This is a genomic window from Embleya sp. NPDC056575 (assembly GCF_042793325.1).
GTDB lineage: Bacteria > Actinomycetota > Actinomycetes > Streptomycetales > Streptomycetaceae > Embleya.
Map to the genome: position 1 here is coordinate 1 of NZ_JBHTVA010000071.1, position 53,751 is coordinate 53,751.

The window sequence follows — 53,751 nt, forward strand, 5'->3', positions numbered from 1 at the left end:
GGTCCCCATGGAACCCGCCCGCCGCCCGGCCGCCGAAGCCGGCCGAAATACCAGTCGCCGATGCCCCGCCCAGGCGCGTCAGCGGCTCTGCTGAGCCGGCACACCCGGCATCTTGTCGTCGTCGTCATCGATGCTGACACCCGCGGCGGCGACGGCCGCGCCGGTGAGCGTGGCCAACATCTCGCGCACGTTGGTCAGCTGCGCGTTGATGCTGTCGCGGCGGTGGGTCAGCGCGGCCAGCTCGCGCTCGGACTCCGAGCGGATCCGGTCGGCCTTGGCCCGCGCGTCGGCCACGATGTCGTCGGCCTGGCGCTGCGCGGTCTCGATCGTCTGACGCGAGCGACGCTCGGCGTCGGTACGCAGCTTCTCGGCCTCCAGACGCAGCTGTTCGGCCCGGTGCTCGACCTCGGACAGCCGCTTCTCGGCCTTGGCCTGACGGGCCGCCAGGTCGCGCTCGGACTGCTCGCGGCGCTTGGCCAGGTTCGTCTCGAAGTCGGCGGCGGCCTGGGCGGCCTTGGCCCGGGTCTCCTCGAAGAGGGCCTCGGCCTCCTCGCGCTTGGCCGACGCGTCCTTGGCCGCCTCGCCACGCAGCTGCGCGGCGTCGCTCTTGGCCTTGTCGAGGATTCGCGAACCCTCGTCCTCGGCCTTGGCCTTGCGCTCCTTGCCGTACTGCTCGGCGTCGGAACGGACCTGCTGCGCGGCGGCCTCGGCCAACTCGCGGTGTTGATCGGCGGCGCGGCGGGCCTCCTCGCGCAGGTCCTTGGCCTCTTCCTCGGCGAGGCGGAGGATCTTCTCCACTCGTGCGCCGAGGCCCGCGTAGGACGGTTCGGCGTCGGCGAGTTGGGCCTGCGCGTTCTGGCTTTCGAGGTGCAGTTCCTCGATCCGCTTCTCCAGCGCCGAGATCCTCGCGAGCGCGCTGTCACGATCCGAGACGAGCTTCGTGATGCGATCGTCAACCTGCGAACGCTCGTACCCTCGGCGGACGATGTCGAAGCCGTGCGGAGAGTTAGTGTCGCTCATGGGGTTCCTGTCGTATGACCGGTGCGGTGAATGAGGTGACGGGTGGAATCCTGGCACGAATCGGGCGGGGCATCGACCTGACCGGGGGATAAGAACCGGCCAGCATCGCTCAATCGGATGACGACGAACCGGAGCCCTTCGCCGCGGAGCCCTTGCCCGACGAGGAGTTGCCCTTGCCGGCCCCGAGGCCCGCGGGCGCGGCGAGCGCGTCCAACACGCCCTGCACGCGCGACATCTCGGCGGTGATGTCCTTGCGTCTGCGGTTCAACTCGTCGAGTTTGCGCTGTCCGTCGGCGCGGTGGCGGTCGGCTTCCTTGCGCGCCTCGGTGCGCAGTCGCTCCGCCTCCTTCCGCGCCTCGTCGAGAACCTTCTCGGCGTCCGCGGCGGTCTTGCGACGGACCGCCTGCGCCTCCCGCTGGGCGGCGGCCACCTGTTCGGCCACCTTCGCCCGCAGGTCGTCCGCGCCCTTCTGGGCGTCGGCGAGCCGCTGTTCCGCTTCCGAGAGCAGCGCCTCGGCCTTCTTCACCGCGGCAATACGTACCCTATCCGCCTCGGAACCGGCCTTGTCGCGAATCCGCTCGGCTTCCTCGGCCGCGGCCACCTTCATCTTCTCGGCGTCCACGCGGGCCTCGCTCACCTGCTCCTCCGCGGCGGCCACCAGGTCGTCGACCCGCTTGCCCGCCTGCTTCAGACCCTCCGCGGCCTGCCGGCGGGCACGTTCGACGACCTGCTCGGCCTCGCGGTCGGAACGCTCGCGCGTGGCGGTGGTGTCGCGCCGGGTCTCGCCGATCATCGCGTCGGAGTCCTGACGCGCCTTCTCTATGACCGCGGTCGCCTCGGCGCGCAGTCGTTCGTCCTCCGCCTCGGCCTCGGCGATCAGCAGGTTCGCCGCCTCGGTCGCCTCGGCGACCCGCTTCTCGGCCTTGCGCTCGGCGGTGCCGACGATCTCGGTGGCCCGGCCCTTGGCCCGAACCAGCAGCTCCTCGGCGTCGTTCGTGGCCCGCTCCAGCTCGGCGCGGGCCTGCTCGCGCAGTTGCGCCGCGGCCTCCTCGGCCTCGCGCAGCTCCTTGTTCGCCGCCTCGCGGCCGGCCGTGCGGGTCTTCTCCGCCTCGCGGTCGGAGTCGGACTTCATCCGGTCGGCGTGCTTGCGCGCGGCGGTGACCGTGGCGTCGGCCTCCGCGCGGGCCCGGACCAGCGTGGTCTCCGCGTCGTCGCGGGCCTTGGCCAGGTCGCGTTCGGCGAGCGCGGTGAGCCGGTCCGACTCCTCGCGGGCGGCGTCCTCGATGCCCACCACCGCGGCGCGTACCGCCTCGGCCTCGGCCTGCGCCTCGGCGACCGCGCGGGCCGCGTCCTCCTTGGCCAACCGGGCCTGGGTGGTGGCGCTCTCCAGCAGGTCGGTGCCCCGCGCCTCGGCCTTCTCCAGCAACTCGCGGGCCCGCGCCTTGGTGCGATCGCGCAGTTCGGCCGCCTCGTCGCGCGCCTCCTCCAGCGCCTGGGCGCCCTGGGTGCGCAGCCGGATCGCCTCCGCCTCGGCCTCCTCGCGCAGCCGTGTGGCTTCGGTGTCGGCCTGCTCCAGCCGGCTCAGCGCGGCCGTCTCGGCCTCGTCGCGCATACGCTCCGCGTCCGCGGTCGCCGCCTCCAGCGCGGCGGCGGCCTCCTCGCGCAGCGTGGTCGCCTCGGCGTTCGCCGAAGCCAGCGTCGCGGTCGCCTCGGTGTGCAGGCGCTGCGCCTCGCCGCGCGCCGCCTCCAGCGCCTCGGCGGCCTCCCGACGCAACGTCCCGGCCGCCTGCTCGGCGTCGACGCGCACCTGTTCGGCATCGCGCTCGGCGCGCTCCAACAGCGCGCGGGCGGCGGCCTGCGCCTCGGACCGGGCCCGGTCCGCGTCGGTCTCGCCCTGGGTGCGCATCGTGTCCGCGTCGGCCTTGGCCGCGGCCAGAGCGGCGGTGGCCTCCTGGCGCAGCGCGCGCGCCTCGCCGTCGGCCTGCTCCAGGATGCCGAGCGCGGTCTCCTCGCCCTCGGCCCGCATCCGCGCGGCGTCCTTCTCGGCCTTGTCCAGCGCGGCGCGCACGGTCGCGGCGGTCTCGGTGCGCAGCGTGTGCGCGGCGGCCTCCGCCTCGGTGCGCATGCGCTCGGCCTCGGCGTCGGCCTGCTCCAGGACCGAACGCGCGGTCTCGGTGGTCTCCTCGCGCAGCGTGCGGGCGGCCGTCTCGGCCTCCGTGCGCATACGCTCGGCCTCGGCGTCGGCCTGCTCCAGGACCGAACGCGCGGTCTCGGTGGTCTTCTCGCGCAGCGCCTGGGCGGCGGCCTCCGCCTCGGTGCGCATCCGGGTCGCGTCGGTGTCGGCCGCGGCCAGCCGGGCACGGGCCTGCTCGGTGCTCTCCTCGCGCAGGGCCGCCGCCGCGTTCTCCGAGCTCTCGCGCAGCGCCCGCGCGGTCTGCTCGGTCTCCTCGCGCAGCGCCCGGGTCTCGGCTTCCGTCTGCTCGCGCAGCGTGCGGGTCTCGGTCTCCGCCTCCTCGCGCATCGAGGACGCGTCGCGACGCGCGGCCGAACGCATCTGGTCGGCCTCCTCGCGCGAGTCGGCGAGGGTCTTCTCCGCCTCGGTACGCGCGTCGGTGAGGGCCTTGTCGGCCTCGCGGCGCGAGTCGGTGCGGACCTTCTCGGCCTCTTCCCGGGCCTTGCCGATCAGTTCGTCGGCCTTGACCGCGGCCGACTGGGTACGGGCGCCCGCCTCGGCGCGAGCGCGCTCCATCGTGGCCTCGGCGTCGGCCCGGGCCCGGTCCAGCGCGGCCTCGGCCTCGGCGGCCGACTGCTCGGCCCGGGCCCGCAGTTCCTCGCTCCGGGCGTGCAACTCGGCGGCCTGCCGCTCCGCGTCGGCGCGCATCGCCTCGGCCCGGACCCGGGCCTGGTCGCGCAGCTCGGCCGCGGCCAGCTCGGCGGAGCGGATCAGCTCCTCGGCGGCGCGGTTCGCGTCGGCGCCCGCCTTCTGCGCCTCCGCCCGGGCCTTGGCCACCAGTTCCTCGGCCTCGGCGTGCGAACGACCGGCGTTCTCGGCGGCCTCGGTACGCACCCGCTCGGCCTCGGCGCGGGCCGCCTCGACCCGCTCCGCAGCCTGCGCCGCGGACTCCTCGCGCAGCTGCTCGGCGGCGGCCGCGGCCTCGCTGCGCAGGGTCTGCGCCTCGATCCGGGCGCGCTCCAACTCCTCGGCGGCCTCCGCCTGTTGGAGCTTGGTCATCTCGCGCAGGCGGTGCGTGTCCGCGATCGCCTTCTCGCGCAGCTTGCCGGAGTCGGCGCGGGCAGCCTCGAGCAGCTCCTCCGCGCTCTCGGCCGCCTGGGCACGCACCTGCTCGGCGTATTCGCGCGCCTCGTTCGCCAACCGGTCGCTCGACGCGCGGGTGCGCGTCTCGACCGCCTCGGCGTCGGTCTGGGCCCGGGCGCGCAACTCGTCGGCCTCGGTGCGGGCCTCGCTCTGTACCCGCTCCGCCTCGGACCGGGACTTGGCCATCAGGTCGTCGGCGGCCCGTGCGGCGGTCTCCAGGCGCTCGGCGGCGCCGGCCTCGGCGTTGGTGAGCAACTGCTGCGCCTCGGCCCGCAGTCGGTCCACCTCCTGCCGACGGCGCTCGATCTCCGCGCGCGCCCCGGCCTCCAACTCGTCGACCCGGGCCAGGGTTTCCTCGCGGGCGGTGTCCAACTCGGCGCGGGTGTCGGTACGCAGCGCCTCGGCCTCGGCACGGGCCTCGTCGCGCAGCCGGTCCGCCTCCGTGATCGCCTCGGCGCGCAGCCGCTCGGCGGCGCCGCGGGCCTCGGCGGTGAGCTTGTCCGCCTCCGCGCGGGCCTTGGCCAGATGCGCCTCGGCGTCGGTCGCGGCCTTGCCGAGCCTCTCGCCCGCCTCGGCCTCGGCGCCCTGGAGCAGCCGTTGGGCCTCCGCCTGGCGGCGGTCCGCCTCACCGGCCGCCTCGGCCCGCAGCCGCTCGATCTCGAACTGGGCGGATTCGAGCAGTTTCGCGGTGTTCTCGGACGCGCCCTGGGCGCGGGCGCCGGCCTCGCCGGTGACCCGCTCGGCCTCGGCCCGGGCCTCGCCGATGATTCGGGCGGCCTCCACCCGGGCGTCGCCGACCAGGCTCTCCGCGCGGGTGCGGGTCTCGGTGCGCAACTGCTCGGACTGGTCCACGGCCGCGCTCGCCCGGGCCTTGGCCTCGGCGATCACCCGGTCCGCGTCGCCCTGCGCACGCGAGAGAAGCGACTCGACCTCGGCGCGCGTGCTCTCGTTGGTGCCGGCCGCCTGCTCGCGGGCGGCGGCGGCCACCCGCTCGGCCTCGGCGCGGGCGTTGTCCAGGAGTTGGCGGGCGCGCTCCTCGGCCTGGGCGCGCAACTGCTCGGCCCACGCGACGTTCTCGTTGACCCGGGCCTCGGTGGCCTGGCGCGCCTGGGTCAGCTCCTCGTCGAGGCGCCGGCGGCGCTCCATGACCTCGGCCTGCCACTCGGCTTCGAGCCGGGCCGAGCGGGCGGCGGCCTCCTGGAGCAGGCGTTGGGTGGTCGCGCGCGACTCCTGCAACTCGCGCTCGGCGTCGGCGCGGACCTGGTCGGCCTGCAGTTGCGCGTTGCGCAACATCTGCTCGGCCTGGCCGCCGATGCTGTCGAATCGGGGTGTGGCGAGCTGGCGGCGAAGGTCATGCAGCTTCGCGCGGAGAACCTCGACCTGATAGCCGAGGTCCTCCGCGTGGGCGACGGTGTCGTCGCGCTCCTTCTTCAGCCGCTTGATCTCGTCGTCGAGCTGTTCGAGGTGCTCGTCGACTTGGTAGCGGTCGTAGCCCCGCACTGTGGGGTCCCACTCCATCCCCTGGCCGCGTACGTTTCAGTACTGCAAATCGGCCGTTTCCGACCGGTTGGTGACGAAACGACCCAGAAAACCATCCGGAACCGCCCGTACCGCATTGACTACCAGGGAGAATGGTCTCAGATCCAGGGACCGCCGTCAGACGTTACGAAAGCGGTTGATGGCGTCGATATGCCGCGCGCGCATCTCGACGTCCCGAACCCCCAGGCCCTCCTCCGGTGCGAGACACAGTACGCCCACCTTGCCCTGGTGCAGGTTCCGGTGGACGTCCCGGGCCGCCTGGCCCGTCTCTTCCAGAGCGTAGGTGCGCGACAACGTCGGGTGAATCCTACCCTTCGCCACGAGCCGGTTGGCCTCCCAGGCCTCCCGATAGTTGGCGAAGTGCGAGCCGACGATCCGCTTCAGGCTCATCCACAGGTAGCGGTTGTCGTACTCGTGCATGTAGCCCGACGTCGAGGCGCAGGTCACGATGGTGCCGCCCTTGCGGGTGACGTAGACCGAGGCGCCGAACGTCTCGCGGCCCGGGTGCTCGAAGACGATGTCCACGTCCTCGCCGCCGGTGAGTTCGCGGATGCGCTTGCCGAACCGGTTCCACTCGCGGGTGTCCTGGGTGTGCTCGTCCTTCCAGAAGCGGAAGTCCTCGGCCCGCCGGTCGATCACCAACTCGGCGCCCATGTCCCGGCACAGCTGCGCCTTGTCCTCGGAGGACACCACGCAGATCGGCGTCGCGCCGCCGGCCAGGGCGAACTGCGTCGCGTACGAGCCCAGGCCGCCGGAGGCGCCCCAGATCAGCACGTTGTCGCCCTGCTTCATGCCCGCGCCGTTGCGCGAGACGAGCTGGCGGTACGCCGTCGAGTTGACCAGGCCCGGCGAGGCGGCCTCTTCCCACGACAGGTGCGCCGGCTTCGGCATCAGCTGGTTGCTCTTGACCAGGGCGATCTGGGCGAGGCCGCCGAAGTTGGTCTCGAAGCCCCAGATCCGCTGCTCGGGGTCGAGCATGGTGTCGGCGTGCCCGTCCGGGCTCTCCAACTCGACGGACAGGCAGTGCGCGACCACCTCGTCGCCGGGCTTCCAGGCGTTGACGCCCGCGCCGGTGCGCAGGACCACGCCCGCGAGGTCGGAGCCGACCACGTGGTACGGCAGATCGTGCCGCTTGGACAGGTCGGACGCGCGGCCGTACTTCTCCAGGAAGCGGAACGTGGAGACCGGCTCGAAGAGCGCGGTCCACACGGTGTTGTAGTTGATCGCACTGGCCATCACGGCGACGAGGGCTTCGCCGGGGCCGAGTTCGGGCAGCGGCACGTCATCGACGTGCAGCGACTGACGCGGATCCTTGTCCCGCGATTCCACACCCTCGAACATCGTCTCCTCGTCCTTGTGGACGGTGACGGCGCGGTACGAGTCGGGAAGCGGGAGCGCTGCGTACGCCTCCTTGGGGGTGTCCCCCGCGAGGATGGCGTCGAGGATCTCCTTCATCGTCGGCCTCCATGGGTCGGCGGTTGAAGCATGAGAAACATGAGGGATTGCCGAGCTTCGCTGAACTTACTCGCTGGTAACGCTAGGCGTTCGGCATAAAAGCGACAAGGGGCGAAGTCACAGGAACCACGCCGCCGCTTTGACGATCTGTCTGTTGACGAGCCGCCGGCTCCGCGGGATGGCGCGGTCGGTCGGGCGCCGTCGCGGGATGCCGCGGGCCGGCGCGCTGTCGTGCGCGGTCACGCGCTGTCACCTGTGGTCGCGCGCGGTCGCGCGCTGTGGGCGATGGCCGCGTGATGTCGCGGGCCGGATGCCGGGCCCGGTGGTCGACGCCGGGCCCGGTGGTTCAGTGCTCCGTGTCGGGCGCGGCCGAGGTCACCAGTTCGGTGAGCACGCCGTGACAGTCCTTGGGGTGCAGGAACGTGATGCGCGAACCCATCGAACCACGCCGCGGTTCGTCGTACAGCACCCGGACGCCCTTGGCCCCGATCGCCGCCGCGTCCCCGTCCACGTCGGCGGTGCCGAACGCGATGTGGTGCACACCCTCGCCGTTCTTGGCCAGCCACTTGCCGACCGCGGAGTCCTCGCGGATCGGCTCCAGGAGCTGGAGGTAGGACGCGCCGCCGTCCGAGGTCTCGTTGATCTTGAGCATCGCCTCGCGGACGCCCTGCTCCTCGTTGATCTCGGTGTGGAACACCTCGAATCCGTAGGTCGTTGTGTAGAAGTCCACCGTCTCGTCGAGGTTGTGACAGGCGATGCCGATGTGATCGATACGCGTGAGCACCATGGCCTCCCGAGGCCGTCGAGAAATGCGGGTTACCTGCGAGTAGATACCCGACCCTTCGTCACGAGACTATGGGCGAGAGAACACCCGATTCGTGCCGGGCGTGAGGGTGGGTTCCGTCACATCGGGGCCCCCTGCACCGGTCGGCGCCCTTCCGGGTAGGTTCCGGAACAACTTCACGTCCGTCGCGGGGATGCCGCACGTCGCCCGGCCCGCCCGGCGATGGCACCCCGACCATAAAGTTGTGGAGGCCACCCTCATGGCCGGTTCTGTCATCGTCGCCGGGGCCCGTACCCCCATGGGTCGACTGCTCGGCTCCCTCAAGGGCTTCTCCGGCACCGACCTCGGCGCCATCGCGATCAAGTCCGCGCTCGAGCGCGCGGGCGTCACCGGGGACCAGGTCCAGTACGTGATCATGGGCCAGGTGCTCCAGGCGGGCGCCGGGCAGATGCCGGCCCGACAGGCGTCGGTCAAGGCCGGCATCCCGATGAACGTGCCCTCGCTCACCGTCAACAAGGTCTGCCTCTCCGGCCTGGACGCGATCGCGCTGGCCGACCAGCTGATCCGCGCGGGCGAGTTCGACATCGTGGTCGCGGGCGGCATGGAGTCGATGACCAACGCCCCGCACCTGCTGCCCAAGTCGCGCGAGGGCTTCAAGTACGGCGCGGTCGAGATGCTCGACGCGATGGCCTACGACGGCCTCACCGACGCGTTCGACAACATCCCGATGGGCGAGTCGACCGAGCACCACAACACGAAGCTGGACATCTCGCGCGAGGAGCAGGACGCGGTGGGCGCGCTGTCCCACCAGCGCGCCGCGGCCGCCGCGAAGAACGGGATCTTCGACGCCGAGATCGTGCCGGTGGAGATTCCGCAGCGCCGCGGCGAGCCGGTCGTGTTCGCCGCCGACGAGGGCATCCGCCCGGACACCACCGCCGAGTCGCTGGGCAAGCTGCGTCCGGCGTTCAGCAAGGACGGCACGATCACCGCGGGCACGTCCTCGCAGATCTCCGACGGCGCCGCCGCGGTCGTGGTGATGAGCAAGGCCAAGGCCGAGGAGCTGGGCCTGGAGTGGCTGGCCGAGATCGGCGCGCACGGCAACGTGGCGGGCCCGGACAACTCGCTCCAGTCGCAGCCCTCGAACGCGATCAAGCACGCGCTGGGCAAGCAGGGCCTGACCGTCGACGACCTGGACCTGATCGAGATCAACGAGGCGTTCGCGGCGGTGGCCGTGCAGTCGATGCGCGACCTCGGGGTGAGCACGGACAAGGTCAACGTCAACGGCGGCGCGATCGCGCTCGGCCACCCGATCGGCATGTCCGGCGCCCGCGTGGTGCTGCACCTGGCGCTGGAGCTCAAGCGGCGCGGCGGCGGCACGGGTGCGGCGGCGCTGTGCGGTGGCGGTGGCCAGGGCGACGCGCTGATCCTCACCGTCCCGGGCGCCTGAGCCGGTTCGGTTCGGACCGGTCCACACGGGTGAACCGGTCCGGATCGTACGGCTGAGCGACCGTACGGTTTCGTGTGATCGATCCACCTGAAACGATCTCGCAGTCGCGGGGCGCGCACTGCGGTGTGACGGCTCGCCGACCGCGGGGTCGTTTCGGCATATCCGAGCAGGGAAGCGGTGGCGCATGAGGTCGGGGATGGATGTCGCGACGTTGGTGGCCCAGGCCCGGGAGGGGAAACCGCGGGCGGTGGCCCGGCTGATCTCGATGGTCGAGGACGCCTCGCCGCGGCTGCGCGAGGTGATGGCCGCGCTCGCGCCGCTGACCGGCAACGCCTACGTGATCGGGCTGACCGGCTCGCCCGGGGTGGGCAAGTCGACCTCCACGACCGCGCTGGTGAGCGCGTACCGCCGGCTGGGTCGGCGGGTCGGCGTGCTCGCGGTGGACCCGTCCTCGCCGTTCTCGGGCGGCGCGCTGCTCGGGGACCGGGTGCGGATGCAGGACCATGCGACCGACCCGGGCGTGTACATCCGCTCGATGGCCTCGCGCGGGCACCTCGGCGGGCTGGCCTGGTCCACGCCGCAGGCGCTGCGCGTGCTGGACGCGGCGGGGTGCGACGTGGTGATCGTCGAGACGGTGGGGGTCGGCCAGTCGGAGGTGGAGATCGCCTCGATGGCGGACAGTACCGTGGTGCTGTTGGCGCCGGGCATGGGCGACGGGATCCAGGCGGCCAAGGCCGGGATCCTGGAGATCGGCGACCTGTACGTGGTGAACAAGGCGGACCGGGACGGTGCGGCGACGACCGCGCGTGAACTCGGCCACATGCTCTCGCTCGGCGAGGCGCGGGGGCCGGGGGACTGGCGTCCGCCGATCGTCAAGACCGTGGCCTCGCGCGGGGAGGGCGTGGACGAGGTGGTCGAGGCGCTGGAGAAGCACCGGGCCTGGATGGAGGCGGGCGGCGAACTGCGGCTGCGGCGTCGGCGGCGGGTGGCGGACGAGGTGGAGGCGATCGCGGTCACCGCGCTGCGGGCTCGGATCGGCGACCTGCGGGGTGGGCGGCGGTTGGAGGAGCTGGCCGACCACGTGCTGTCCGGGTCCATGGACCCGTATTCGGCCGCGGACGAACTGATCACGGGCCTGGGAGCGTAGCGCTCCCGCGGTTTCGCTGTTCGCGCGGTGGGCCCGGCCCGGCTTGCCGTCCTCGAATGCCGGACGGGCCGGGGTGGTCGGGTGGGCTCGTGGGCTGCGGTCCGGTTGACCGCAGCTCGAGCAGGGGAGCCGAGCAAATCAGCCCGTCCGGCGTTTGAGGACGGCCGGTCCGAGGTGGGCCGACACGTCTCAGCCCGTCCGGCGTTTGAGGACGGTCGGCACGAATCGGGTCGACACGGGCGTCAGCCTGTCTCGCATTCTTCTGTGGAGGGGCAGACCGTGGCGCGGGCGGCGGGGCGCAGGTGCGCGGCCACCGCGCCGAACGCTTCGCCGACCACCTGTTTCTGGGCGGGCGTCATCACGTCCATCAGGTGCTCGCGGACGCTTTCGACGTGCGTCGGCGCGGCGGCCCGGAGCGCCTCCCAGCCCTCCTCGGTGAGCACCGCGTAGGCCCCGCGGCGGTCCGTCGGGCAGTTGCGGCGCGCGACCAGGCCCGCGTTCTCCATCCGCGTCATCTGGTGCGAGAGCCGGCTCTTGGACTGCTGGGTCGCCTCGGCCAGATCGCTCAGCCGCACCTCCTGCCGCGGGTGCTCCGAGATCTGCACCAGGATCTGGTAGTCGTGCAGGGACAGGCCGTGCGTGCGCTGGAGTTCGCGCTCCAGCCGCGCCGGCAGCATGTTGATCACGGCGATGATCTGGCGCCAGACGTGCTGGTCTTCATCGCTCAGCCATCTGGGCTCGGCATCGGTCATGAACCAACAATACCGGAGTTAGTTGAAACTTGAATGACCCTTTGGTCGCCGCGCGTCGCGCACACGCTGTGAGACGGCCACGTGACCGATCGGTAACCTCCACTACGCTCGGCGCGTGCCGAAGCCACTGAACCTTCCCTTCGATCCGATCACGCGTGCCGACGAGCACTGGCGAGAGCACTGGGGCGAGTGTCCGCCGATGGTCGCCATCACCTCGATCATGCGTGCCCAGCAGATCCTGCTCGCCGGCGCCGACGCGGTGCTCAAGCCGTACGGCCTGACCTTCGCCCGCTACGAAGCCCTGGTCCTGCTCACCTTCAGCCGGACCGGCTCGCTGCCGCTGTCCCGGATCGGCGAGCGCCTGATGGTGCACCCGACGAGTGTGACCAACACGATCGACCGCCTGGAGCAGGCCGAGTTGGTCGCGCGTCGGCCGAACCCGCGCGACGGTCGGGGCGTACTCGCGGTGATCACGGACAAGGGCCGCGACGTCACCGAGCGGGCCACCCGGGACCTGACCGCGCGCGAGTTCGGGCTCGGCGCGTACACCGCCGAGCAGTGCGCCCAGCTGTTCGACCTGCTGCGCGTGTTGCGGGTGGACGCCGGCGACTTCGTGGCGGAGGCGGAGGCGGAGGCGAAGGACGAGGCGAAGGACGAGGGCGCGGCGGGGGAGGGGGCGGATTCGGGGACCCCGGTGCCGGCGACGTAAGCTGCATGCGCCATTGTGAAAAGCGGTCGACGACCACGTCGAGCCCGCCGTTACCGAAGGTGCTGCCGTGAAGCCTGCCGTATTGACCCGCTACCGAGTGATGGCCTGGATCACCGGGTGCATGCTCCTGGTCCTGTGCCTGTGCATGGTCCTGAAGTACGGGTTCGACACCGGCGAGAAGGCGACGCTCTACGTCAGCCAGGCACACGGTCTGTTCTACATGATCTACCTCGTCGTAACCTTCGACCTCAGCAGCAAGATGAAGTGGAAGTTCGAGCGCATGCTGCTGATGATGCTCGCCGGCACCGTTCCGCTCGCGTCGTTCTTCGCCGAGCGCAAGGCCGTCGAGGCGGTCCACGAGCGCGGCCTCGCCACCGCCGCCGCCGGCGCCTGAGCCGCTCGCAGCCGGCCCGTTCCGTACCCGCTTCCCCCCGAGGATCCCCATGCTTTCCACCGCCTCCGGCCGCTTCAAGGTGATCTCGATCGCCGAGGGTTGTTCGTTCCTGATCCTGCTCGTCTTCGGCTCGCTGCTGAGCCGGATCTCGGACATCAACCTCGTCATGCCGCTGGGCCTGCTGCACGCGGTCCTGTTCATCCTGTACCTGCTGGCCATGATGGACGCGCGCACCAAGCTGTCGTGGGACAACAAGACCACGCTGCTCGCGTTCATCGCCGCGATCCCGCCGTTCGGCCCGTTCGTCTTCGACTACAAGATGAAGCACAAGCTGGTCGAGCCGACCGCGGCGCCGGCCACCGCCTGACCGGCCGCCGCCGCGCTCGCGCGGCCCCGCCCACGAAGCCCCCGACACCTCGTCGGGGGCTTCGGCGTTATCGGGGGCGTGGGCGTGTTTTCGGGGGTGCTTGGACATTTACTAGGACGTCCTAGTAATTTTCTGGTGCCGCGCGGGAATGGGTCCTACGACGACGGCATCGGACGGGAGCCACGTGAACACCGAGGACATCGAAGAGGGTCGGCGGCGTTGGCAGGACCGCTACGACAAGGTCCGCAACGACGGCATGCGCCGCACCACGCTTTCCGAACTCGAGGTCGAGCCGGTCTACGGCCCGCCCGCGGACCAGCCCTATGCCGGCTTCGAGCGGATCGGCTGGCCGGGCGAGTTTCCGTACACCCGCGGCCTGTACGCGACCGGCTACCGAGGCCGGGCGTGGACCATCCGGCAGTTCGCCGGCTTCGGCAACGCGGAACAGACCAACGAGCGCTACCGGATGATCCTGGCGGCCGGCGGCGGCGGGCTCTCCGTCGCCTTCGACATGCCGACCCTGATGGGCCGGGACAGCGACGACGAGCGCTCGCTCGGCGAGGTCGGGCACTGCGGCGTCGCGGTGGACTCGGCGGCCGACATGGACGTGCTCTTCCGCGACATCCCGCTGGGCGACGTGACCACGTCGATGACCATCTCCGGGCCGGCGGTGCCGGCGTTCTGCATGTACCTGGTCGCGGCCGAGCGGCAGGGCGTGGACATCGGCACGCTCAACGGCACGCTGCAGACCGACATCTACAAGGAATACATCGCGCAGAAGGAGTGGCTGTTCGCGCCCGAGCCGCACCTGCGGTTGATCGGCGACCTGATGGAGTACTGCGCCGAGAAGATCCCGGCGTACAAGCCGCTCTCGGTGTCCGGCTACCACATCCGCGAGGCGGGGGCGACGGCCGCGCAGGAGCTGGCGTACACGCTGGCCAACGGGTTCGGCTACGTGGAACTCGGGCTGTCGCGCGGGATGGACGTGGACGTCTTCGGTCCCGGGTTGTCGTTCTTCTTCGACGCGCACGTGGACTTCTTCGAGGAGATCGCCAAGTTCCGTGCGGCGCGCCGGATCTGGGCGCGGTGGATGCGCGACGTGTACGGCGCGAAGACCGCCAAGGCGCAGTGGCTGCGCTTCCACACCCAGACGGCGGGTGTGTCGCTGACCGCGCAGCAGCCGTACAACAACGTGGTGCGCACCGCGGTCGAGGCGCTCGCGGCGGTGCTCGGCGGGACGAACTCGCTGCACACGAACGCGCTGGACGAGACGCTGGCGCTGCCGAGCGCGCAGGCCGCGGAGATCGCGCTGCGCACCCAGCAGGTGCTGATGGAGGAGACCGGCGTCGCGGCGGTGGCCGACCCGCTGGGCGGGTCGTGGTACGTGGAGGCGTTGACGGATCGGCTGGAGGCCGAGGCGGAGGCGACGTTCGCGAAGATCCGCGAGTTGGGCGAGAGTTCGCCGCACCCGATCGGGCCGATGACGTCGGGCATCCTGCGCGGCATCGAGGACGGGTGGTTCACCGGGGAGATCGCCGAGTCGGCGTTCCGCTACCAGCGGGCGGTGGAGAAGGGCGACAAGCGGGTCGTCGGGGTCAACTGCCACGAGGGGTCGGTGACGGGGGATCTGGAGATCATGCGGGTCAGCCACGAGGTCGAGCGGGACCAGGTGGCGATGCTCGGTAAGCGGCGGGGCGCGCGGGATCAGGCCGCGGTGGACTCGGCGCTGGGTGCGATGCGGGATGTTGCGCGGGGGTCGGGGAACCTGGTGCCGCCGATGTTGGCGGCGGCTCGGGTGGAGGCGACGCTCGGGGAGATCTGTGACGTTCTCCGGGAGGAGTGGGGCACGTACACGGAGCCCGCGCGGTTCTGAGCCCGAACTGCGTGGCCTCAAGCGCCGGCCGGGCTGGGTTTGGGTGGGTTGGCCGAGTGGGCTCCTGGGGGAGTTTGACCCGGCCTTCGGCCGAGGTGGCCTCAAGCACCGGCCGGGCTGCTTGGCTTCAGGCGCCGGCCGGGCTGGGTTTGGTTGGGTTGGCCGGGTGGGCTCCTGGGGAGTCGACCCGGCCTTCGGCCGAGGTGGCCTTGGGCCGAGGTGACCTCATGTGTTGGCTGGGAGTAGGCCGGTTACCACGAATGTGGTGAAGCGTTGGACCCAGTTGTCGGAGGCGGGTTCGGCGCTTACCAGGATGTGTTGGACCACCGTGCCGGCGATTACGTCGAAGATCAGGTCTACGTCTATGTCGCCTGGGGCGGTGATTTCGCCTCTGGCTTCGGCGCGGGCCCTGCCTTCCATGACCAGGCGTTTTTGGGGGTCGACGATCTCCTCGCGGATGCGGCGCCGCAGGGCCGGGTCGCTGGTGGAGTCGGCTACCAGGCCCATCAGGGCCGTGCGCATCTCGGGGCGGCCGAGGAGTGCGGCGAAGCGGCGGACCACGTCCTCGATGTCCGCGCGTAGATCCGGGCCCCGATCCGGCAGGTGCAGCGTGTCCAGCATCTCCGCGACGGCGGCGATGGCCAGGTCGTGCTTGGAGTGCCAGCGGCGGTACAGCGTGGTCTTGGCCACGCCCGCGCGCGTGGCGACGTCGCCCATGGCCAGTCCCGCCCAGCCGCCCTCGGCGAGGAGTGCGCGCGCCGCGGCCAGGATCGCGTCGTCCGCGGTGGTGCTGCGGGGGCGCCCGATGCGCTGTGGGGGCGCGCCGGCCGCCCGTCGTTCCGCCGGTTCCGCCGATTCGTCGTGCACGGGCGGTCATGTTACCGGCTGGTACGTTTCCCGGCCGTGATCCGCTCCGGTGGCGCAACTCACATCCGCCATTGGGGATCCTACGGTCGCATTCCGCCCGGCGCTCCCCTTACGCTACGAGCCGTAGCGAATCGCGGTGCCTGGATGGGGATTCGAGCACACGATCGCGACTGACGACCTGTCAAGGGTCGTCGTCCGTCCCGGGGCCCGCATCCTGCGGGGACCGGGACGCGACGGGAACTCGTGCGTGTGCCGGTGGGTCGCCCCGTGCATCGTTCGCCTTGCTCTCGGGGGAAGATGTCTACATGCAGCCACGGAACATGTCCATGCGCGGAGTAGTCGATCTCGGGGCGGTCAAGGCCGCCGCCGACAATGCCGCCAAGCGTGCGGCCGCACCGGCCGGGAAGCCCGCCGCCGCGGCCGGTGGCCAACGGGTCGTCATCGACGTCACCGAGGCCACCTTCGAGACCGATGTGCTCGCGCTCTCCCAGCAGGCACCCGTCGTGATCGACTTCTGGGCCGAGTGGTGCCAGCCGTGCAAGCAGCTGAGCCCGCTCCTGGAGCGGTTGGCCGAGGAGTACGCCGGCCGCTTCGTGCTCGCCAAGATCGACGTCGACGCCAACCCGCGCCTGGCCCAGGAGTTCGGGATCCAGGGCATCCCCGCCGTGATGGCGGTGCTCGGCGGCCAGCTCGCCCCGCTGTTCCAGGGCGTGGTGCCCGAGCAGCAGGCGCGCCAGGTGCTCGACCAGCTCGTCCAACTCGGTGAGGAGCGCTTCGGGCTGACCGGCGTGGTGGTCGACGGCGCACCGGCCGAGGCCCCCGACGACGCCGAGTCCGAGGAGGAGCCCCCCGGCGACCCGCTGCTCGCGCCCGCCGACGAGGCGCTGGAGGCCGGCGATCTGGACGGCGCGGCCCAGGCGTTTCGCAACGTGCTCTCCGACCACCCCGCGCACGCCGAGGCCAAGCTCGGCCTGATCAACACCGAACTCCTGCTGCGCACCCAGGGTGTGGACGCGGACAAGGCCCGGGCGGACGCCGCCGAGCACCCGGACGACGTCGCCGTACAGACCCTCGCCGCCGACATGGACATCCTGGACGGCCGCGCCGACGAGGCGTTCGCCCGACTCGTGGAGACCGTGCGGCGGACCGCGGGCGACGAGCGCAATAAGGCGCGGTTGCACCTGCTCGAACTGTTCGAGATCGTCGGCGCCGACGACCCCCGGGTGCCGAAGGCGCGCATGGCCCTTGCGGGCGTGCTTTTCTGAGTCTGCGTCAGCGCCGCGGCCCGGCTCCGAGCGCCGCGGTCCGGCTCCGTCGGACACCGGTCCGAGCGGCGTTTCGAGCGCCGTTCCGGCTGCCGGCCGCGCTCGCTCGCTTTGTCGATGAAGCCCCGGTCGTTCTCGATTCCGAGAGCGGCCGGGGCGTTGTCTTTACCCATCTTTGACTATGGGTCATTTCCCTCGCCCTGTGTGTCTTTTGGTGACCTTCCGGTGATCCGTTAACGGACTTATCCCGCAAAATCGGATCGGCGGACATGCGTCTCGATACCCCGCTGTGATCCGGTGGCGAGCGGCGTTCGACGGACCGCGTTACCCGCCGGTAACGAACCTCTTGTGTGCCGACCCGGTCGTGAAAGATGATCGGGCCGCTCGATCCGTGTCCCATTCGCCCCGGCAGCCGGTCGGTGGCGCGGACGCGGACCTCCCCATCCAGGCCGCGCCGGTCCTTCCCGGGACAGGCAGGCCCTCCCTCCATGCCCCGCCACGTGCGGCCCTGGTCCGCATGAGGAGGGGACTCTGTCCCGAGGAGGACCATGGACAAGAAGGTTCAGACGGGTAGCGGCAAGACCCGCTGGAAGCGATTCGGCATCGTGCTCCTGCCCGTCGCGGCGATGACCGTGGGCATGTTCGCGGGCGTCGCGAATGGTGTGGTCCCGGTGAACATCACCGTGGGCGGCGGCAACTTCAAGGTCCGCGCCGACAAGATGGAGGCGACGGACTTCTCCCAGTTCGGGGACTTCCTCAAGCGGAACAAGGGCGCCGACGTGCCGGTCGCGACCGCCGCGATCGGACACGCCGACATCACCAACCTCTGTCAGTCGGTCAAGGGGCCGTTCGGCATCGTGCTTCGGATCGAGGCCGGCGGCAAGGGCACCAAGGCCGAGGCCGACAACATGACCCTGTCGATGGACGGCCTCGACGGCGACGCGGTGTTCGAGAACATCGACATCGGCGTCGACGCGTCGACCATGGCCAAGGGCTCGGGGGGCAAGGGTCCGGCCACCATCGGCAACGGCCACCCCACGATGTTCGGCCAGCAGGCCAACAAGGCGACGTTCACCGACGTCAAGCAGTCGGCCTGGCTCGTGCAGGCGGGCCGGTTCTACCTCAAGGACCTCCACCTGGAAGTCGGCGGCGGTAGCAAGGAGTGCTTCTGACGTTCCGTCGGCTGTGGGCGCATCGTCGCCCACAGCCGGTCAGTCGTATCGAGGCGGCATTCCAGGGAGTTGAACAGTGACCGCAGAACAGCGGCATCCCCATGCGGTCGTGCGCTGCCGGCGCGCGTTTCGGGAGTGGCGATCGGCCCGGCCGTTCTGGGCCGGACTCTTCACCATCCTGGCTGCCGGACCCATCCTGTGGGCCCCGTACGCATCCGTCAGCGCGGGTGACGTCACGGTCAGGCTGACGCAGTTCGGCGGCGTCTCGGCGCTGTTCATCGGCGCCATCCTGATCATGTGTGGAATCGCGATCTGGTTGACCCCGGCGGCGCGGGTCTACCTCGGGATCTTCGTGATCCTCGTATCGCTCGTGTCCTTCATCGTCGCGACCTTCGGCGGCTTCGGCGTGGGCATGTTGCTCGGCCTCGTCGGTGGCATGCTCGCGACCTCCTGGACGTACAACGAGCCGTCGGACGACGAGGACGACGAGCACCGCGGTGACGACGGCGCCGGGGACGGACACGACGGCCGCGCCGACGTCGACGACACGCTCGTCGAGGACGGCTTCCCGGCCGACGCGTCGAGCGGGAAGGCCCCCGATGCCTCGGGGGAAGCGTCGACCGGGTCGGGGACCGACCGGCCCGGTGACAAGGCGGCGGGAACGGCCTCCCCCGGGGTCACGCTCGCCGTGATCGTGGCCGCGATGGCCGGCGTGGTCGGACTGGTCGGGATCGCGAGTGCGTCGCCCAGCGACCCACTGCCCGAGAACCCGTACGCGGACGGCCCGTGCGCCTCGGCGAGTCCCACCACGTCGGCGGGTTCGGCGTCGGCCGCGCCGAGCACGTCGAGCGCGGCGCCGAGCGGCACGGCCGCCACGTCGGCGGGTTCGACCCCCGCTGGCAAGGCGGCGCAGACGCGGTCCGCGGCGGGGCAACCCACCGCCGCGCAGAGCCCGGCGGCCGACCCGAGGGCCGGCACGTCCAAGGCACCGGAAGGCAAGGCGCCGGAAAGCAGGGAACCGGCGTTCAAACTGCCCGAGTTGACGCTGCCCGGGTTGCCCGGGCTCGGCCTGCCCGGGATCAAGCCGCCCTCGACGGCGCCGTCCGCGCCGGCGTCGACGGCGTCCGCCGCATCCCCGGCACCGTTGGCGGCCTCGGGCGGCTCGGCCTCGGCCACGCCGCCGGCGGCCGCGTCGACGCCCTCCGCTTCGGCGTCGGGCAAGCCCTCGACCAAGCCCACGACGACGTCGGCCAAGCCGTCGGCCACGTCGTCGTCGGCCGTGCCGAAGGACGGCAAGTCGCCCTTCCCGTGCCCGGTCCAGGGTCCCGTGAACGCCAAGAGCGGCAACGGGATCCCGCCGGTCGCGGTGGACCCCCTGGTCCTCAAGTCCAGCCTGCTGGCCATGGCCGGGCTGAACTACGAGGGCGTGGTCAAGGTCAAGACGCTCACCGGGGTCGAGGAGAACGCGCTCAAGTTCACCGTGTCCAAGGGCATCGACATCTGGAACATGTCCATGACGGTGAAGGAGGAGGGCGGCAAGGACGTCGTCATCTCGTCCGACGAGGGCAGCAAGTCCTGGATGGACGCGGACATCCCGACGACGATGTACGTGAAGTACCTCAAGGGCAACATCTTCGGGATCATCCCGATCACCTTCACGCCCGAGAGCCCGCCGCCGATCAACGTGCCGATCGTGTTCTTCACGAACGTGGAGAGTTCGATGTACGCCCAACTGGGCGGCAAGTTGCACATCCCCGGCTACGGCCTCAACAAGGTCAACGTGAAGTAGTCGGGTCGAGTCGACACGAGCGGTCGACGCACCCAACCACCGATGCGCCCCGGGACCCACGCGGTTCCGGGGCGCATCGGCGTGCGGGCCGGTTGCCGCCGGGCGCTACGCGTCCACGTGGCGCTCGCGGAACAGGGCCAGGGTGTTCTCGGTGGGCAGGCTCGGCCACAGGGTCACCCGGCCGTTGCGGCGGTCGATGATCCACTGGCCGGCGCCCACGTTGGCCATCGGGTCGGGGTCGGCGAAGATCGGCTGGACCAGCCAGCCGTACTCGAACTCGCTCATCACGAAGTCGACCGGCGCGTGCGGGCCGCCGCCGACCACGTGCCGTCGGGCCTTGTCCCGGGCCTCGCGCTCGTCGATCGGTTTCGGGGGCAGCGGCTCCCGGGCGGGCGTCAGGTTCAGGCGGGTGGGCCGCCGGCCCTCGACCAGCGCGATCAGCGCGCCGTCGAACGTGTCGGCCACGTGCCACAGGTCGCCCCACCACAGGTACACCGCGCCGCGCGGATCCATCGCCAACCGACCGCGTCCCAGGTCGTATTCGCCGACCGGGGTGAGCGGCCGGCCCAGCGCCGCGCCGTACGCCGCGAGCACGTCGCCCGCGTACAGCCCGACCAGCGGGTCGATCCGGAACGGCATCCGGGACATGTCCGTGCCGGGCCCGTACTGATGCACCGTCATCCCGCCGAACTCCCACAGCGCCTTGATCGCGCTCGGTGGGACGTCGATCCCGGCCGTGCCCAACGCCCGGTACCAGCGCAGCAGTTCCTCTTCGGGGATGTGGATGCCGGGCTGCCAGCCGGTGGCCGTCAGGGCCTGGGCCACGGCCTCGGGAAAACGATCGCTCATGACGCGGGCACCTCCAGGATCGTCACGCCCAGATCGGCCAGCGCGGGCGCGCAGGACGAACACGGCGGGATCGGCCGCTCGTGCGCGGGGTCGTTCGGCTCGCGCAGCAGGATCGCGGCCAGCGCCGCGCCGCGCAGCAGGTGCCGCATCCGGTCGAGCACCGCCTCGTGGTCGGGGTCGTGCACACCCTCGGCGGCCAACGACGCCTCCGCCTCGACCGCGACCTCGGACAACAACGCCGCGTCCGGGCAACGCCCGTGGAACACCGAGCGCATCGCGGGCTCGGTACGGTCCAACAGCGCGGTCACGGCCGGGTGCAGGTCCACGAGCGTGGTGTGCGCGCTCACCGCCGTCATCGGCTCCCGGCCGGGGCGCTGCAACGCCGCACCGACGCCGGGCGGCAGCTGATTGTCGAACATCGGTCTCGTCCGTTCCCTTCGTGATGCCGCGTCAGGGGCGCAGGTCGGCGGGCAGACCCGCGCCCGCGTGGTCGACGACGATCGGCCGGTAGTGGCCGCCGGCGGCTGCGGTGCGGGCGATCTCGTCGAGTTCGCCGGGCACTTGGACCAACCCGTCGGCCAGCAGCGTGCCGACGTCGTCGGCGAGTCGGGACAGCAGCGCGACGGTCGCCTCCGGGGTGTCGCCCTGTCGGGCGTAGCGGTCGTCGTTGTCCCAGTACCAGACCGAACCGGCGTCCCGCCCCTGGGTTTTGAGCACCAGCGCGCCGCCCTGGACCCACGCGACGGCCAGGAAGTCGGCGGTCAGCCGGTCGGTGAACCGGGCCGCCACGTCCAGCAGGTCGTACGGGTCGTACGCGCCGTAGAGGTTGAAGAACTGCTGGTCGAACACGAATCCGTGGCGCGGGTGCACCGCCGGGCGGGCCGGCGGGCCGCCGCCGTTGTCGATCAGCAACGAGCGGTAGGCGTCCGGGAGCCGGTACTTGAGGTACTTGCCCTCCAGGTGGGTCAGGTCGACGTCGGTCAGCGGTCGGCCGACGTGCAGCGTGACCGGCACCCGGGCCTGCTCGACCGGGCTCCACAGGCCGGTGCGGTCCCGGTCGACCGACGTCATCGTGGCCACCCCGCCGTGGTGGCGCATCGCGTTCTTGACGTCCACCGGGATCAGGTACAGCCGGCGCGCGTGCGGTGTGTGGTGCCAGGTCCAGCCGCGCGGGGTCGCCGTCTCCACGAGGTCCCGGTAGAGCGGATCGCCGGTGCCGGCCGCCGCGAGGTTGGCCGCGAGGACGTCGGTGACCCTGGCCTCGTCGACGCCGAGCCCCGGCGGGATCGGCGCGGCCTCGACCACCACCCGCGCGTACGGCAGGAAATCCGGGAATCCGTACAGGTCGACGAAGACCCCGTCGGGGTAGACCCGACTGCGCGAGGTGCGGCCGAAATCGACGATCGAACCCGCGAATTCGGCGGCCGGCGAGTCGCCGGCCGCGGCACCGATATCGGTCATGGCGCGGTCCGTTCCGGGTCTGCCGAATCCAGGAACGGGGAGGTCGGGTCGATCTCCCACAGCTCCAGAAATTGGGCGAAGGTATCGGCCACCCGGCGGAGCAGGTGGGTCGAGATGTATTCGGGGGTGTATTCCTCGTCGGTGTCGAGGGTCGATTCGCTCCAATACCAGAGCGAGCCGCATTCGGGCTCGGTCACCTTGATCGCCACGATTCCGGTGGTGAGGCGGGTGACCGGCAGATAATCGCGGGTGAGCACGTCGCGGCAATAGCCGTGGGCGTAGAGCAGTTCGGTCTGCGGATCGCCGCCGGTGCGGTGGCCGTAGAGGTCGTCCTCCGGGTCCAGGCCACGCGGCATGAGCTGGGCGGCGACCGGGAAGTCGGCACCGTTGGTGGCGGCGAGCCAGGCCCGGTATTCGGCCGGCAGGGCGAACCCGAGTTTATCCTCGAGTTCGCGCAGGGCTTCTTCCGAGAGGGTTCCTCGCGGCGTCAATTCGACGGTCAAGGCTGGACTCCAGGGTTGCCGGACGCGGGATCGGGGGCCATGGCGCTGGCGATACCACCGTGATGTTTCACCGCGTAGTGTACTGCGAACGGTATGAGCATCATGGTGCGTGTGCCCTCGACGTGGTGCCAGACGTATCCGGGAGCGCTGCGGCCCGGGCGGACGCCGGCCCACATCGGATCGTTTCTGAATTCCGCGTTGGCCTGGCGAATATCGAGCTTGCGCTGGTCGTCGTTCGCTTCCTGACGGGCTTCCTTGAATTTCTTGGTGCCGTCCGGGCCGGGCGGGAAATCGCTGCGCTTGGGCGGGGCGACGACGGTGTGCGGAAGGTTGATGGTGCGCACCGCGTAGGTGGTGAAGTCCGGATAGCCCTGCAGGTTGATGTAGACGCCGTCGGGGAAGTGGTTGTCCAGCGTCGGGCTCGCGAAGTGCACGATCTGGCCCGCGTATCCCGAGTTGATCGGGTAGCGGGGAGCGCCGGTCATGTCCCGGCCGCGCAGTGCCAGGTCGTTCATGCGCTGGGCCAGGTCCGGGCCGGTCAGCAGTCGCCCGTCGGCGCCGCGCAGGAGGCGGTCGAACTCGTCCCTGGCCTGGCGCTCGGCGCTGGTCAACTCGTCCGGGTTCGGGTGGTTGACCAGTGCGTCGATGCCGGAGGCGTCGAACATCCGGCGGATCGTGGCCCGATTGAGGTTGTTGCGGGGCGGCGCGCCGGTGTCCGGGTGCGGGTTGTTCGAGCGCACGCTCTGCGGCATCTCGAACTCGGCGTCGCCGCGGTGGGTGTCCCAGGTCAGATTCGCCCGGTCGGCCATGAAGGACGGGTCGCGCGCGACGTCGAGGTCGTAGGGCGACTGGCCGCCTCGGACGTCGTCCGGCTTCGGCGGGTTCGGGTTCGGCGTCGGTGAAGTCGTGGGCGGGGTCGTGGAGTTGACGCTGGGCGCGGCGTTGGGGTCGAAGTTCTCCGCGGCCGGGCGGGTCGCCATGAAGTCGCCGACCTCACGCTCGACGTCGTCGCGCCGACCGTCGTGCGTGGTGGGCCGATCGCCGGTCGGACTCGCCGTGGTCGCGGGCTCGCCGAGTGGGCGCGGATTGGCCCGCATCGGCGGCGCGAGGGGCGGCGTGGTGTCGATCGGACCGGGCGGATTGGCCTGCGTGTGCCGTGGCGGCGGCGGGGGAGTGGCCGGGGTCGGAGCGGGGTTGGGGTTGGGATTGGGCCCGGATCGAACGGGGTTGGGGACGTGGCTGCCGGGGTCGACGGGGCCGGTGCGGAACGGCTGTTGGTTGTGCGGGTGGACCGGGCCGGTTTGGAACGGCTGTTGGTTGTGCGGCGGTGCGGGGTGCACCGGGCCGGTCTGGAACGGCTGCGGGTGGTGCGGCGCGGGGTGGACCGGGCCGGGTTGGATCGGTTGCCGGTTGTGCGGTGGCTCGGGGTGCACAGGGCCCGTTTGGAAGGGCTGTTGGGTGTGCGGGGGCGTCGGCTGGACCGGGCCGGGTTGGATCGGTTGTTGGGTGTGCGGCGGGGCGGGTTGCACCGGTGGTTGTTGGGTGTACGGGTTGGGCTGCACCGGTTGTTGGATGTGCGGGCCGGGCTGGTTGTACGGGCCCGGTTGCATCGTCTGGAAGTGCGGGGCGGGGGGTACCGGCGGCGGCTGCATGTACGGGTTGGGCTGTACCGGCGGTGGTTGGTGCTGGGTGTACGGGTTCACCGGTGGTTGCTGCTGGTTGTGCGGCTGTGGCTGCGGCGGTGGGGCGACCGGTTGGGTGACGGGCGGGGCCGTCATGGGGACCGGTCGGGCGTTCGGGTCGAGCGTGATCGCGGAGACGGTGATCGCGTTCGGATGCGGCAGGTTCATGATCTGGTTCGTCTGCGGGTCGATCCAGAGGATGTCGCCACCCACGTTGATCGCGGCCCAGGCGTGCGAACTGCGCACCACCCGGACCGAACCGTCCGGCTGGACCTCGTTGCGCGGGGGCCATTCCGTGACGATGTACGAGATCGAGCCGGGTCCGGAAGTCCGCAGGGCGGCGTCGATCCGGGCGAAGGCGGCACCCGGGTTCGACGAGCCGTCCGGGTTGAGGTCCAGCCGGTTCCAGGGCGCGCCGGTCTCCTGCTCCGCGCGCCGCATGCCGTTCGTCTCGCCGCCGTTTTCGCCCGGAATACGGGCGGCGGACACCTCCGGTCGGCCGAACCAGGTGTTGCCGAAGGCCAGTACGCCGTCCAGGCAGTTGACGCCTCGGCCGGGCACCTGGTGGCCGCCGTCGTTCTGCAACCGGAACCACCGGCCCTGGCGCGGGTCGGGGTGCACCACGGGTGTGCCGTCGGGGCGGCGAGGTACCGCGTTGTTCAACGCGCTTACATCGCTCCAGGTGGGCGGGAGCAGGCCGCCGGGCTGGTTGAACGGACGCCCGGCGGACAGTGGCGGGCGGCCCGCCATCGGACCACCGGACGTGAGTGGCGGTGCGTGGTGCGGCATCGGCTGCGCGTACGGATTGTTCGCCACCGGGGCGTTGCCGTACGGCGTCCCGTTGTAGGGGGACGGCGTGTTGGGGTTCTGGTGGAACGGGCCGCCGCCCTGGAACGGGGGAGCCGCCGGGCCGGGGTGGTTCGGGCCGGTGTCGATGTCCGGGGCCCGGCCGAGGAGGCCGCGCATGCGGTCGCCGAGGCTCTGGAGGGTGTTCCTGAACGGGCCGGTGTGATCGGGCCGTACGGGGGCGCCGGGCGGCGTCGTGGTGAGCGGGCCACCCGGCTGCGGGGCCGCGTCGACGGTGGCGTCGCCGTTGCCGTCCCGGACCGGGACGGGCGTCGCGTCCGGGGTCGGGTGGGACGCCGGGTCGGGGTCGCCCGCGGGGTCGGGGGTCGGCGTGGCGTCCCGATCCGGGGAGGGATCGGTGTTCGCCTCCGGGGTGGGCGTGCCGTCCCCGTCCGGGGCGGCCTCGGTGTGCCGATCCGGCGTCGGGTTGGGGGACGGGTCCGGTGCCGTGTCCTGACGGGGGTCGGAGTCCGGGGTGACCTCGGGGGTCGGGTCGGGCTTCGTGTCGGGACGGGCGTCGGGCTCCGCATCCGAGGGGGTGTCCGGGGCGTCGGTGGGGTGGTCGGGGGTGGTCGGTTTGGTCGAATCGGCGTCCGGGTGGGCCGGGTTCGGCTGTCCGGCGGGGTCCGGGGTCGGGTCGGCCGGGCGCGTGGTCGGGGGCGCCGACATGTCGATCGGCCGCGCGTTCGCGTCCACGGGCAGCGCCCATACGCGGATCTGGTCCGGGTACGGCTCGGGCATGACCTCGCCCGACTGCGGGTCGACCCACAGGACGTCGCCGTCCACGTTGACCGCGGCCCACGCGTGCGAGACCCGGCCGGTCTCGATCGTGCCGTCCGGGTGGATCCGCGGTTCGGTCGGCCTGGAGGTGACGATGTACGTCAGCGCGCCCGGCCCCTCGTCGCGCAGCCGCGCCTCGATCTCGCCGTACGCGCCGGCGACGTCGGTACTGCCGTCCGGACGTTGGCCCAGGGGCGTCCAGTTCCCGCCGATCTCGCGCTGGGCCCGCTCCGGCGCCCTGGTCTCGCCGCCGTTCTCACCGGGGATCCGCGGCGCGGCCACCTCCGGACGGCCGAACCAGGTGTTGCCGAAGGCCAGCACGCCGTCCATGCAGTTGTTGGCGCGACCGGGCACGTCGATGCCGCCGTCGTTCTGCAGCGGGAGCCAGCCGTCGACGCGCGGATCCGGGTGCACCACGGGGGTGCCGTCGGAGGTGCGCGGGACGGCGTCGACGAGCGCCGACTGGTCGCGCGCGCTCGGCGGCATCAGGCCGCCGGTCTCGTACAGCGGGCGGCCGTCGTTCAGCGGCGGGCGGTCGGCCAGTGGACCTGCCGGATTCCGCGGCGAGTACGGCCGGGTGGAGGCCGGGCGGGAATTGCCGTACGGCGTCGCGTCGTAGGTGGTACCCGAGTCGTAACTCGGCCGGAAGGGACCGGGGTTCGGTCCGGGGTCGGTGGTCGGGCCGGTGTCCGGAGCGACGTTCGGCGAGGCGTCGGGGCCTCGGCCGAAGAGATTGCGGACACGGTTGCCGAATCCGTCGAGGGCGTCGCCGAACCGCCCGGCCGGGGCCGGGCCGATCGAAGTGCCGCGCTGCGGGCCGACGGGCGGCAGGTGCAACACGGTGACGCCGCCGTCCGAGCCGTCCCGGGTCGGCGAGGCATTTTGGCCCGGGCGCGGCGAGGCATCGCCGCTGTGCGAGTCGGCCGAGGGGTCGGCGCTGAGATCGATGCCCCGCTGCGGATCCGGCGTGGCATCCGGCCGAGTGTCCGTCGCGGCCTCGCGGTCCGGGTCGGGCGGGGTGTCGGGCGTGGTTTCGCCGGTCGGGTCCGGCCGGGTGTCCGGGCTCGGGTCCGGCGTCGAGTCCTGCCGGGTCTCCGGGGTCGGGTCCGGCCGGGCATCCGAGTCCGGGTGTGCGTCCGTGGTCGGGTTCGGGCCGGGCTCGGTGTGGGTGTCCGGCTTCGGGTCCGTGGTCCGGTCCGGCGTGGGGTCGGTGGTCGAGTCCGGGCGGTGGTCGGTGTGCGGCGTGGTGTCGGGGGATGCGTTCGGGCGGTCCGGGGTGCCCGAGCCCTCCGTGCGTTGACCCGGAATACGGTTCGTGGTGTCCGGCGAGCCACTGCTCGGCGCGTTGTGGTTCGGTGAAGCACCCTGTCCGGCAACGGAGTTGGTGGGCGCACCCGCGGGCCGGGTCGTCGCCGGGCCGGACGCCGCGTTGTTCGCGGTCGTACTCCCGTTTCCCACACCGGAGTTGCCCGTCGCGGTCGACCCCGGACCGGGATTCGTGTTCCCGGTTCCGGCGGCAGTCGTACCCGTGGCCGCGGCCGTAGTCGCCGCCGACACGTTGGTCGTGGTCGAACCCGGCCCGGACGGCGACGGCCCGCCACTCGACATCGAGCCGGCCGAGGACGGCCCGGCCGCGGCCGGAGCCCCGGTCGCCGCGTTGGCGGTCTGTACCCCGCCCCCGCCGTGCGGCGAACCACCCACCGCGGGCGCGCCGTTCACGGCGGGCGAGCCACCGGCGGGCGCACCGGCAGGCGCGGGTACGCCACCCGGCTGACCGCCGCCCGGCGGCGGAGCCTGCACGTAGGTCGTGGTGTTCTGCGCCGGCCCGCCGCTGTGGGCCGGCGCGCCCTGCGCCGGTGCGGAAGGGGCCGTCGAGGTATCCGCCGTGGGAGGCGGGGCCGTCGACGCGCTCTGGGTCGCGACCGGAGCGTGTGCGGGCCTGTGGTCACCGCCCGAGTTACCACCGGTGTTCCCGGCGTTACCCGAATTCCCACCGGAGTGCCCGGAGTTACTTCCGGAGTTCCCGGAGTCGCCACCCGAGTGCCCCCCGGAATTCCCGCCAGGGTTCCCGGAGTTGTTGTGCGGCGAACCCCCACCCTGATTCCCACCGGTTCCACCGTTGGACCCGTTGGACCCGTTCGATCCGTTCGGCCCATTGGAGTTGTGCGACCCCCCGGAGCCGTTCGACCCGCCCGAACTCCCCTCGTTCCTCCCGCCGTTCCCCGACCCCCCATGATCCGGGTTCAGTGTCGAATCGATTCTGTTGCCGCCGACGTTCCCGCCCGCGCCCAGGTTCGGCGTGCCGATGTTCGGGACATTGAACGCGTTCGAGACCCGATCGCCCGCCTTCGACGCCGCGTGATCGGTCGCCCCGCCCAGCCCCCCGCTCGCGAAGGTCTCCCAGTTCACCGGGCCGCCGGTGGCCACCGTGCCCGCGACCTCGGCGCTCACGTTGGAGGCGAGCGACGTGGTGACGCCCTTGATGCCGGACTCGGCGCCCTCGCCGAAGACCTTCTTGCCGAGCCCGTTCACGCCGATCGCGGCCAACCCGCCCGCCGCGCCGCCGCCCGCGGCCAGCGCGGTCTGCTTGATCGAGTAGCCGTCCTGCGAACCCCAAGTCATGTGGATGAACTGGGAGATGATGTCGTCGCGCACCTCGGACAGTGCCTCGAGGGCGACGTTCTTGAGCAGTCGGCGCACCATCGACGCCTCGATGCGGCCCAGCATCCGCCGCAGTACCTGCATGAACGAGAACCGCAGCGCGGCGGTCGAGGCCGCCGCGGTACCGGCGGTGATGCCGAGGGTGATCGGCGCGGCCGCGATCTGGGCCAGGATCGCCGCACCCTGGATGGTGGCCATCGTGACGAACTCGATCTTGGTGGCGTAGATCGTGTCACTCGTGTCGTCCGCGGCGCCGCCGAGCGCCTTGGAGGCCGCCTCCAGGGCCGGGAAGAACGCCTTCTCGCCCTTGCTCAGCTTGTCCCACATCCGAAGGAAGGCTTCCATGCCCTTGCCCTCGTTGGCGGCGTTGAGCTTGTTCACCGCCGCGGCGAGGTCCCCCGCGACCTTGCCGAGTTCGGTCGCGGCGTGCTCCCACGCCTTGCCCAGGGCCTCACACTTGTCCTCGTCGCCCTCCGGCCAGTCGACGCCGACGAGCAGTTCGAGGACCTTCTCGACTATCTCCCCCGCTTCGACCGCCATCAGGCTTTGCCACCGAAGCTCTCACGGTTGTGGTCCTCGGTCTTCCGGTAGTTGTCGGCGGACGTGTCGAGACCCTTGCCGATCTCGCCGAGACCCTTGGCGAGCGCTTCGAGCGCTTCCAGCACCTTGTCCCGGGCGGGTTTGTACGACTTGGCGAAGCCGTCGCCGAGGTCGTCGTCCCCCCAGCACTCGCCCAGGCCCTCGATGGACGTCTTGAGCGTCGTTCGGATCTCGGCCACGCGGCGTCCCGCGTCGGTGAAAGCCGTACCCGCCGTCTTGAAGTCCGAGGGGAGGGCCTTGTACCCCGTACCCGCGTCCGCCGTCATGTGAGAACACCCCCGTGTTCCATGTCTCTCTGGCTGTCGCATCGACCCCGGCAGGTTCCGGAGGGACGTCTTCCGGGGGCATGAAGGCAAGACACTAATTCACGGTTCGCCGGAGTGTCACGTTTCCGCGAGCCGACCGCGAGCCCTCCGGAGCCGACCGCGAACAGACCGCGAACAGACCGGAAGCCACACCAACCCCTATTCGGGCACAAACCACACAGTGGCCAGCGGCGGCAGCGTCATCGACGCGGATGCCGGTCGCCCATGCCACGCCACGTCCTCGGCCCGTACCTCTCCCTGGTTGCCGACGTTGGCACCGCCGTAGCCGGCCGCGTCGGTGTTCAACACCTCACGCCACCGGCCCGCGTGCGGCAGACCGACCCGGAAGTCCTCCCGGACCACCGGGGAGAAGTTGCACACGCACACCAGCTGTTCACCGGCCGCGCCGTGCCGGACGAACGACAGCACGTTGGACGCCGCGTCGCCGCCGTCGATCCAGGAGAAGCCCTCCGGGCGGGTGTCCTGGGTCCACAGCGCCGGCCGTCCCCGATAGACCGAGTTCAGGTCGCGGACCAACTCCCGGATGCCCTGGTGCTCGGCGTGGTCCAGCAGCCACCAGTCCAGGCCGCGCGCCTCGGACCACTCCGCGCCGTGACCGAATTCCGAGCCCATGAACAACAATTGCTTGCCCGGGTGGGCCCACATGAAGGCCAGGTAGGCGCGCACGTTGGCCATCTGCTGCCAGCGGTCGCCCGGCATCTTGTCCACCATCGAGCGTTTGCCGTGCACCACCTCGTCGTGGCTGATCGGCAGGATGTAGTTCTCGCTCCACGCGTACATCAGCGAGAAGGTGATCTCGTTGTGGTGGTGCTGCCGGTGGATCGGCTCCTTCTGGATGTATTCCAGCGAGTCGTGCATCCAGCCCATGTTCCACTTGAACCCGAAGCCGAGTCCGCCGCTCTCGGTGGAGCGGGTCACCCCGTCCCACGCGGTGGACTCCTCGGCGATGGTGAGCACGCCGGGCACCCGCCGGTACAGCGTCGCGTTCATCTCCTGGAGGAAGGCCACCGCGTCCAGGTTCTCCCGGCCGCCGTGCTGGTTGGGCGCCCACTCGCCGTGCTCGCGCGAGTAGTCCAGATAGAGCATCGAGGCGACCGCGTCCACCCGCAGTCCGTCGATGTGGAACTCCTCGCACCAGTAGACCGCGTTGGCCACGAGGAAGTTGCGCACCTCGTGCCGGCCGTAGTCGAAGACCAGGGTGCCCCAGTCGGGGTGCTCGCCCCGGCGCGGATCCGGGTGCTCGTACAGCGCGGTCCCGTCGAACCGGGCCAGCGCCCACGCGTCCTTGGGGAAGTGCGCCGGCACCCAGTCCACCAGGACGCCGATCCCGGCCCGGTGCAGCGCGTCCACGAGGTGCCGGAACTCGTCGGGATTGCCGAACCGCGAGGTGGGCGCGTAGTACGAGGACACCTGATAGCCCCACGATGGGCCGTACGGGTGTTCCGCCACCGGCAGCAGCTCCACATGGGTGAAGCCCATCTCGGTCACGTAGGCGGGCAACTGCTCGGCCAGTTGGAGGTAGCTCAGACCCGGTCGCCACGAGCCCAGGTGGATCTCGTACACGCTCATCGGCGCGGTGTGGTGGACCGTCTCGGCCCGCTTCTCCAACCACTCCTTGTCCGACCACGTGTAGGTCGGGGTGTGCACCACCGACGCGGTGGACGGCGGCAGCTCGGTGGCGAAGGCCAGCGGGTCGGCCTTTTGCCGGGAGACCCCGTCCCGGCCCAGGATCTCGTACTTGTACTTGGTGCCGTCGCCGACGTCGGGCACGAACAGCTCCCAGACCCCGGAGGAGCCCAGCGAGCGCATCGGGTGCGCGATGCCGTCCCAGTAGTTGAAGTCGCCGACCACCCGCACCCCACGCGCGTTCGGCGCCCAGACCGCGAACGAGGTGCCGGTGACCGGGCCGTTGGCGGTCTCGTAGGAGCGCACGTGCGCGCCGAGCACGTCCCACAACCGCTCGTGCCGGCCCTCGGCGATCAGGTGTATGTCCAACTCGCCCAGGGTGGGCAGGAAGCGGTACGGGTCGTCGGTGTGCAGCTCGGTGCCGTCGTAGCGGATCTCCAGCCGGTAGTCGGGCACCTCGGTGCCGGGCAGCAGGCCGGTGAACAGCCCCTCCGCCTCGTGCGTGAGCGACACCCGGTGCTCGCCGGTGACCACGATCACCTCACGGGCCCACGGCCGCAGCACCCGCACCACCACGCCGTCCACGCCGGGCACGTGCGGATGCGGGCCGAGCAGCCCGTGCGGATCGTGATGGCCGCCGTCCACCAGACGGCGCAACTCGTCGGCGGCCAACGGTGGCACCCCGCCCCGGCCGGTCGGCCGGGGGCGGGCACGCTTGGCCGAACGCTTGGCAGGACGGCCGGCGACCCCGCCGTCCTCGGTTGACGCGCTGTCCTGACGGGCCGTCACGGATGGGACCTCCTGAGACGTTGGTACGGAACGGGAATCGACGATGCGTCAGTGCGGCAACGGCGCACGTTCGGCCAGGCGCCGGATCGCCGACATCGGCACCGGCAACCACGAGGGGCGGTTGCCCGACTCGTACATGACCTCGTAGACGGCCTTGTCGGTCTCGAAGGCCCGCAACAGCACGGGTTCGGAGTGCGGGTCGAACGAGCCCGCGTCGGCGTACCCCGCACAGAAGGCTTCCCGGTTACGGGTGGCCCATTCCTCCGCACGGCGTACCAGGTGCGGCGCGGGCGTCCCGCGCCCCCAGAATCCGCCGCCGCCGGCGAGCAGGTGCCGGGCCGCGTAGTCGAACGAGCGCAACATCGCCGCGATGTCGCGCAGCGGCGAGTGCAACGAGCGCCGTTCGCGCAGCGGTCGGGCCGGCTCCCCCTCGAAGTCGAGCAGCACCCACCGGGTGGCGGTACGCATCACCTGGCCCAGGTGGAAGTCGCCGTGGATGCGCTGCAGCGGCACGGGGTGACCGTCGCGGCCCAGCGCGCGCAGATCCCGGTACGCCTCGCGCAGCCGATCGGTGAACGGCGCCAGCTCCGGCACCGCCTCCGCCGCCGCGTGCAACCGGCGCTCCATGTCGTCGGCGATCGCGGTCAGCTCCGGCTCGCCCGCCACCGCGGTGGGCAACGAGCGGGCCAGGTCGGCGTGTACCTCGGCGGTCGCCGCGCCCAGCCGGAACGACTCGCCGGCGAAGTCGCCGCCGGTCTCGTGCGCCTGCGGCCCCGCGCCGCGCACCTCCTGGCCCGCGTACAGGTCGCGCACCGAGGTCTTGGCCAGCTCCCAGCCGTCGGTCCCGGTGCGCAGGTACTCCTGGAGCATGCCCAGCGTGGTCGGCTCGCCGTCCGCGTCGGGGAAGGGCATGTCGAACCAGGCGATCGGCGCGGGGATCCGGCGCGAGCCCGCGCCGGCGAGGGCCAGCGAGACCTCCAGGTCCGGATTGACCCCGGGCACCACCCGGCGGAACAACTTCAGGATCACGTCGTCGCCGAAGATGATCGACGTGTTGGACTGCTCGGCGCCGATCACCAGGCCGACGTGCTCGGGATCGGGCGCCTGGGCGCCGGGGCGATGGAAGGCCAGCGGGCCGACGGTGTCCGCCGCGACGAACCGTTCCGGCAACCACCGGGTCAGCTCCGCGTCGTGCACACCGTCGTAGAGGCTGCTGCCGTTGGGCAATCGGCCGATCAGGGCGTGGGTGAGCCGGTCCGGCAGACCGGCGCGCACGCCGAGGAGGAGTTGGTAGTGCTCGGGTGCGCCACCGTGGTCGACCCGCAGCAACACGTGGTGCAGCGCGGGATCGCCGGAGACCACTTCGAGACTGTGGACCACGCCGACCCCACGAAGAGGCCGGCCCTTGCCGGCGAACCATCTCTGCTGCGGCAGCCAGTCGCGCAGCAGAGCGATCACGGCGGAGGCAGTCGGATCGTGGGGTCGGGTGGAATCCGTCACAGCGTCATTTCTCCACGGGTGAGGCGGAACCAATAGAAACCGTGCCCCGCGAGGGTGAGCAGATACGGCAGCTCGCCGATCGCGGGAAACGTCACCCCCCCGAGCAGCTCGACCGGTTCATACGTCTCGAACTGCCGCAGATCCAGCTCGGTCGGCTGGGCGAAGCGCGAGAAGTTGTGAACACACAGCACGATGTCGTCCTCGAATTCGCGAAGGAACGCCAGCACGCTGGGATTGGACGAGGTCAGCTCGTTGTACACACCGAGCCCGAAGGCCGGGTTCTGCTTGCGCACCTCGATCATCCGGCGCGTCCAGTGCAGCAGCGAGGAGGCGTTGGACATCTGCGCCTCGACGTTGGTGACCTGGTAGCCGTAGACCGGGTCCATGATGTTCGGCAGGTACAGCCGACCCGGGTCGCACGTGGAGAAGCCCGCGTTGCGATCCGGGGTCCACTGCATCGGCGTGCGCACTCCGTCGCGGTCGCCGAGCCAGATGTTGTCCCCCATGCCGATCTCGTCGCCGTAGTACAGGACGGGCGAGCCCGGCAGTGACAGCAGCAGTGCCGTGAACAGTTCGATCTGATTGCGGTCGTTGTCGAGCAGCGGCGCGAGCCGGCGGCGGATGCCCACGTTGGCCCGCATGCGCGGGTCCTTCGCGTACTCCTTGTACATGTAGTCGCGTTCCTCGTCCGTGACCATTTCGAGGGTCAACTCGTCGTGGTTGCGGAGGAAGATGCCCCACTGGCAGTTGTCCGGGATGGACGGCGTGCCGGCCAGGATCTCCGAGACCGGGTAGCGCGACTCGCGGCGCACCGCCATGAAGATGCGCGGCATCACCGGGAAGTGGAACGCCATGTGGCACTCGTCGCCGTCGCCGAAGTAGTCCACCACGTCCTCGGGCCACTGGTTGGCCTCGGCCAGGAGCACGGTGTCCGGGTACTTGTCGTCGATCTCCTTGCGCACCCGCTTGAGGAATTCGTGGGTGGCGGGCAGGTTCTCGCAGTTGGTGCCCTCCTGCGCGAACAGGTAGGGCACCGCGTCGAGGCGGAAGCCGTCGATGCCCAGGTCCAGCCAGAAGCGCAGGCCGGCCAGCATCTCCTCCTGCACGCGCGGGTTCTCGTAGTTGAGATCCGGCTGGTGGCCGAAGAAGCGGTGGAAGAAGTACTGCTTGCGCACCGGGTCGTAGGTCCAGTTGGACGACTCGGTGTCGACGAAGATGATCCGCGCGTCGCCGTAGGCCTTGTCGTCGTCGGCCCACATGTAGTAGTCGCCGTACGGCCCGTCCGGGTTGTTCCGCGACTCCTGGAACCACATGTGCTGATCACTCGTGTGGTTCATCACGAAGTCGATCACCACCCGCATGCCGCGCTTGTGCGCCGAGTCGACGAACTCGACGAAGTCGGCGAGGTCGCCGAACTCGGGCAGCACGGCGGTGTAGTCGGCCACGTCGTAGCCGCCGTCGCGCAGCGGCGAGGCGAAGAACGGCGGCAGCCACAGGCAGTCGACGCCCAGCCACTGGAGGTAGTCCAGCTTCTGGGTCAGTCCCTTGAGGTCGCCGACCCCGTCCCCGTTGCTGTCCTGGAAGGACCGGACCAGGACCTCGTAGAAGACGGCTCGCTTGAACCACAGGGGATCGCGATCCCGCGACGGGGTGTCGTCGAAGGTGTCGCGGACGGGTTCGTTGACGATCACGGGCTGTTCCTCCGGACCGAGAAGAGATGCGCGGGCTCGTGCGCGGGATCGAGACGCACGTAGTTGTGCCGACCCCAGCGGTAACCGGCTCCGGTGAACTCGTCGCGCACCGCGAAGGTGTCCTGCCAGTCCAGGCCGAGGGCGGGCAGGTCCAGGTGGACCGTCGCCTCGTGGGTGTGGTGCGGATCGAGGTTCACCACGACCAGGACCAGGTCGTCGACGTCACCCACCCGGGTGCGCTTGGAGAAGGCCATGACCGCATCGTCGTCCACGTGATGGAAGGTCAGGTTTCGTAGACGTTGCAGGCTCGAGTGCCGGCGGCGCACCCGGTTGAGCGTGGTGATGTACGGCGCCAGCGAGCGCCCCTCACGTTCTGCGCGGGCCCAGTCGCGCGGACGCAGTTGATACTTCTCCGAGTCGTGGTACTCCTCGCTGCCCGCCTTGACGGCGACGTGCTCGTACAACTCGAAACCCGCGTAGACGCCCCACGTGGGGGAGAGCGTGGCGGCGAGCAGGGCGCGGACCTTGAACGCGGCCGGTCCGCCGTACTGCAGAAAGGCGTGCAGGATGTCGGGCGTGTTCACGAAGAAGTTGGGCCGCATGTAGGCGGACGCCTCGCCGGTGGTCAACTCGGTGAGGTATTCCTGAAGTTCGTCCTTGCCGTTGCGCCAGGTGAAGTACGTGTACGACTGCTGGAAGCCGATCTTGGCCAGGGTGCGCATCATCGCCGGTCGGGTGAACGCCTCGGCCAGGAACAGCACGTCGGGATCGGTCGCGTTGATCGTGGCGATCACCTGCTCCCAGAACATCACCGGCTTGGTGTGCGGGTTGTCCACCCGGAAGATCCGTACGCCGTGCGCCATCCAGTGCCGCAATACCCGCAGCGTCTCCTCGACCAGACCGTCGAAGTCGGTGTCGAAGTCGATCGGGTAGATGTCCTGGTACTTCTTCGGCGGGTTCTCCGCGAAGGCGATGGTGCCGTCGGCGCGGTGCCGGAACCAGTCGGGATGCTTCTCCACCCACGGGTGGTCGGGGGAGACCTGGAGCGCGAAGTCGAGGGCGACCTCCATCCGCAACTCGCGGGCCCGGGACACGAACGCGTCGAAGTCCTCGATCGTGCCCAGATCCGGGTGGATCGCGTCGTGCCCGCCCTCGGGCGAGCCGATCGCCCACGGCGAGCCGGGATCGTGCTCGCCGGCCACGAGGGTGTTGTTGGGACCCTTGCGGAAGGCGGTGCCGATCGGGTGGATCGGCGGCAGGTACACCACGTCGAAGCCCATCGCCGCGACCTGCGTCAGCCGTTCCATCGCGGTGCGGAAGGTGCCGCCGCGCGGGGGCCGGGCGCCGGTGGGGTCCACCACCGCGCCCTCGGAACGGGGGAAGAACTCGTACCAGGAGCCGTACAGCGCGCGTTCGCGCTCGACCCGCAGCGGATAGCGGGCCGACGAGGTGACCAACTCGCGCAGCGGATACCGGGCCAGCACCTCGTCCAGGTCGGCCGAGCGCGCCGCGGCCAGCCGCTCGGCGGGCGAGCGCGTCTCGTCCCGCAGCGCGTCCACCGCGGCCAGCACGACCGCCCGCCGGCCGTCCTTTTTTGGCACCCCGGCGGCGGCCCGCTCCAGCAGTTGCGCGCCCTCCTCCAGGACGAGTCCGACTTCCAGGCCCGCCGGGATCTTGATCCCGGCGGCGTGCCGCCAGGTCGCGATCGGGTCGCCCCACGCCTCGACGGCGTAGGACCACATCCCCTCGGCGGTCGGGGTGACCGTCGCGTGCATCCGGTCGGTTCCGGGCGCGCCCGGGACCATCGGGGTGAGCGCGCCGGCCCGGCCGCGCGGGTCGCGCAACACGACGCCCGCGGCCACCGCGTCGTGGCCTTCGCGGAAGACCGTGGCGCCGACGTGGAAGGTCTCGCCCGGGATCGCGCGCACCGGGCGGGTGCCGCCGTCGACCGCAGGTTCGACGTCGATGATCGGGATCCGCCCGATCCGCGGCGCGGCCGGTTTGGCCGCCTTTGTCGACCCGCCGCCGCGTCCGGCGCCCGCGGCGCCCTCGGTCCGCCCGGATTTCCCGGCGCGCGCCGGTGACTTCGCGGCGGTCGACGTCGCGGTGGTGTCGGCCGGCGCGGCTGCGGCCCGTGTGGCCCGCGACCCTCCGGCGGTCGTCTTCCGTGCCGCGGCCTCGTCGGCCGCGACCTGCCCCGCCCGGGGTGCGCGAGCGCCCCCGGGGTCCTTCCCAGCCGAACTGGTCATGCCGAACTCCTGTACCCACGGACGGGCGTCCCGTGCGCGTCGCGCGCGATGCACCCGTACGGAAACCCACTCGATACCCCGATTGCCGGACCCGGGAGTGGCGACGAACCGACCCGGCGGCGACCGGTGGGATCGCTCGGGTCCACCTCTCACCGCTGCGCGGCGGCCATTGCTCGTGACGCGACCACCAGGCGGGGACCGGGTGGGGCCCGGCCCGCGACCGTGGACGGCGGATGTCTGGTGTGTCCGCGGTACGGCGGGACGGAAGGACCCGGCTGTTCAACGATCGTCAAGTCGATCGGGGCACGGTCCATATGGTGTAAAAACGCCCCCAGACCCATCCGCAAAATCTTGCCGGCTTTGCAAGCGCACTGCATCCACTGTCGCAAGTTCTGCCGCCTTCCGGCTAGGGTCGCAGCGTGAGAGCAATCCGCAGATTCACCGTGCGTACGGTTCTGCCCGCTCCGCTGGAGCCACTGGGTGAACTGGCAATGAACCTCCGCTGGTCCTGGCACGCGGAGACCCGCGCCCTGTTCGAGTCGATCGACCCGGACACCTGGGCGGCGGTCGGCCGGGATCCGGTCCGCCTCCTCGGCACCGTGCCGAACGACAAGCTCGGCGCGCTCGCCGACGACCGCCGCTTCCTTGCCCGCCTGCGGGTCGCAGCCGAAGACCTGCACGAATACCTGACCGGACCTCGCTGGTATCAAACCCTCTCGGACACCGGTGGGAGCCTGGCCGCACCACCGGCGGCCATCGCGTACTTCTCGCCGGAGTACGGCATCACGGCGGCACTTCCGCAGTACAGCGGGGGTTTGGGCATCCTCGCGGGCGACCATCTCAAGGCCGCCAGCGACCTGGGCGTGCCCATCGTCGGGGTCGGATTGATGTACCGCCACGGCTACTTCCGACAGTCGTTGTCCCGAGACGGTTGGCAGCAGGAGCGCTACCCCCTCCTGGACCCCAACGAGTTGCCACTGACCCTCCTTCGGGGTGCCGACGGTGCACCCGCACGGGTGGTCATCGGACTCCCGACGGGTGAGTTGCACGCGCGGATCTGGAAGGCCCAGGTCGGTCGGGTGCCACTGCTCCTGCTCGACTCCGACATCGAGGAGAACGAACCCGCCGAACGCGAGGTGACCGACCGGCTGTACGGCGGCACGAGCGAACACCGCTTGCATCAGGAGATGCTGCTCGGCATCGGCGGGGTGCGGGCTTTGCGGGCTTTTTGCGAGATCACCGGCCATCCCGCGCCCGAGGTCTTCCACACCAACGAGGGCCACGCCGGATTCCTGGGCATCGAGCGCATCCGCGAGTTCACCGGGATCGACGGGCTGGACTTCGACGCGGCCCTCGAAGCCGCCCGGGCGGGTACGGTGTTCACCACGCACACGCCCGTGCCGGCCGGTATCGACCGGTTCGGTCGCGATCAGATCCAGCGGCATTTCGGCGGCGACCTCGCGTGTCCGGGGGTTCCGGTGGATCGGGTCCTCGCACTCGGCGCGGAGACCTACCCGGACGGTGATCCGGGCGTGTTCAACATGGCCGTGATGGGCTTGCGGCTCGCCCAACGGGCCAACGGCGTGAGCAAGTTGCACGGACGGGTCAGTCGGGGCATGTTCGACGGCCTGTGGCCGGGCTTCGACACCACCGAGGTACCGATTACCTCGATCACCAACGGCGTACACGCGCCCACGTGGGTGGACGGCGACGTCACCGACCTGATCGCGCGCGAGACGGGCGTCGAACTCGCCGAGGATCCGGCGGCGTGGGCGGCGATCGATCGGCTGTCGGCGGGCTCGTTGTGGGAGTTGCGGCGCGCGCTGCGGGCGAAGCTGGTCACCGAGGCGCGGCTGCGGCTGCGCGCGTCGTGGCGGCAACGGGGCGCCGGCGAGGCGGAATTGGGCTGGATCGAGGGGGTGCTCGACCCCGACGTGTTGACCATCGGGTTCGCTCGCCGGGTGCCCTCCTACAAGCGCCTCACCCTGATGCTGCGCGATCAGGAGCGGCTGCGTTCGATGTTGCTGCATCCGGAGCGTCCGGTGCAGATCGTGATCGCCGGCAAGGCGCACCCCGCCGACGAGGGCGGCAAGCGGCTGATCCAGGACCTGGTGCGGTTCGCCGACGGCGAGGACGTCCGGCATCGGATCGTGTTCCTGCCGGACTACGACATCGCGATGGCGCAGCACCTGTACCCCGGGTGCGACGTCTGGCTGAACAACCCGTTGCGCCCGCTGGAGGCGTGCGGCACCTCCGGGATGAAGGCCGCGCTGAACGGCTGCCTGAACCTGTCCATCCTGGACGGGTGGTGGGACGAGTGGTACGACGGCTCGAACGGGTGGGCGATTCCGACCGCCGACGGGATCACCGACGTGGATCGTCGGGACGACCTGGAGGCGGCGGCGCTCTACGACCTGATCGAGAACTCGGTCGCGGCCAGGTTCTACGACCGGGGCCCCGAGGGCCTGCCCACCCGATGGCTGGAAATGGTCCGACACACGCTGGCCACGCTCGGCCCGAAGGTGCCGGCCGACCGGATGGTCAAGGACTACGTCGACGTGCTGTACGCGCCGGCCGCGCTGTCGGGTCGGGCGATCACCGGGTCCGCCGCCCGGGAGTTGGCCGAGTGGAAGGCGCACGTGCGGCGGTCCTGGCCGGGCGTGCGGGTCGATCACGTGGAGTCGGGCGGGATAGGGGACGCCCCCGAGGTCGGCAACACGCTGAACCTGCGGGTCTTCGTCTCGCTGGGCGAACTCGCCCCCGCCGACGTGGAGGTCCAGGTCGTGCACGGCCGGGTCGACGACGCGGACCGGATCGTGGACGGCACGATCGCGCCGCTGAAGGCCGGTCGCCGGGACGAGCACGGCCGCTGGTTCTACGAGGGTTCGCTCGCGCTGGACCGGACCGGGCCGTTCGGCTACACGGTGCGCCTCATGCCCACGCACCCGCTGTTGGCCGGCCCCGCCGAACTCGGCCTGATCGCGATCCCGCCGGAGAGCGAGGGCTTCGCGGAGGGCATCGCGCTGCGCTGACGCGGTGATCGCGGGCTCGGGCCCCGGCGTCCTTCGGGACGGCGGGGCCCGAGGCGTTTTTCGGCCGGCGCCGAACCGCTCCCGCGGTTCCGTCCCGGGATGGTGATTGAACTCATACCCCCCCGTCGTAACGGCGGGGGTGGGCAACAGGGTCATCTCTTCCGGTAGCGCAGCGACTTAGGGAGATCCATGTCGACGACGGCAGCAGGGGCCACATCCGGTTCGAGCGCACACAGACCTCGTTCGCGACGGCGGATCCGCAGGGCCCTGCCGGCGCTCGCGGTGTGCGTCGCGCTCCTGGGCGCGGGAGCGTGCGGTGGGGGCGACGGGAAGAAGGACGGGAAGGACGCGAAGGACGACAAGGTCGCGCCCATCGCGCAGACCAAGGCTCCGGACGGCGCTCCCAAGGTGTCCCAGGCGGTGGTCACGATCCTGCCGAAGGACGGCGCGACGGAGGTGGCCACCGACGGCGCGCTGAAGGTGAGCGCGAGCGCCGGGAAGCTGACCCAGGTCACCGTGACCGGCTCCGAGGGCGGCAAACCGGTCGAGGGCACCATCTCGCCGGACGGGGCGAGTTGGCAGCCCGCCGCGGCCCTGCAGACCGGCACCAAGTACGCGGTGTCCGCGACCGCGACGGACGCCGCCGGGCTGGTGTCGGCGCTCCAGTCCTCCTTCACCACGCTCACCCCGGCGAACACCAACTACGGCGTGTTCAACATCGACGCGAACGAGACGTACGGCGTCGGCATGATCGTCTCGCTGGAGTTCACCAAGAAGGTCACGGACAAGGCGGTGGTGAACCAGTCGGTCAAGGTCACCTCGGAGCCCGCCGTCGAGGTCAAGGGCCACTGGTTCGGCAACCAGCGGTTGGACTTTCGCCCGGAGAAGTACTGGAAGCCCGGCACGAAGGTGACCCTGCACCTGGACCTGGACGGGAAGCAGACCTCCCCGGGCGTCTACGGCAAGCAGAAGAAGGACGTCACCTTCACCGTCGGCCGCGCGCAGACCAGCGTCGCCGACCACACCGCGCACACGTTGACGATCACCCGCGACGGCGCGCTGCTCAAGAAGCTGCCGGCCAGCCTCGGGGACGCGGAGAACCCGTCGTGGAACGGCAAGATGACGATCATGTCCAAGGAGCCCACGGTGCACATGGACTCCCAGACGGTCGGCCTGGCCAAGGGCGTGTACGACATCAAGGACGTCCCGCACGGCATGCGGCTGAGCAACACCGGCACCTACGTGCACGGCAACTACTGGCGTACGGACCCGCTGCCGTTCGGCAAGGAGAACACCAGCCACGGCTGTGTGAGCCTGCAGGACGTCAAGGGCGGCGGCGACCCGAGCATGAACGCCGCGTGGTTCTACAAGGAATCGCTGATCGGGGACGTGGTCGAGGTGATCAACTCGCCCCGCAAGACGGTCGATCCCGACAACGGCTGGAGCGGCTGGGCGATGGACTGGGCGGGCTGGACGGCGGCGAACTGATCGGTTCGATCACCCGAACGCGCGAAGCGCGCAACCCCGAAGGGGGCGGTGCCGGTGTCCCGGCGCCGCCCCCTTCGGGGTTGCTGGTCGTGGTGTGTCCCGGTCGGCTCGGTCAGCCGTGCGGCTGGTCCGGGCGGTAGTGCTGCCCGTACGGCTGCCCGGGGTAGGGCTGTTGCGCCTGGTAGGGCTGCTGTCCCGGGTAGGGCTGCTGCCCGGGGTAGGGCTGCTGTCCGGCGTACGGGGCGGGCCCGTAGCCACCGGCCATCTGCGGCTCGGTCACGAGCGTGCGGTCCGTGTCCGGGTGGCCGTACGCCGTCGGCGCGCCCGCCCCGCCCCCGTGCCCTTTGTCGCTCCGCCGCGGCCACCACAGGCCCCGGCCCAGGATCGAGGCGATCGAGGGCACCAGCACGATCGAGAGCAGCATCGAGGAGAGCAGGATGCCGACCGCGGTGGCGAAGCCGATCTCGGCGGTCGCGGGGCTGGCCGCCAGGCTGGCGAAGGAGCCGGCCAGGACCAGACCGGCCGTGGCGATCGCCGGCGCGGTGTGCCGGACCGCCTCGGCCACCGCCTTGCGGGCCGGGACCGGCCTCTCCATCTCCTCCCGGAGCCGGTCGCTCATCAGGATGTTGTAGTCGGTGCCCAGCGCGACCACGAACAGGAACAACACCAGGGGCAGGGTGAAGGACACCCCGGGGCGGTCCAGCATGTGCTGGAAGACCAGCGTCCCGGCGCCGAGCGTGGCCACGAAGCCCAACCCGACCGCGAGCATCAGCACCAGCGGCGCCAGCACCGAGCGCAGCAGCAGGAACAGGATCAGCGCGATCAGGATCGCGGCGACCGGGAAGACCAGCTTGAGGTCCTTGTTCACCGCCGTGGCCACGTCGGCGAAGATCGCCGCCGTTCCGGTGATGTGCGCCTCGCTGCCCTCGGGCGTGTTCTTGGCGATGGTGCCGCGGACCGGGCCGGTGATCAGGTCACGGGCCTTTTGGGTGTCGGCCTTGGCGGCCAGGAACACATCGATCCGGGCGGCCGACCTGTCCGGGTTGAGCACGGGCTTGGCGACCTGGCCGACACCCTCGACCTTGCCCAGCGCGCCGGTCAGCCCGGTGAGCGAACGTTCGTCGAGCTTGCCGCCCGCCTTGGTCTGCACGTAGACGGTGTGCGGGTCGGACACGCCCGCGGGCAGCGAGCGGGAGATCTCGTCGGCGGTCCTGGTGGCGTTGGTGGTGGGCTGACCGTGCTGGTCGTAGCTCATCTTCACGCCGACCGCGCCGGCGCCGAGCGCACCGAGCAGGACCAGGCTGCCGATCAGGTAGCGCACCGGACGCGCGCTGATGTTCTCGCCCAGTCGGGCGGCGAAGCCCGCCGGGCGCTCCTTCTTCCACGCCCGCGCCGGCCAGAACATCGCCCGGCCGGTGACCGCGAGCAGCGCGGGCAGCAGGGTGAGGCTGCCGATCAGGGCGACGAGCACCGAGACCGCGATGGCCGGGCCGAGCACCTTGAACTGCCCGAAGCTGGCGATGCCCAGGGTGGCGAACGCCGCCACGATGGTCAGCGCGGCGCAGGTGATCGCGTTGCCCACCCGGCCGGCCGTGTTGGCGGCGGCCTCGCGCTTGTCCATGTTCGGGTTGCTCCGCAACTCCTCGCGGAAGCGGAACATCAGGAACAGGAAGTAGTCGACGACGATGCCGAGCAGGACGACGGTGATCAGCGACGGAACGGACGGGTCGACCTTGATGTCCAGGAGCTTCGCGCTGCCGGCGACCGCGCCGGTGGCGACGCCGCCGATCAACGCCACCGCGAGCAGCGGCAGGATCGCGGCAAGGATGCTGCGGAAGACCACCACGTTGAGCAGGATGATGAGACCCATCGTCAAAGCGCCGACGAGTGCCTCGGTGTCCTTTTCCTCGTCCATGTTGTCGACCGTGCTCGCGATACCGCCGGTGAATCCGACCCGGAATCCGGCGGCCTGGTAATCGGTTTTCGCGAGATCGCGAGCGTCCCGATACACGTCCTGGAGACCGGTGTCGTTCGCATTGCCGCTCAGCGACAGGGTGAGCAGTTGGAACGTCCCGTCGGGCGCGACCACGCCGACCGTGTAGCGCGGCGTCTGGGAGAAGTCCTTGGCGAACTGCTCCGGCTCCGCCTTGATGCGCTTCGCGGACAGGCCGGCGGCCGTGTCGGCGATCTTCTTCTGGTCCTGCGGGCCGAGCTTGGCGCCGTCGGCGCGGGCCACGAGTACGGTCACCGCGTTCGGGTCGGGCTTTTCGTCGAACTTCTTCTCGGCGATCTGGATCGCCGCCGCGGAATCGTATTTCTTCGGCAGGAAGTCGCCGGTCGACGAATCGGTGACACTGTTCATCAACGGCTGGCCGACGGCGGTCAGGGCTATACCGACGATCGCCCAGACGATAATCGTCATCCATCGATGACGTGTGGCGAACGCGGTTGTTCTACGGATCATTTTCCTTCTCCGCCGTCGGATCGAAACATGGGAGTTCGATGCGGAACTCCGGAATGCCTCAAGCTGATCACGCGAAACCCCCCTCGGACATCGACCGGGGGAAGGGGAGTGGACCGGGACCACGGTCCGGGCGGATCGCCGAACCAGGACTCCGGTCCGGGGCGCGGATCATCTGCGATGAGGTTCAGAAAACCGGGCACGGGCGATGGAATGGGACGACCGGGCGGACGGGCGGGGCGGGCGGGTGGGGGACGCCGGCCGCGGCACGGGCGAACGAACGGCACCAACCATGAAGGAGGCCCACGGATGGGCTTCGAGCACCGCTCAGCGGCGGGGCCGGCGACGATCACCACGATCGGGGCGCCGGCCGCGGAGCCGGCGGCCGGTCCGGGGATCGGGTCGGCGGTCGGGTCGGCCGGCGCGGGTTCGGATCTCCGTCCGAGGCCGGGGTCGGGGTGGTACCCGGGGCTGGTCGGGCTGGTCCGGCGGCGGATCCGGGCCTGCCGGCGCACCCGTGCGGACCTGCTGATCGCGCTCGGCTGCGGGGCGGGCGACCTCGCCTCGTACCTCGGCGCCGGCCATACGGCCGCCCCGCACGCCTCCGTGATCGGCGCGCTGCTGATCACGGCGGGCGCCGGTGCGCTGTTCTTCCGCCGGCGTCGGCCGATGGCCGTGCTCGGCGTACTGGTCGCGCTCTACGTGGCGTTGTCCGCGGTCGTCACGATGCACGCGCACAACTTCTCCGTGTCGGTCGCGGTCGCGCTGTACACGGTGGCCCGATACCGCGGCGCACGTGCCATCGGTGCGGCCGGTCTCGCGGCGCTCGCGGGTCAGGCGGCGCACACGACGCAGGAGAACTCGGCCACGCCGCTGATGGTGGTCGGCGACACGTTGTTCATCGCCCTGGTGATCGCGGTGGGCGTCTGGGTGCGCCGGTGGCGCGAGCAGGTGGCGCTGAACCGGCGGCTGCTCGCGGAGCGGGCGGTGACCGAGGAGCGCCGGCGGATCGCGCGCGAACTGCATGACATCGTCGCGCACCACATCACCACGATGTACCTGATGTCCGGCGGCGCGCGCGCCACCCTCGCCCGCGATCCCGAGACCGCCCGGGAGGCGCTGCTCACGCTGGAGTCGTCCGGCCGCACCGCGCTGCGCGAGATGCGCCAACTGCTCGGCGTGCTGCGCGGCACCGACGCGGCCGAGGACGCGCCCTCCGAACCCCAGCCGGGGATCCGCGAGATCGACCGGCTGCTCGCCGAGTCGCGCGCGGCCGGGCTGCCGGTCGAGTTCGAGGCGCTGGGCGAGCCGCGTCGGGTGCCGTTGGCGATCGGGCTCACGCTGTACCGGATCGTGCAGGAGGCGCTGACCAACGCGCGCCGGCACGCGGGTGACGCGCGGGCCTTCGTACGGCTCGAATACCGGTCCGACCTGGTCGCGGTGGAGGTCTGCGACGACGGCGACCCGGGCCGCGGGGGCACCGCGGTCGCGGGAGGCGGGTACGGTCTTCTCGGTATGCGCGAGCGTGTCGCCGTGCATGGTGGTGTGCTCGAGACGGGCAGGCGTCCCGAAGGCGGATTCCGGGTCGCCGCACTCGTGCCCCTGCCGCCGGCGGAGCCAGGAGAGGACTTGAACCGATGAGCGTGGACGCACCCCCGGTCACCGTGCTGCTCGCGGACGATCAGCCGCTTGTGCGTCGTGGCCTGGCGCTGATCCTGCGCTCCGATCCCGGCATCGAGGTGATCGGCGAGGTCGACGACGGCGCGCAGGCGGTCGAGGCCGCGCATCGGCTGCGTCCGAACGTGATCCTGATGGACATCCGTATGCCGGTGCTCGACGGCGTACAGGCCACCGCGCGGCTGACCGAGGAACTGCCCGAGTGCCGGGTGCTCGCGCTGAGCACGTTCGACATGGACGAGTACGTGGTGGGCGCGCTGCGCGCCGGGGCGATCGGCTTCCTGCCCAAGGACGTACTGCCCGAGGACCTGATCGCGGCGGTGCACACGGTCCACCTGGGCGAGGCCGCGGTCGCGCCGCGGCTGCTCACGCGCCTGATCGAGTCCTTCGTCAAGGCCCCCTCCGCCCCGCAGCCCTCGGCGACGGGCCTGCGCGACCTGACCCCTCGCGAGGTGGAGGTCCTGCGCCTGATCGCGGCGGGCCTGGACAACGCCGAGATCGCCCAGACGATGAGTATCGGCGTCCAGACCGTCAAGAACCACGCCACGGGCCTGTTCGCCAAACTCGGCGTCCGCGACCGCGCCCAGGCAGTCGTCTTCGCCTACGAGTCGGGCCTGGTCCAGGCGGGCCGGACGACGTAAGGGGTTCACGCGAAATTGTCTAGATGATGGTGTCATCTAGACATGCTCTTTCGTGTTCCTCGCCTCGACGACCGTGATGCGCGCGCTCTCCAGGAGATCGAGGAGATGCGCACCCGTCTGCGGCACATGCTGCGCCCCGAACTCCGGTGGTCGGGGCAACTGCGGCGGAATCTCACGGCCCGGGCCATCGCCGGTTCCAACACGATCGAGGGATACGCGGCCTCGGTGGACGACGTCGAGGCGCTGTTGTCGGGGGAGGAGCCTTCGGAGGTTTCCGAAGAGACGCGTGTGGAGGTCGAGGCGCATCAGCGCGCGATGACCTACATCCTGGGCCTCTCCGACGCGGGGGAGGACTTTCGTTACGACATGGGGCTGCTGAACGGTCTGCACTTCATGATGCAGGGTCACCACGTGAACAAGCGCCCGGGTCGATGGCGCAAGGGCCCCGTTTACGTCACTTCCCCGGAGGACCCCGCGGTCGCCGCATACACGGCGCCCGAGCCTGGTCGGGTCCCGGCGCTGATGGGGGAACTGGTGGCCTGGCTCAACGAGGGTGACCTCGAATCGCCGGTCCACGTCCGGGCCTCCATGGCCCACCTGAACCTCGTGAGCATCCATCCCTGGCCCGATGGCAACGGTCGGATGTCGCGCGCCGTGTCCACTCTGGTGTTCTCTCGGGAGGCGCTGATGCCCGCAGAGTTCTCCTCCATCGAGGAATGGCTGGGTTATGGGCAGAACACGTACGCGTACTACGGCGTTCTTCAGCAGGTGGGTGGCCCTACCTGGGACCCTTCCCGGGACGCCCACGCCTGGATTCGTTTCTGTCTGGGTGCCCACCACCGACAGGCTCAGATGGCGGGCAGGCGGGTGGACCTGTACTCCCGGATCTGGTGCGAGCTCACCGAACACGCCGAACGAGCCGGTCTCGACGAGCGCGTGGCGTTCGCCCTGATGCCCGCGGCGTTCGGGAACAAGGTTCGACGGCCGGTGTATCAACACGATGCCGACATCAGCGAGCAGTCCGCAGTCCGCGACCTTCGGGAACTGGTGGCCCAGGGGTGGCTGGAACCCCACGGCAAGGCCCGGGGCAGGCACTACACCGCCGCGCGCCGAATGACGCCGATTCTCGAGGACGTGACCAGGACCATGCCTGCGTTCAGCGACCCCTACCGCGACTGATCCGCCTGGGCCGAACAGGTGACGGAAGTGCATCAAGTCGTGAGTGTGGGGGGCGCGGGCGGGCGCGGCGGGTTGGGATGGGGTGTGCGGGGGCCGGAGTCGATCCGACGGATGAAGGTGTCACCCCATGTACGACTCGGCCGAGCCCGGCGGTAACCCCTACGCTCCGCGTCTGGTGGCCGCAGGGCAGACGTTCGACGTGATCGAGGTGGATGCGCGGTTGGGGCGCGAGGTGGTGAAGCACCTGCGGGCGGCGGGCATTCGGGTCGGGCCGGTGATCCACGACCGGCGCTGCGCGAAGATGGGCTTCCTGGTTCCGGTCTCGGGTCCGGATCGCACACGGCTGCGGGATCAGCGCGGGCCGAGTCGGCACGGTCTCGGGGCCTGGGTGACCTTTCCTCCGCCGCGTGGCGGATCCGGGCCGCTGGTCTGGTACATCGCGCCGAGCGAGAACGCCGTGCCCACTCCGCTGGGCCCGCTCGACGCCGCCATCGCCCGCGCGGCGGCGTCCCTGATCGAGCACGACTGAGGGCCGGGCGCCCCTTCGTAAAGCTCTCGTCAGCGGTGGGAGCGCGCCCATACGATGCGTGCCTCGGTTGCGGAGACAGGGGTGGCGAATGGTTCCCGTGGGTCGGCGGATCGACGAGTTACGCGGCGAGGTGGCGGGTCATCTCGGGGCTCGGCGGCGGATCCGGCAGTGGATCGCCATCGGGTTCGTGCTCGGGCTGCTGATCGGTGCGGGGGTCGCGGCGGGGGCGGCGTCGCTCTACTGGCCGGAGAAGGACAAGCCGCTGAAGATGATGATGCGCGAGTGGGAGATCCCGGTGAAGGCGGCGCCGGTGCTCAGCGGGCAGACCACGTTCACCGCGCAGGGGCTGACCTGCGGCATCGAGTGGATCACCGGCACACACGCCGAACACTTCGCCAAGGGCCGGCTGTGCCGGGTCAAGATCTCCATCGCCAACAACTCGCTGGCCACCGTGCAGGTCGCCAACCTGGAGCAGCGCCTGGTCCTCTCGGACGGCACCCAACTCGGCATGGACCTCGAATCGATGGAGATCAAGCGCCAGTTGCGCGAATTCACCCTCGGCGCCTCCGACACCCTGGTCGAAGACCTGTGGTTCGACCTCCCCGCGAACATCACCCCTACGGCCCTCCTCCTACGCACCAACGCCGAAGCCCCCCAGGGCCGCGCCGACCTCCCCCAAAAGGACTGGTCGAAGAAGTGACGCCCGCAGGAGGACACTTCGGGATGCGGGAGCTTCTGTCCCCATAGCATCAGGTATGTCCGGTCGACGACTGGCCGTGCTGCTCGAAGCCGCCGCCGAGGACGCCCGCGTCGACCGCGTCGCCTACGAGAGCATCAACGTCCGCGGCAGCGACGTGCATCCCCTCGACGAGGAAGCGTTGTTCGATCTGATCGTCGCCGTGGCGGACGGCTCGATGGGGGACGTCGCGGGGATCGTGGCGGCGTTGCGGGCCGGGGTTGGTGGTGGCCGGCGCGGGACCCCCTAACATCGGGGCGAGTCGGCGCCTGACGGGGGCGCGTCGTCGAGGAAGGCCTGCGTGTGACGCACTCGGGGATCGAGCGCAAGCCGATGTTGGTGTTCGGTTGGATTCCGCTGCCGAAACGGGTGGCCGAGCGCTACTTCGTGCCCGACTACCGGCTGATCGGGCGCGATGTGACGCTGGAGCGGGTGCGGGCGATCCGCTCCTGGCTCGGGCTCGGCGTGCTGGTATGGATCGCGATCACCTATGGGGGCACCGACGACGCCGCCCAGGGCTGGATGGCGAGCTTCATCGCCTCCATCTTCGTGGCGATCATCGCCTGCCCGATCGCGGTCGGCATCATCATCGCGCTCACCCGCCCCGACGTGCGGACCGAGACGCGCAAGAGCCTGATGTTGCCGCTGCGTTCGCTCGCCCTGTTCGTGGTCGTCTCGGTGGCCACGCTCGGTGGTCTGGGTGCGTTGGCGTACGGCTCCAAGCAGGTCAACGCCGGTGCCAGTGTGCAGGCGTTCTTCCTCACCGTGCTCGGCCTGGCCGTTTCCATGTGGGTGTTGCGCTTTTGGTTCCTCGCCGTGCGGGCCATCCCGCAGCACCTGTTCCGCGCCGTGGACGGACACCCGCTGCTGCCCGCCGTGATCGCGCCCTGGCTCTCGTGGTGTGGCGCGCTGATCGACCTCGGGGACGACGGCGGCAAGGGCGCGCTGCCGACCGGGGTGCGGCTGATCGGGTCGCTCGGCGGCCCGATCACGATCACCATGATGTCGATGTGGGAGATCCGCCGGGTGCGCGGCCGCTACGGCGTGACCTTCCGCGGCGGCCCGCACCCGACCCGTCGCCCCGAGCCGCCGATGCCGCCGACGTCGTTCCCGCACCAGACCGGCCCGTGGGCCGCGCCGCAGCCGGCCAACCCGTGGCAACCGGCCCCGCCGTACCCGTCGCCGCAGGCCAACCCGCATCAGCACCCGGCCTGGCAGCAGCCCCAGTACCGCCAGCCCCCGCCGCCGCCGTGGGGCCCGCCCCGAGGCTGACCCGTCCGCCCCGGCTCAGTCCGTCAGCAGCCGCTCGCGCAACCGCGCGACCTCGGCGTCGGAGACCCCCAGGCCGTCGCGCACGTAGCCCTCGACCGACCCGTACCGCTCCTCCGCCGCGGCGAACGCCGTGTCCAGATACTCCACGTGCACGTCGAACACCGGCGCGAGGTGCGCGGGGTCGAAGCCGCGCTCCGCGATGTGCTCCAAAATCGCCCGGTTCTTCTCCGCGAGGTGCGCCGCGCTGGCCAGATAGTCCTCGACCACGGTCGCCCGGGGCACCCCGAGCAGCGTGAGCAGCACGGCGGACGTCCACCCGGTCCGGTCCTTGCCGTGCGAGCAGTGGAACACCGTCGGCGCCGGCTCGTTCGCCATGCGCGCGAACACCGAGCGGTACGCGGCCCGAGCACCCTCGCTCGTCACGAACCGCCGGTACACCTCGCACATCAGCTCGCGCCCGGCGGTGCCGCCGAGCAGTTCCCCGGCCCGATCCGGGTCGGCGAACACCTCGCCGAACAGCTCGTCGTTCTCCCGCCCCATCACGTCCGCGATCAGCAGCTCGGCGCCGGCCGGCACCCGGTCCGGCTCGCGGTCGCGCTCGGTCGCCGAGCGCAGGTCGATCACCAGGCCGATGCCGAGCCGCACCAGCGTCGCGGCGTCGGTCGTGTCCACCTCGCCGAGGCCGTCGGAGCGGTACACGAGGCCCGTGCGCACCTTGCGACCGGTCGCGGTGGCGTGCCCGCCCGCGTCACGGAAATTCGGGGCGGTGACCAGGATCGGCGTCGGGGACGTCATGGTGCGCGGTCCTTCGCTTCGAGGGGGATGTCGGGCCGGGCCGGCGGACGGCGGGACGCCACACGCGTGCGCAACGCCGTCGGTATCTCCACCCTACGCGAGCGTACGGCGTCCATCGCCCGGCCCTACGTAGGCGCCCACACAGCGTGCTCCACCCGCAGCAACATCGCCGACCGCCCCGCGAGCCGCAGTCCGCCGCCGCCCGCGACCGGCTCGCCGTACCGGGCCATCGGATCCCCCTCCAGCGCGGTGTCGAGCACCACCTCGTACGAGTGTGCCCACGGCTCGTCCGGCAGGGTGAATCGCATCGGCTGCGACGACGCGTGCAGGATGAACAGGAAGCTGTCGTCCACGATCCGCTCACCGCGCGGGCCGCGCCGGTCGATGTCCAGGCCGGACAGGTACATCCCCAGCGTCGAGGTCGGCGCGAACCAGTCCCGGCGGGTCATCTCGCGCCCGCCGGGGGTGAACCAGGCCAGGTCCCGCAGCCCGTCCGGGGCGACCGGTTGCCCCGAGTAGAACGCCCGGCGACACAACACCGGATGCGCGCGACGCAGGTGGATCAGCCGCGCGGTCAGCTCGACCAGCGGGCGCCACTCCGGCGAGTCCAGGGCCGACCAGTCCAGCCAGGACAGCTCGTTGTCCTGGCAGTAGGCGTTGTTGTTGCCCGCCTGGGTGCGCCCCATCTCGTCGCCGGAGGTGATCATCGGCACGCCGGTGGACAGCAGCAGCGTGGTCATCAGGTTGCGGATCTGCCGCTTGCGCAGCGACACCACGTTCGGGTCCGCCGTCTCGCCCTCGTAGCCGTGGTTCCAGGACCGGTTGTTGTCGGTCCCGTCCCGGTTGTCCTCGCCGTTCGCCTCGTTGCGTTTGCGCTCGTAGGTGACCAGGTCGCGCATCGTGAAGCCGTCGTGCGCGGTGACGAAGTTGATCGAGGCGTACGGGTTGCGCCCGTCCCGCTGGTACAGGTCGGAGGAGCCGGACAGCCGGTACGCCAGCCCCCGCACGTCCGGCCGGGCGCCGCGCCAGAAGTCCCGCACCGCGTCCCGATACTGGTCGTTCCACTCGGTCCACAGCGGCGGGAACGCGCCGACCTGGTAGCCGCCCGCGCCCAGGTCCCACGGTTCGGCGATCAGCTTCACCCGGGACAACACCGGGTCCTGCGCGATCACGGTCAAAAACGAGGACAGTCTGTCCACGTCGTGCGTGGACCGGGCGAGCGCGGCGGCCAGATCGAACCGGAAGCCGTCCACGCCCATCTCGATCACCCAATAGCGCAGCGAGTCGGTGATCAGCTGCAACACGTGCGGCTGGACCACGTTGAGCGTGTTCCCGCACCCGGTGTAGTCGGTGTAGTGCCGGCCGCCGCCGGCCAGGCGGTAGTAGCCCCCGTTGTCGATCCCGCGAAAGCACAACGTCGGCCCGCTCGGCCCGCCCTCGCCGGTGTGGTTGTAGACCACGTCCAGGATCACCTCGATCCCGGCCGCGTGCAGCGCGTGCACCATGTCCCGGAACTCGTGCACCTGGCCGCCGCGACCGCCCGCCGAGGCGTACGCCGCGTGCGGGGCGAAGAACCCCACCGTGTTGTAGCCCCAGTGGTTGGTCCGCCCGCCGCGCGACAGGTGTTCCTCGGAGACGAACTGATGCACCGGCAACAACTCGACGGCGGTGACCCCGAGCCGGACCAGGTGGTCGATCGCGGCCGGGTGGGCCAAGCCCGCGTAGGTGCCGCGCAGCTGCTCGGGGATGCCCGGGTGGCGCGCGGTGAAGCCCTTGACGTGCAGCTCGTAGATCACGCTCTCGGCCCACGGGATCTTCGGCCGGCGGTCGTGCGACCAGTCGGCGTCGTCGGCCACCACCACCGACCTGGGCACGAACGCCGCCGAGTCGCGATCGTCGCGCACGGTGTCGGGTCCGCCGTACACATGCCCGAACACCGCGTCGTCCAGCCGGAATTCGCCGTCCACCGCGCGGGCGTACGGATCCAGGAGCAGCTTGGCCGGATTCCACCGCGCGCCGCGCTCGGGCTCCCAGCGCCCGTGTACCCGATAGCCGTAGCGCTGTCCGGGCCGCACGCCGGGGACATAGCCGTGCCACACCCGAAAGGTCTGCTCGCGCAGCGGCAGCCGGGTCTCGCGCGACGTTCCGTCGGGGCCGTCCTCGAACAGGCACAGCTCGACCGCCTCGGCGTCACCCGCCCACAGCGCGAAGTTGGTGCCGGCGCCGTCGAAGCGCGCGCCGAGCGGCAGTCGGCGGCCGGGCCACGGCGGCGGCGGTCGGCCGTTGCCCGACCGCACGGCGTCGAGCGCGTCGCCGAGCACGCCGCGCACCTCGCCGAGCACCGCGTGCGCGTCGACCTCGGGGTCCGTCGATTCCCACTCGAGCGTCACGGCCGCCTCCCATCCCGGTCACCAGGATGTTCCCGCCGGGCCCGCTCGCATACACGTACACGCCGCGGCGGCGGCATCCCCCGGGGGATGCC

38 protein-coding genes are annotated in these 53,751 nt (G+C 71.0%); 18 read left to right on the forward strand and 20 right to left on the reverse strand.

Annotated elements, in window-relative coordinates; genetic code table 11:
* Positions 1-78: 78 nt before the first annotated feature.
* From ACFRCG_RS38625 to mce, 5 genes are all read right to left on the reverse strand, one after another.
* Positions 79-1,020 (reverse strand): cellulose-binding protein, encoded by a 942-nt coding sequence (locus tag ACFRCG_RS38625; RefSeq protein WP_020555437.1) that lies wholly within the window; start codon positions 1,018-1,020, stop codon positions 79-81.
* A 109-nt stretch (positions 1,021-1,129) separates the two neighbouring features.
* On the reverse strand, positions 1,130-5,854 hold the full coding sequence (locus ACFRCG_RS38630; RefSeq protein WP_380040330.1) for a hypothetical protein: 4,725 nt from the start codon (positions 5,852-5,854) through the stop codon (positions 1,130-1,132).
* 138 nt (positions 5,855-5,992) lie between these two features.
* Positions 5,993-7,330 (reverse strand): crotonyl-CoA carboxylase/reductase, encoded by a 1,338-nt coding sequence (gene ccrA, locus ACFRCG_RS38635; RefSeq protein WP_380040332.1) that lies wholly within the window; start codon positions 7,328-7,330, stop codon positions 5,993-5,995.
* Between the two features lie 117 nt (positions 7,331-7,447).
* Entirely contained in the window at positions 7,448-7,573 is a 126-nt protein-coding gene (locus ACFRCG_RS38640; RefSeq protein ID WP_380040334.1) for a hypothetical protein, read from the reverse strand.
* 103 nt (positions 7,574-7,676) lie between these two features.
* Positions 7,677-8,114, reverse strand: coding sequence for a methylmalonyl-CoA epimerase (gene mce / locus ACFRCG_RS38645; RefSeq protein WP_379997255.1), 438 nt, complete (start codon positions 8,112-8,114; stop codon positions 7,677-7,679).
* Positions 8,115-8,373: 259 nt separating this feature from the next.
* Between mce and ACFRCG_RS38650 the strand changes: the two genes are divergently transcribed.
* Complete coding sequence (locus ACFRCG_RS38650) at positions 8,374-9,561, forward strand: acetyl-CoA C-acetyltransferase (RefSeq protein ID WP_078979219.1); 1,188 nt, start codon at positions 8,374-8,376, stop codon at positions 9,559-9,561.
* 196 nt (positions 9,562-9,757) lie between these two features.
* On the forward strand, positions 9,758-10,708 hold the full coding sequence (meaB, locus tag ACFRCG_RS38655; RefSeq protein WP_379995037.1) for a methylmalonyl Co-A mutase-associated GTPase MeaB: 951 nt from the start codon (positions 9,758-9,760) through the stop codon (positions 10,706-10,708).
* Between the two features lie 242 nt (positions 10,709-10,950).
* Here meaB and ACFRCG_RS38660 read toward each other — a convergent pair whose 3' ends face one another.
* Complete coding sequence (locus ACFRCG_RS38660; protein ID WP_380040336.1) at positions 10,951-11,460, reverse strand: MarR family winged helix-turn-helix transcriptional regulator; 510 nt, start codon at positions 11,458-11,460, stop codon at positions 10,951-10,953.
* A 115-nt stretch (positions 11,461-11,575) separates the two neighbouring features.
* On the opposite strand from ACFRCG_RS38660, the gene ACFRCG_RS38665 reads away from it, so the two are divergent.
* The 4 genes from ACFRCG_RS38665 (at position 11,576) to ACFRCG_RS38680 (ending at position 14,803) form a co-directional block, all read left to right on the forward strand.
* Positions 11,576-12,169, forward strand: coding sequence for a MarR family winged helix-turn-helix transcriptional regulator (locus tag ACFRCG_RS38665; protein WP_380040338.1), 594 nt, complete (start codon positions 11,576-11,578; stop codon positions 12,167-12,169).
* A 67-nt stretch (positions 12,170-12,236) separates the two neighbouring features.
* Positions 12,237-12,563, forward strand: a complete 327-nt coding sequence (locus ACFRCG_RS38670; protein ID WP_078975393.1) for a DUF3817 domain-containing protein — start codon at positions 12,237-12,239, stop codon at positions 12,561-12,563.
* Positions 12,564-12,612: 49 nt separating this feature from the next.
* Positions 12,613-12,930 carry a DUF3817 domain-containing protein gene (locus ACFRCG_RS38675; RefSeq protein WP_380040341.1) on the forward strand — a complete coding sequence of 106 codons (318 nt, stop codon included), beginning with the start codon at positions 12,613-12,615 and terminating at the stop codon, positions 12,928-12,930.
* Between the two features lie 148 nt (positions 12,931-13,078).
* Entirely contained in the window at positions 13,079-14,803 is a 1,725-nt protein-coding gene (locus ACFRCG_RS38680; RefSeq protein WP_379995047.1) for a methylmalonyl-CoA mutase, read from the forward strand.
* A 225-nt stretch (positions 14,804-15,028) separates the two neighbouring features.
* Here the strand turns inward: ACFRCG_RS38680 and ACFRCG_RS38685 are convergent, their stop codons facing one another.
* Positions 15,029-15,670, reverse strand: coding sequence for a TetR/AcrR family transcriptional regulator (locus ACFRCG_RS38685; RefSeq protein WP_380040343.1), 642 nt, complete (start codon positions 15,668-15,670; stop codon positions 15,029-15,031).
* A 305-nt stretch (positions 15,671-15,975) separates the two neighbouring features.
* Here ACFRCG_RS38685 and ACFRCG_RS38690 point away from each other — a divergent pair, with 305 nt between their 5' ends.
* The 3 genes from ACFRCG_RS38690 to ACFRCG_RS38700 all read left to right on the forward strand — a co-directional run bounded on the left by ACFRCG_RS38690 (position 15,976) and on the right by ACFRCG_RS38700 (position 19,896).
* The gene (locus tag ACFRCG_RS38690; protein ID WP_380040345.1) at positions 15,976-16,935 is read left to right on the forward strand and encodes a tetratricopeptide repeat protein; all 960 of its coding nucleotides are present in this window, start codon (positions 15,976-15,978) and stop codon (positions 16,933-16,935) included.
* Positions 16,936-17,483: 548 nt separating this feature from the next.
* Positions 17,484-18,107 carry a DUF6230 family protein gene (locus tag ACFRCG_RS38695; RefSeq protein ID WP_380040347.1) on the forward strand — a complete coding sequence of 208 codons (624 nt, stop codon included), beginning with the start codon at positions 17,484-17,486 and terminating at the stop codon, positions 18,105-18,107.
* 76 nt (positions 18,108-18,183) lie between these two features.
* Positions 18,184-19,896: a DUF6114 domain-containing protein gene (locus ACFRCG_RS38700; protein WP_380040349.1), complete on the forward strand. Its 1,713-nt coding sequence runs from the start codon at positions 18,184-18,186 to the stop codon at positions 19,894-19,896.
* A gap of 105 nt (positions 19,897-20,001) precedes the next feature.
* On the opposite strand, the gene ACFRCG_RS38705 is transcribed toward ACFRCG_RS38700, so the two are convergent.
* The 10 genes from ACFRCG_RS38705 to ACFRCG_RS38750 form a co-directional block, all read right to left on the reverse strand.
* Positions 20,002-20,745, reverse strand: a complete 744-nt coding sequence (locus tag ACFRCG_RS38705) for an SUKH-3 domain-containing protein (RefSeq protein WP_380040351.1) — start codon at positions 20,743-20,745, stop codon at positions 20,002-20,004.
* A complete protein-coding gene (locus ACFRCG_RS38710) occupies positions 20,742-21,164 on the reverse strand; it encodes a YwqJ-related putative deaminase (protein ID WP_379995057.1) in 423 nt (140 codons plus the stop codon). The genes ACFRCG_RS38705 and ACFRCG_RS38710 overlap by 4 nt, the downstream gene beginning before the upstream one ends.
* Before the next feature lie 31 nt (positions 21,165-21,195).
* On the reverse strand, positions 21,196-22,206 hold the full coding sequence (locus ACFRCG_RS38715) for an SMI1/KNR4 family protein (protein WP_380040353.1): 1,011 nt from the start codon (positions 22,204-22,206) through the stop codon (positions 21,196-21,198).
* The gene (locus tag ACFRCG_RS38720; protein WP_380040355.1) at positions 22,203-22,709 is read right to left on the reverse strand and encodes an SMI1/KNR4 family protein; all 507 of its coding nucleotides are present in this window, start codon (positions 22,707-22,709) and stop codon (positions 22,203-22,205) included. The genes ACFRCG_RS38715 and ACFRCG_RS38720 overlap by 4 nt, the downstream gene beginning before the upstream one ends.
* Positions 22,706-29,218: a toxin glutamine deamidase domain-containing protein gene (locus tag ACFRCG_RS38725; RefSeq protein WP_380040357.1), complete on the reverse strand. Its 6,513-nt coding sequence runs from the start codon at positions 29,216-29,218 to the stop codon at positions 22,706-22,708. The genes ACFRCG_RS38720 and ACFRCG_RS38725 overlap by 4 nt, the downstream gene beginning before the upstream one ends.
* Entirely contained in the window at positions 29,218-29,544 is a 327-nt protein-coding gene (locus tag ACFRCG_RS38730) for a WXG100 family type VII secretion target (RefSeq protein ID WP_380040359.1), read from the reverse strand. Before ACFRCG_RS38730 ends, ACFRCG_RS38725 begins: the two co-directional genes overlap by 1 nt.
* Before the next feature lie 198 nt (positions 29,545-29,742).
* Complete coding sequence (gene glgB / locus ACFRCG_RS38735) at positions 29,743-32,019, reverse strand: 1,4-alpha-glucan branching protein GlgB (protein WP_380040361.1); 2,277 nt, start codon at positions 32,017-32,019, stop codon at positions 29,743-29,745.
* 48 nt (positions 32,020-32,067) lie between these two features.
* On the reverse strand, positions 32,068-33,519 hold the full coding sequence (locus ACFRCG_RS38740; RefSeq protein WP_380040363.1) for a maltokinase: 1,452 nt from the start codon (positions 33,517-33,519) through the stop codon (positions 32,068-32,070).
* Positions 33,516-35,210 carry a maltose alpha-D-glucosyltransferase gene (treS, locus tag ACFRCG_RS38745; RefSeq protein ID WP_078975378.1) on the reverse strand — a complete coding sequence of 565 codons (1,695 nt, stop codon included), beginning with the start codon at positions 35,208-35,210 and terminating at the stop codon, positions 33,516-33,518. The genes ACFRCG_RS38740 and treS overlap by 4 nt, the downstream gene beginning before the upstream one ends.
* Positions 35,207-37,459 carry an alpha-1,4-glucan--maltose-1-phosphate maltosyltransferase gene (locus ACFRCG_RS38750; protein WP_380040365.1) on the reverse strand — a complete coding sequence of 751 codons (2,253 nt, stop codon included), beginning with the start codon at positions 37,457-37,459 and terminating at the stop codon, positions 35,207-35,209. Before ACFRCG_RS38750 ends, treS begins: the two co-directional genes overlap by 4 nt.
* 419 nt (positions 37,460-37,878) lie before the next feature.
* Here ACFRCG_RS38750 and glgP point away from each other — a divergent pair, with 419 nt between their 5' ends.
* A complete protein-coding gene (glgP, locus tag ACFRCG_RS38755) occupies positions 37,879-40,491 on the forward strand; it encodes an alpha-glucan family phosphorylase (protein ID WP_380040367.1) in 2,613 nt (870 codons plus the stop codon).
* Positions 40,492-40,680: 189 nt separating this feature from the next.
* Complete coding sequence (locus ACFRCG_RS38760) at positions 40,681-41,979, forward strand: Ig-like domain-containing protein (protein ID WP_380040369.1); 1,299 nt, start codon at positions 40,681-40,683, stop codon at positions 41,977-41,979.
* Positions 41,980-42,091: 112 nt separating this feature from the next.
* On the opposite strand, the gene ACFRCG_RS38765 is transcribed toward ACFRCG_RS38760, so the two are convergent.
* Positions 42,092-44,401, reverse strand: a complete 2,310-nt coding sequence (locus tag ACFRCG_RS38765; protein ID WP_380040371.1) for an MMPL family transporter — start codon at positions 44,399-44,401, stop codon at positions 42,092-42,094.
* 348 nt (positions 44,402-44,749) lie between these two features.
* On the opposite strand from ACFRCG_RS38765, the gene ACFRCG_RS38770 reads away from it, so the two are divergent.
* The 7 genes from ACFRCG_RS38770 to ACFRCG_RS38800 all read left to right on the forward strand — a co-directional run bounded on the left by ACFRCG_RS38770 (position 44,750) and on the right by ACFRCG_RS38800 (position 50,474).
* Positions 44,750-46,081, forward strand: a complete 1,332-nt coding sequence (locus ACFRCG_RS38770) for a sensor histidine kinase (RefSeq protein WP_380040373.1) — start codon at positions 44,750-44,752, stop codon at positions 46,079-46,081.
* The gene (locus ACFRCG_RS38775) at positions 46,078-46,758 is read left to right on the forward strand and encodes a response regulator (RefSeq protein WP_380040375.1); all 681 of its coding nucleotides are present in this window, start codon (positions 46,078-46,080) and stop codon (positions 46,756-46,758) included. The genes ACFRCG_RS38770 and ACFRCG_RS38775 overlap by 4 nt, the downstream gene beginning before the upstream one ends.
* Before the next feature lie 42 nt (positions 46,759-46,800).
* Complete coding sequence (locus tag ACFRCG_RS38780; RefSeq protein WP_380040377.1) at positions 46,801-47,937, forward strand: Fic family protein; 1,137 nt, start codon at positions 46,801-46,803, stop codon at positions 47,935-47,937.
* A 127-nt stretch (positions 47,938-48,064) separates the two neighbouring features.
* Positions 48,065-48,466, forward strand: a complete 402-nt coding sequence (locus tag ACFRCG_RS38785) for a hypothetical protein (RefSeq protein WP_380040379.1) — start codon at positions 48,065-48,067, stop codon at positions 48,464-48,466.
* A gap of 88 nt (positions 48,467-48,554) precedes the next feature.
* Entirely contained in the window at positions 48,555-49,166 is a 612-nt protein-coding gene (locus ACFRCG_RS38790) for a hypothetical protein (RefSeq protein WP_380040381.1), read from the forward strand.
* Positions 49,167-49,221: 55 nt separating this feature from the next.
* The gene (locus ACFRCG_RS38795; protein WP_380040383.1) at positions 49,222-49,452 is read left to right on the forward strand and encodes a hypothetical protein; all 231 of its coding nucleotides are present in this window, start codon (positions 49,222-49,224) and stop codon (positions 49,450-49,452) included.
* 53 nt (positions 49,453-49,505) lie between these two features.
* On the forward strand, positions 49,506-50,474 hold the full coding sequence (locus tag ACFRCG_RS38800) for a hypothetical protein (RefSeq protein WP_380040385.1): 969 nt from the start codon (positions 49,506-49,508) through the stop codon (positions 50,472-50,474).
* 15 nt (positions 50,475-50,489) lie between these two features.
* Here the strand turns inward: ACFRCG_RS38800 and ACFRCG_RS38805 are convergent, their stop codons facing one another.
* Positions 50,490-51,269 carry a tyrosine-protein phosphatase gene (locus ACFRCG_RS38805; protein ID WP_380040387.1) on the reverse strand — a complete coding sequence of 260 codons (780 nt, stop codon included), beginning with the start codon at positions 51,267-51,269 and terminating at the stop codon, positions 50,490-50,492.
* Between the two features lie 125 nt (positions 51,270-51,394).
* On the reverse strand, positions 51,395-53,659 hold the full coding sequence (gene glgX, locus ACFRCG_RS38810) for a glycogen debranching protein GlgX (protein ID WP_380040389.1): 2,265 nt from the start codon (positions 53,657-53,659) through the stop codon (positions 51,395-51,397).
* Between the last annotated feature and the right edge of the window lie 92 nt (positions 53,660-53,751).

Bases quoted from the DNA above. Each gene is read 5' to 3' on its own strand.
- ACFRCG_RS38625 (WP_020555437.1), bottom strand. From the start codon at position 1,020: ATGAGCGACACTAACTCTCCGCACGGCTTCGACATCGTCCGCCGAGGG.
- ACFRCG_RS38630 (WP_380040330.1), bottom strand. From the start codon at position 5,854: ATGGAGTGGGACCCCACAGTGCGGGGCTACGACCGCTACCAAGTCGAC.
- ccrA (WP_380040332.1), bottom strand. From the start codon at position 7,330: ATGAAGGAGATCCTCGACGCCATCCTCGCGGGGGACACCCCCAAGGAG.
- ACFRCG_RS38650 (WP_078979219.1), top strand. From the start codon at position 8,374: ATGGCCGGTTCTGTCATCGTCGCCGGGGCCCGTACCCCCATGGGTCGA.
- meaB (WP_379995037.1), top strand. From the start codon at position 9,758: ATGGATGTCGCGACGTTGGTGGCCCAGGCCCGGGAGGGGAAACCGCGG.
- ACFRCG_RS38660 (WP_380040336.1), bottom strand. From the start codon at position 11,460: ATGACCGATGCCGAGCCCAGATGGCTGAGCGATGAAGACCAGCACGTC.
- ACFRCG_RS38675 (WP_380040341.1), top strand. From the start codon at position 12,613: ATGCTTTCCACCGCCTCCGGCCGCTTCAAGGTGATCTCGATCGCCGAG.
- ACFRCG_RS38680 (WP_379995047.1), top strand. From the start codon at position 13,079: ATGGGTCCTACGACGACGGCATCGGACGGGAGCCACGTGAACACCGAG.
- ACFRCG_RS38690 (WP_380040345.1), top strand. From the start codon at position 15,976: ATGCAGCCACGGAACATGTCCATGCGCGGAGTAGTCGATCTCGGGGCG.
- ACFRCG_RS38695 (WP_380040347.1), top strand. From the start codon at position 17,484: ATGGACAAGAAGGTTCAGACGGGTAGCGGCAAGACCCGCTGGAAGCGA.
- ACFRCG_RS38705 (WP_380040351.1), bottom strand. From the start codon at position 20,745: ATGAGCGATCGTTTTCCCGAGGCCGTGGCCCAGGCCCTGACGGCCACC.
- ACFRCG_RS38710 (WP_379995057.1), bottom strand. From the start codon at position 21,164: ATGTTCGACAATCAGCTGCCGCCCGGCGTCGGTGCGGCGTTGCAGCGC.
- ACFRCG_RS38715 (WP_380040353.1), bottom strand. From the start codon at position 22,206: ATGACCGATATCGGTGCCGCGGCCGGCGACTCGCCGGCCGCCGAATTC.
- ACFRCG_RS38725 (WP_380040357.1), bottom strand. From the start codon at position 29,218: ATGGCGGTCGAAGCGGGGGAGATAGTCGAGAAGGTCCTCGAACTGCTC.
- ACFRCG_RS38730 (WP_380040359.1), bottom strand. From the start codon at position 29,544: ATGACGGCGGACGCGGGTACGGGGTACAAGGCCCTCCCCTCGGACTTC.
- ACFRCG_RS38750 (WP_380040365.1), bottom strand. From the start codon at position 37,459: ATGACCAGTTCGGCTGGGAAGGACCCCGGGGGCGCTCGCGCACCCCGG.
- ACFRCG_RS38760 (WP_380040369.1), top strand. From the start codon at position 40,681: ATGTCGACGACGGCAGCAGGGGCCACATCCGGTTCGAGCGCACACAGA.
- ACFRCG_RS38765 (WP_380040371.1), bottom strand. From the start codon at position 44,401: ATGACGATTATCGTCTGGGCGATCGTCGGTATAGCCCTGACCGCCGTC.
- ACFRCG_RS38770 (WP_380040373.1), top strand. From the start codon at position 44,750: ATGGGCTTCGAGCACCGCTCAGCGGCGGGGCCGGCGACGATCACCACG.
- ACFRCG_RS38775 (WP_380040375.1), top strand. From the start codon at position 46,078: ATGAGCGTGGACGCACCCCCGGTCACCGTGCTGCTCGCGGACGATCAG.
- ACFRCG_RS38780 (WP_380040377.1), top strand. From the start codon at position 46,801: ATGCTCTTTCGTGTTCCTCGCCTCGACGACCGTGATGCGCGCGCTCTC.
- ACFRCG_RS38785 (WP_380040379.1), top strand. From the start codon at position 48,065: ATGTACGACTCGGCCGAGCCCGGCGGTAACCCCTACGCTCCGCGTCTG.
- ACFRCG_RS38790 (WP_380040381.1), top strand. From the start codon at position 48,555: ATGGTTCCCGTGGGTCGGCGGATCGACGAGTTACGCGGCGAGGTGGCG.
- ACFRCG_RS38795 (WP_380040383.1), top strand. From the start codon at position 49,222: ATGTCCGGTCGACGACTGGCCGTGCTGCTCGAAGCCGCCGCCGAGGAC.
- ACFRCG_RS38805 (WP_380040387.1), bottom strand. From the start codon at position 51,269: ATGACGTCCCCGACGCCGATCCTGGTCACCGCCCCGAATTTCCGTGAC.